The sequence below is a fragment of the Flectobacillus longus genome (genome assembly GCF_030056705.1).
Classification (GTDB): domain Bacteria; phylum Bacteroidota; class Bacteroidia; order Cytophagales; family Spirosomataceae; genus Flectobacillus; species Flectobacillus longus.
The window spans coordinates 115,343-158,381 of record NZ_JASHIC010000021.1; the positions used below are offsets into that span (position 1 = coordinate 115,343).

Below are 43,039 nucleotides of genomic sequence, written 5' to 3' on the forward strand. Positions count from 1 at the left end.
TTATTTTTTCGCTCAATATACTTATCATAATCACCAAATCTACAACCAATAAGATTGCAGCAATGGCCAATATAACAAGTATAAGCCGCTGAATATGGGCGGGGATATTATTCATAAATTTTGAGAGAAAGGGCAATAAATTTTATCAAATCTATTTAGAAACACCTAAACGGAAGTTCCTAATAGTCTTTTAACACGAATGATTAGCTCGTTGAAACGAAACGGTTTTTCAACAAAATCATTAGCGCCAAGCTCCAATGAAGAAACGATTTTGTCTTCTACATTTGTACTAGATAATACAATAATTGGAGTTTGAGCGTCACGAGTTTTACGGATATGGAAAATCAGTTCATACCCTCCCGAAAACGGCATTTGTAAATCAGTAATTACAATATCAGGTTGAACCTCGTCATATAAATCAATAGCCTCTAAGCCATTTTGACAACCTGTCACATCAAAGCCTTCTCTACTAAATTTATCAACAAGTAATTTTAACAACAGGGATTCATCTTCGGCAATAAGAATTTTCATGATTGATCAAAATTGGGTCTAGTACAATACCCCTAGGTATCGTGAAACTAGGGTTAATATTTCTTTTAATTGTTACCGAATAATAATTTTATTCGATTTTACTTCATTGACAGTACTTCTATTGATAGCTTTTTAGCTTCTCATAGTCCTTTTGGATATGAAGTAAAATTTCCTGAAGCTCCGCAATCATTTTTTCTTGAGGAACAACAAACTCTTGGGTTTGAAGAAAGGATTGTTCGACTTTTTTACACTGTTTGCTAAACTCAACTTGCCCTACACAGCCCAGCATTGAACTCAACTTATGTAGTTTTTTGGCAAATCCTAACTTGTCACCACTAACAAAAGTATGATTCAAGTCAGACATTTCAGCAGGAATGTTGTTAAAAAAGTGCTCCACTATTTCAAGAAAATATGAAGCTTCGTTATCAAATAACTCTGCAATATATTCTCTATCGAAACTAGGGTGAAAAGGAAAGGATTCTAAGCTCATCATAATCAAACTTCACAAATAAGACAACAGTAAAAGTCATACGCTAAAATTGGAGAAGCGTTACTTTTACAGCATAAAAATCAGACTGTATCTTCAGCTATTTTACAAAGAAAATCAAAAAACCTATATTTGACTAGTGTAATTAACGAAGAATTAAAATTATCAACGCAAAAATCATTCCAAATAGGTTTTAATCAAATTTCGGTATTTTATTTGTAGCATAAAATTTAGATTTCATTTTTTTTGATAGAATTATAATTAAGCATGAGCGAATCAACAGAAAAAAGTAACTTCTCTGACCTTCAAAAGTCTGGATTGAACCAGTTTGGAAACATAGCTATTGGCTGGTTTCTAACTATTTTTATTATTCGTTTTATCGAATTATTTTATGGTAGTGTAACTCAAAATATTAACGATTCACTCATCTTTTTGTGGACAAGAGGTTTCTTATATGACCTTGTTTATTTCTCTAAGTCTATCGTCTTTTTAGGGCTGCTTCACCAAGCGTTACTTTTTCTTTCGACCAAGGTTGCTAAAATTGTTATTTGGGTAATTATCTCAAGCTTGACTTTATTGCATTTGTCTTTGATGCAATATTTTATGACTGCATTGGTACCATTGGGTGCTGACTTATACAGTTATTCTATCAACGATATTAAACAAACTGTTGGAGCTGCGGGTGTTCCTGTACTAGGCATTATTGGAATGATTGTGACGATTACTTTACAATTTTTTTTATTTCATATTTTGATTAAAAAGGCTCCTATACAACGTTTCATTATTCCGCTAGCTATTTGGGGTATCGCTTTTTCAATCTATTACTTTGACATAGAGTTACAAATACCAAGTCACCAATTCAACAACGAATTTGATAATTATTTGACTTATAACAAGTCCCTTTATTTTTCAAATTCATCCTATGATTATTTTGTTGCCACCGACAACGAGATAGATATTTATGCTGATAGTTATTTGGGTATCGGAGGTGCTTTACTTGGTGGAGATAACGAAATACTTAAGGTTAATTATTTGAACGAAAATACCTATCCTTTTTTGAGGATAGATTCCACTCAAGATGTACTAGGTAATTTTTTTAATAAATCCCCTAACAAACCCAATATTGTATTTTTGTTAGTAGAAGGTCTTGGTAGAGCTTTTACGGGTGAGGGTGCCTATTTGGGCAATTACACGCCATTTGTGGATTCTTTATCTCAAAAAAGTCTATACTGGAACAATTTTTTAAGTGAAGGTGGGCGTACATTTGCCGTTTTACCTTCTATTTTGGGTTCGCTCCCATTTGGAAAAAGTGGATTCAATGACTTAGGAAATAATATGCCTGTTAATAATTCACTAATTGGAATTTTGAAACGTGCAGGTTATCACACTGCTTTTTATTATGGAGGAGATAGTAAGTTTGATAACATGAAGTTATTCTTACAAAAACAAGGTATCGATCAAGTTAATGATGAACCTACTTTTGTGGGATCAGGGTACTTGAAGCTTCCCAAAATAGGCTCATTTACGTGGGGCTATGACGACAAAAGTTTATTTAAAAGATACTTTGATGTAAATGCCACCGAGACAACCAAACCTAGTTTTCAAGTTATCCTAACGGTATCAACGCACAGCCCATTTCTTATCAATAATCAAAGCGTTTATACTCAAAAATTATTGCAATATAGTCAGAGTCCAAAATCTAGAATGACTGCGTCACAGCAACAAAATGCCAAGGATTATACACAAATGCTTTCAACGGTGATTTATACTGACGAAGCCATTCGAGAGTTTTTTGAGCAATATAAGAAACGTAAGGATTTTGCCAATACAATCTTTATTATCACAGGCGACCACCGTATGCCAGAGATTCCGATGTCAACCAAAATTGACCGTTTCCATGTGCCATTAATCATTTATTCACCTTTATTGAAACGCCCTGTAAAATTTGAGTCTATTTCGACACACTTTGACATAACGCCAACTATTGCAGCCTTTATGAATAAAAACTATGGTGTTGCTAAACCACGGGTTACCAATTGGATTGGTACAGGTATTGATACTGTCAGACAGTTTAGGAATATACACTCGTATCCACTAATGATGACAAAGGCTCAGATGATTGATTTTATTTATGGCGACTATGTTTTGAATGGTACAGACTTGTATCAATTGGGACCAAATATGTCGATGACATTGAGTCCTGAAAAAGATGCTCAATCGGCTGTGAAGGCCAATTTTGATATTTTCAAACAGAAAAACGAAAAAATCCAAAAGGGTGCTAAATTACTGCCAGACTCAGTTCGTTTGAAATAGGCTTATTGTATAAAGGTTCTAAAACATATCCGTTTTAGAACCTTTATACAATAAGCCTATTTACTCAATCGATTTTTAACAAGCCTTTTCACCGTGTCAATACTCACAGAGATGTCTAGTTCTTGTAAAAGCCTTTTTTGTAAGGCTTTCAAATTAATTGATTCATCTTTGAGGGCTTCTTCAACTACCTCCAAATGCTGAGGATTCTCAAGTGATATGATTTGCTTTCGACCTTGTCCTTCTTTTCTGATCAAACCATTGAGTCCTTCCGACAACCATGCTTTCTTCCAATTAACAAATGTATTTTCACTGATATTCATGAACTTTGCCACATTTTTTTGGTTCATTCCAAAATCGTTTAGCAAAAGCCCCTGACAACGCATACGAACCTCTGGCTTCGGATGATACATCGAAGTTTCTTGTAAGAGCTTTTTTTCCGATTCAGAAAGTTTAAGTGCTTCTCTTTTTTGCATTTTAATCGTAAATCTAGCGTGATTTAGATACACCTCATTTTTCAAAGGATAACTTTACTGATTTTTTGCTAGATTTCCAAACCGTTACCTAATTTCCGCCTTTGATTGGACCTTTTCCTTATAGTAATCCTCTAAAATTTTACTTGTAAGGGGTTGATACACCTCCCAAAAGAAACTTTTTCGTTCAGAAACTGATTCATCATGCACCAACCAAGGTACGATATACTCAATCCACTTAAAATAGGTAGAAAACATTCCGATAGGGTTATCGCTAAAGTCTCCAGCAAAATAACTGAAGTGATAATCGTCTCCTTTATGAATAATTATAGCAGGAAATTTTGATGGAATTCCATAGCGTTGTAGCTCTTTTGCACCTTGGGTGTTGGCATATATCTGATGATATGCCATCACTTTATTCATTTGGGGGTTGTTTTTCAATACATCAAACCAGTAAGGGTATTTGATGCTTTCGGGCAAACCATAAATATTTTGACCTTCGTCTGTACTTACCATAAAAGGTACCTCGTTGGCAAGATGGGTTTCGTTTTCTAAGACTACCACTTGGTCTTTTTCAGAAACAAAAGCCACACCTGATTTTTTAAATGGCCACGCTCCCCTTTGTTTGATATAGTTACGAACCAACCATTTGGGTAGCTCAACATTTACTGTTGTATCAAGGGAATCGAAATATCGCCCTATCCAGCCTGTCCATTGAACTCCAAAATCATGTTCAAACTCCTCTCGAATATTAAGCGCTGTAGGCGAATTAATGTCATTAAATTCCATCATCACAAGCTTTTTCTGTTGCTTCATATTTTTGAGTAAAGTCAAATCTTGTTCAGACATTCCACCGTACAAAATTCCCGAACGTTCGGTTTGACTTTTTCCAGCAAACCATTCCTGACGATAAATCCCATAGGTATCTGTAAAAAATGCTACGTCAGAGTCTTTACTAAGTTGCTCCAACTGCGAACTCGAAAAGCGCTCTAAACCTTTTACTTGATACTTTTGGTCGTCTTTTGGAAAAAAACCAAAGTAGTCACTAATTTGATACAGTTTAGTGCTTGTTTTAGTAAAGCGTTTATGTTTTAGCATCCAAATTAAAGAGATATGCTCTTGCCCATCAGGTGTCAGCACTGTTTTATCGACGGTTGCTACCACCATTTTTCTTTTGGGAGTAAAACACCAAGCCAACCACATCCAAATCGGTGCTCCAACAATTATTAGTAGTACTAATTTAATCCAAGAAAATTTCTTCATTTTATCTAAAGCTTTCTGCGAATGCTAATGCCAATATCAAATTGATTCCCGTTGACTCTTTGACTTAAGTCTTCATTAAACCACGTTGCGCTGAGTCCCAGTGTTGTTTTGTCCTTGATTACTTTACTGTAGCCAAGATTTATTTTAAAGGTATTTAGCTTTTTTCCGCCTTCCAACAATACGTTACGACTTTCGTCGGGCGAAATCCCCGTGCCAATTCCTAAAGATAAGTAATCAAATGAACCACCAAAATAATATCGAGTTGTAAAGGTATAACTCTGTGAAATATCGCTATTGCTCGGCACTAAAAATGCTCGTAAGTTGAACCAATAATTACCTATATATTTACCAACCGAGCCTGTATAAATCCATGTTTCGTCCGAAAACTTCAAGTAACGGTAGCCAATCTCTCCTTCAAAGCTTTTGGGTAAGTTGGCATATAATGAAATACCGTTTCTAAAAGTAGGGAACACAGGTAAGTTGGGGGAATAGCCAAAATTGACATAAGAGTAAAAGGTTTTGCTAATGCGAGGATAGCCATCCACCTCAAACTGGATTCCGTCTTCGCCAAACCTCTTGGCATGTGTTACACGGCCAATAAACGACCCTACTTGCGAACCTCTGCTAATAGAAATACTTGTCAGATGCCAAGGTTGATCGTGTAATGAAGAATTGTAGTTTTTGTCAAAATAAAAAAAATCATACGACAAAGTCGCAAATACCTGTCTAGAATTATCTTGCATACGTGCCGCCAAAGTGCGGGCTTCTGTATTCTGAGGGTCACGTTTGATAATACCATTAACAATAGAAAGACCTTCATCAAATTTTTTCAAGTCTTTCAAGGCTTTCGCTTTTTTCAGTAATATCTCTGTATCGTTTGGATAATAACTGAGGGTTGTTTCGCAAATGGTGAGGGCTTCCTGCGGATGGTCGTTCCAATATTCTAAATCAATCATGGAACTAAGCGCTTCCTTATTCTTTGGATTGACAGACAATACTTGTCCAAGCTCGGCTCTAGCACTGTCTGTTTTATCTGTCCAAATATATATCCTCCCCAAAAACACTCTTATGTCTTGGTAATCAGGGCTTTTTTTGAGTGCCTGTTGGCAGTACGAAACGGCAAGGGGATAATTTTTTTGTTCAAATGCAGCGGTTCGAGCCAATTTGAATAGCTCGTCGGAATCAAGCGTAGGAGCTTGTGAGTAACTTTGAAAACAAAGACTCAATAAAGTAATGAATAATAAAAGAAATCTTGAGAGTAAATTCATAAAAGTAAGTTTTGAAATTGGGCAATAGTTCAAAAACTAGGTATGCTACGAAACCCAATCATAAACATTAGAAATCAGAAATATTGCAAAAAAGACACTTCGAATACTCTAGCAAATTTTATGCTATTATCATGATTTTTTAACGTTCAGGAAAATAAAATTACTGGCTTCCTAGCATATATCAAACATATTGCCAAAATCTTACCTAAACTTCTACTCTCAGTGCTTTGAGGCCATATACACCTTGCATTTCTTCTAATTCGAGGTGCTCAACCTTACCTGAAAGGATATTTTTACTCTGAAGGTATGTGATGTAGCTTACGTATTCTTCAGCATCTTTATGATTGGCGTACACCATAGCTATCTTGCCTGGCTGAGTCAAACGTTCTCCTGTATTTTTTACCAAAGCTTTATCGATACGCTTTTTCATAATCTCGTATCGCAGATTATAGGCTCCTTCAGTATCAAAACGGCGTTCGTCTTTTCTAAAGCTAATATCAATCGGATTACTGTGAATCAAAATCAATTGTGTGGTGTGTAAAGGAACTGGCAACTGTGGAATTAAATCCTCTGTCATTTTTACGACTTTAGCCATCGAAATCAATTGCCATAATCGTAAGTTTTTCAAATACAGCGGATTAAAAGGTTTGTTTGGAGCAATACTTTGTCCGATATAAATATTGTATTCGACACCATCCGTTTTATATTTTTCAAAATAGTTTGGATATGCTTCTTGTAAAATTTCTCTTTCTTCTTCCAAAAAATTATTAATCGTAGCATTGATTTTGGTCAAACTATCTTCAAAAGCATTCCGATGTGTAAAAATATGTTGATGAAAAGGCTCTGTTTTGGCAAAATAAGCGGCAATAGCTTCGCTAGATTTACCTTTTTCTCCTTGCAAATGTTTGAAAATTGGTTGTATTTCTTCTTCAAAATAGAAGTTGATATTCATTTCTTCATCGGGCAAAATACCCTCAGAAATTTTTTGGATAAAACCATCGTTTTTAAAACTCAATTCATCTAGTAAAGGCAACACAAATTCTTTTCGCAGTACCTCCAGTGTTTCATGAATCAACATAAGTTGCTCCATAAAATCTTGTTGTAAGGCTTTATTTCTTTCAATAGAAGAGTTACGAATGTCGATGGCTCCGTACAAAGGATATACTTTTTCGAATACTACATTGCCCATGGGCTGTTTGGTAGTGGCTCTATTTTTGAGATATTCCCAAGCTACTTCATTAAATTTCCACTCAACAGATGGTTGCAAAGACGTAAACTTTTGCTTTATTAATCGCTCAATTTTATCATCAAAATTCTTGATGTGATAGTCTAAAGCCTGTTCTAAAATTGGCAATACGCTATTGATTTTATTGAGTGATTCATGTGTCAGCTCAGATACACCCGAAGATGCTATTTCCAATACTCCAAGCATGCGGTCTTGCGACTGAATGGGATACATCAAATAGCTTTTGAATCCTTGCTCAATCAGATACCCTGCAATACTTGTTTCTTCGTTGAGTAAATTCGGAATAAAAACTACATGGGGATACTGTAAAAATTTGTCATAGGCTTTTTGAAATTCTTCATGATAAATACTCGAAACTGGGGGTGTGATAAACATCGTACCACGATGGTACTCATGAGCATTCACATAGGTATCGTTCAAGCGTAAATACGGAATAAGATTTACTTGAATATTGGCTGTTCCCAAGAGTACTTTAATGGTTTCGCTCAAGGCACTATAACTAGCTTCTTCTTTTTCTGAAGGCATTCTGAGAACAATGTTCTTCATTTCATGAAGGCAAGTCTCGGCAGTTACATCTTTTACTGTAATTAACCCAAATCCTTCAAATTCGAATTGACTGAGAGGTAATAATCTTTGAAGAGTTTCGAGGTCTATAATTTCATTTTTTCCATCACATACCAAGCCACTCTCTAGTTTTGGTAGAGGCTCCGTTCCGATGTAATTTACATCTAAAAAGCGTTTGTCGGGCTTGATAATGTAGTGTGTCAGCAATCCTGTTTTTTTATTGAAAAAGGAATAGGGCACTTCCTCATTCATGTCTACCTTGATACCATAGTATTTGCCCAAAATCCATTTGTAGGCGAGGTGCAATTTGGTACTATTGAGTTTTTGGATATGCTCTGGTTCTTTGACCAAAATTCTACCAGAATCTTTATCAATAAAGACATCTTCAAATGCCTCCGAATAGTAAAAAAAACGAATGTGAAATGGATAGCTAAGTGCAAAAATTTCTTTATCGTTTTCAGAAAGCAAAGGGAAAATAACGGTTTTGAGTAAACTTAAAACCTCTGGATATTTCTGTAAAAGTTGTGTATCATAAATGGGTTCTTGGAGTTCGGGATATTGTTCTAATTGATTCAATACTTCTTCATAAATCCTTTTAAGGATTCCTTCTGAAGACATAGCATACTCTTTCAATAGTCGAAAAAACGGACGAAAAGAAAGCTTTGTTGATACAAGCTCTTCGACTGTTAATAAGTCACATTCTGGTACTAGCGTGTTCATTGTTGTTGTTGCCTCTACGGCATTCCTTGCTGCGATTAATTAATTCTATCCCCACTAACTACTCTCCTGAATCACAAAATAGATATCCTTGGCGTGATATAACTCTAAGGTAATCAACATTTTACTATTACAAAACAATAAAAAATGTAATATTATCTTTTTATAACAATCATTTTCAAATTGGGCATACTGTCATTTATTGGCGAAAATAGACAGGCTTTTACTTTGACTTAATTGGTTTCGAGACGAGGGTATAAATGTATTGGTCGACAACATGTTAAAACTCAAATAAGTTGCTACAAATTAGGCCGACACCAATCTACTATTACACTTCAGTGGGTTTGATAGATTGAAAACAAATGTTAAGTCACAAAAAGTTTATTTCTTGAAAATATCTTGTAATGATTATAAAAAATATTGCTAGAAGAAAAAACCAAGCTTAAAACTAACCACTTCGTCCTCTGATGAACGCCCATAAGTCAAGGTCAACACTGCCATTTGGAACGGAGACAGCCAAATCCCACCACCATATCCATGATGCCATTTTTGAGATGTTTCGTCTGGATTCCATACTCTGCCAAGGTCATTAAACGCCAACACGCCAAGATGAGCAGGAAAAAGATATGACTTGAAAGAGAGCAATTTCAAACGTGCTTCTAGATTATGATAAAATGAGCTTCTTCCTGAAAAACGTGCACGACGAAATCCTCGGAGATTTGTTAATCCACCCAAAGTATTTGCTTGATAAAATTCATAATCTAACAAATTGATGCCCCCACCAATACGTGTAGCAAAGGACAAAACAGCAGGCAGTTTGAAGGTATGATAAAAAGCCAAATCGGTTTTGACATTTAGATAATCGTCTTTGTAGTTGTGTTCAAATGCTTTTTGAAAAGTTAGTTCCGTATTCCATTTCAATCCGCGAGTCGTCATAACTGGATTATTGCGAGTGTCGACTGTAACGCCTGTACGCACACCATAAAAATCTTGTTCTTCATAAACAGGAGAGCCTTTGGGAGCATATTCGGCAATGTATCGTTTGGCATTTTCCTTTACATTATAACCATTGAATACAAGTCCATAATATAGCTTGAGAGGTCCCCAATTATTGCTCAAAAGAATCGAGTTTTCGAGATTACTAAATTTAACTCTGTAATATTCAATACCTTTTGATTGGATATATTTAGACTCATTGCTGAAGCCAAAAAAGTTGTCTGTCAGCCCATCTTGTTGCAAGGTTATTTTTACTTCTAAATCCGTTTTACCTATCACATCAACAGCTTTTCCTACATAGTAAAGATTGAAAGCATTAGTTGAAAAAGCATAATTTCCTGACAAACTATGTTGCATACGGAAAGGCGATTTTCTAAAACCTTGCTGGGTATATTGTACTCCACCGCCAATAAATAATCCATCATCTGGGTTATAGGCTAACGAACCTAGTGGAGCCAATCTATCATACACAAACGCAAATCTGTCTAGATCATTGATATGTTTGTCGTTTTCGGTGGTATGATTAACGGTTTCATCTCCAGCCTGAATTGTTGTATTCTTCTTTTTATCATAAATAAGCGTTTTTCGTGCGCCTTTTTCAACTGCTGAACTATCGACGAAGGTATCTTTTCCTTTTCCTCCAATCAACCTTACTTTGATACCTTTATTTGATTTTCCATAGACATGAAACACATCTTCGCCATCCATTCCCCAGATGCGAATTTCCTTGGTATCTTTTGGGTCAAAAACTCTTTGATACAAAAGTGTTCCTTGTTTTCCTTTTTTAGTTTGGTCAAATAGCTTTACACTGGTATTGCCATCGGCAAGGCGCTCAATGTCGATAATTTCGTCTTTGTCCGAAGCCACAACATCTACTTCTTTCGCTAAAAATTTATAATACTCTGAAGCATAAGCCAATAAATCCTTTTTGCGTTGTTTAAGCTTAGCTGCTATTTCAGAGGTAAATGGGTCATTATTGGGTAGCTTTTTAATAGATTCATCAATCAGTGAATCCGAAATACTTTGTTGTAATAAGCTAGCTGTTTCTTGCCAATCTTGCTGCGATAATTGTGTCAAAAATGCTCTATCAACATATCTTGCATTGAAGTTGAATGTATTGACATCACGAATTTTATAATCAAAACCCTGTACTTTAGGCAATATCCATTTGCGAGATACAATCTTTGGTAAAAGTCCTTGACTTACAAAAAAAGCTTGGTCACGGTCGCGTGGAATAGCTTTAAAAATCGTGTGTTTTCCTTCGTCAAAAGCTGCCCAACGCCATTGATCATCATGACGATCCCAATCGCCAATGAGCATATCCAACAATCTAGCACGAAGCAAGGCTTTTTGGTCTACGACATTTTTGTTGTCTTGGTCAAGTTTATCAAAAAGCTTGAGGGTTGAATAGGTCTTTTTTGCTCCTGCAAAACCCTCATCTGGTCGCTCTTCAAACAAGGCTAATTGTCCTGCAAAAAGTCGTTGGTATGGTCCAAGAATTGTATCATTTGGTAATCGAACCAAACGTGGATTAGTGTGCAACACTCCTGCGGCTTCGGCCAATGAAGGAATCGTTAAGGCAGCAAATGGATGCGATGCTGAAATTTGGTCGCCTACAATATCAACAGTAAATTTGCTGCGAATTGCCTCAGGAACAGCACTTTCTGGATATTTCTCTATCGAGCGAGTTACGTATTGATTTTGGTCTTTACCTTCATAACGAAGCGATAGAGTTTGTTGTCCTCCCCCACGCTGAATTACTTTTAATCCCCCTTTTTCATGTGTCAAATCCAACACAGGTGCTTGTACAGGACTAGTCCAAATACTACGATAGTTTTTCCCCAAGAGCCACTCTTTGAATCTATTAGCCTTGAATTTAGGATTTGGAATAGCTTGTTGATTAGATTGTACAACTAATTCTTGGTAAGGTTTTTTCTTGAATTCTAATACTTTTTCATAAAGAAGCTGACCGTTGGCATCCCAGAAATAAATTTTGGAAGTACCATCAGACAACCAATCTAATTGTGCAAATCCTTTGGTAGCAGCAGCAAAATAAGAATCCGCACCTTTTTTGACAGGAGTCGTTTTGGAGCCAGCACCAGAAGTAATGTAGTAAAGCGAATCCTTTTCAATTAATTGAAGCGTATGTTCGTGTCCGTTGGCATAAACTACATTGGGATATTGTGACATGATACGTACCATTCCTGTTCGCATCTCTTTGTACACAGGATTAGGAATATCCTGAATATTACCAATCCAAGAACGATACAAAGGATAAATAGAACCTACAATCGGTAAAGGGATATTAAGTCCTAGCTCATTGAAAGGCAAAATATGAGATTTGAAAGGGTAATATCCACCATGCAAACTATACGAATACATGGGGTGGTGACCCGCTACCACTACCTTTTTATGTCGGTTACGATACAAAATATCGTCTAGGGAAGTCAAGAGCCCTGTCAGAGTTTTTACTTCACAATCAGAGTTTTCATCTGGTTTTTTCCAAGGATGTAAATACCATTGTGTATCCAACAAAACCAAAGTTTGATTATCAGAAAGGGATATTTCTTGAGGTGTTGGACAACCTCCTTTTGGGAAAAATACGGCTGGATTTTGAAGATATTCTGTTACAAATTTTTCTTGAGCAATAATTTCTGTCCACCCATTTTTTCCGCCTTGTTCCCAATCATGATTGCCAGGAATAATAAACCCCGTACCTGTATGAGATTTAATCACATCTAATTGCGCTTTCAGACGGTCTTCAGCGTTTTTTCTATCAGGGTGCTCTTCGTCGACCATGCCTTTAGGGTAAATATTATCCCCTAGAAAGACTACGGAGCTATTTTTTCCTTTTAGTTTTAATTTTTCAGAAAGTGATTTTAAAACGGCATCGTTACCATGCGTATCAGGTTCGCCTGCATCACCAATCAGAAATAAAGAAAAGTCAACTTTAGGTACAGGATTCTGCGCCAAAAGTTGAGTTGAAAAACATAGGAAGAGAAGTATGCAAAAAAAGCGAGTTTTCATCATAAAAATTGTCAAGCAGGAGTGTGCGTAAATCAGAATCCAATCGTCAGGTTTCCAGTAACAGCATAACCATTATACACTGGAACAAACGATACGTTGGAAGGTAATTTTGGAGCAATCTGTTTTTTTATCCAAGGATAAATAATATATGAAGCCTTGGCAGAAAGAATCCCAATACCTGCACCAACCAATACATCAGACAACCAGTGGCGGTTGTTTAACATTCGAAAAGTACCCGTAGCCGTGGCTACTGTATAGCCACCTATCGTGTACCAAACACTTTGATCACCATACTCGGTGGCCAAAACCGTTGCTCCAAAAAAAGCATTAGCAGTATGCCCAGAAGGAAACGAGTCATTACTTGAATCGTCTGGGCGAGTTGTATTAGTTATTTTTTTTAGCCCAAAAACAGTCCCCAACATAATACCTGTTCCCAAAACTATTATTCCACCTTTGTCGACAAAGGTATTTTTGCCTTTGACACCCACTAAACTCAAACCCATCGCAGTAGCTTGTGGCGCAAACTGTAAATAATCGTCGGCATGAGTCCTAAAACTAGATAGATATTTGGTATGCCATTCCTTTTGTTCAGCTTTGGTACTATTGTTTATAAACACCATTCCTGTACCAATCAAAATACCTGGTGCAATCATTTCTTTGGCAGTAATTAAAGGTTTTGAACTATCGGAAGTTTGCTTTTGGGCACAAGTAATTTTTGATAAAAAAAGAAAGCTGATAAACACCAGCCTAAAGGATTTTTTGAACATAGAAATGAAATTTTAGTCAATGGCAAGGTCAACTTGTTGTTAAACAGAATACTGAGCATTTAGCGTTGGGTTGTCAGCTATTCGCACAATTGCCTTTAAATATATTCAAACTTTGAGCTGTTTGAATTTAAAAAATTAACCCAAACACATGAACATTACTTATGTTTCTGTAATATGGCTGCTACCCCGAATGCCAAAATTGAGGCTACAAAACCATACATGAAAATGTTATAAGCAATACGTAATAGCTTATACTTTTTGCCAAGCACCTTCCCAAGGAAGTAAATATCGCGCGTCATGGAGGCATATAGAAACTCCGAGTCATTCATCATTTCCTTCATACCAGCCTGATAATCTTCTAATTCCATTTCATGAAAATTACCAAAAAACAACAAATTGGCACTACGATTAGCAATATCCTCTTTTGAAAATTTACCTTTAGTGACATTAGGAATAGTAGCCAAAACTGCAAAAACCGTAGCCAACAAACACACCGTTGTAATCATGATTGTAGGTACAATTAAATAGGCATTTTCTTCTAATTTCCGAATTAAGATACTGACAATCAAAGAAATAACAATCGTATTGACTGAAATCATGATATTTGCCTTGTTGTCGGCCATTGACGACAACTGAAAGTGATTGGCAGAGGTAGTTCTAAACATGGTTTCGATACCACGATCAGGGCGTTTTACTTTTGCTTCGGCCTCCTTTTCCTTTTCTTTCTCTTTATTTTCTTTTTTAGCTTGTTTCAATTCTTCTAATTTATCCTTGAGAAGACTTATATTTTTTTGTTTTCGAGGTTCCAAAACTTTCTTGCCATAAGCCGTAAAATAATGATGCTCTTCCATGAAAGTTAGCGTTTTCTTAAGCCAATCTTTCTCAGACAAAGACATTTTAGTAAAGCATATTTCGGTACGAAGATGTTCGGTTTTTTCTAAGAAATTTTCAGAAGCTAAATGCGACAAATCAGCATCGCACAAAATCATTTGCTTATGTGAATGTGGACTTTGAGGCATTCGGGTAGCTCCGATATAAGTCGAAACCTTCTCAATCTGCTTTTCTGTGCATTCAATTTTGGTAAGAAATTCCTGAGAAAGCGCAATACTATGTGTCTCATGGTCATCGAAACTCACAGAATACCCAATATCATGTAGCCAAGCCGCCATCAAGAGATTTTCGAGTGCCTTATCTTTAACACCTTCTTCTTGGGCGATTTCTTTGGTGGCTGCCACTACAGCTTCGGTATGTTGAGCATTGTGGTAACAAAACTGAGGCGGTAGTTGTGACAACACCGACTCAGCGTATTGTTGTACTAAATTAAGTTTTTCGGTATGCATAAAGGCAACTGCGACACGATTACAGTGTTTTTTTCAAGTAAAAAGTCCCAAAAGGAACTAAAGATAATAAGAATGCCAACATAGCTTTACGCAAGGTCATTCCTACTTGAATAATCATGGCTAAAATAATTGTCACAAAAGCGACAAATAGCACTCCATGAATAGTACCTCCAATTTTGACCATTTCGGGTTTATGCAAAATGTATTTGAAAGGCATTGCAATAAACAACAAAAACAAATAGCTGTAGCCTTCGATTTTTCCTATAATTAGGAACGCTCTGATAATATTAGCGGATAAGGAGTTTTTTTCTGACATAATTTAATTAAGCTTTTGTAAACGACTATCGAAATAGATGTTACAAAGTAAATTTAATGCTCTTGAGGGTACTTACATTTCTTCAACTCAATATTGAGAAATTTCGTTTCAAAAGCCTATGATTTAGCAAAATACACAATAAAAGTAGTGCCTTTGTCAACTTCACTTTGTACATCGATTTTTCCACCAAGTGCTCTAATTTGAGAACTTACTATATAAAGTCCTAATCCTTTGCTTTCTGGGTAATCATGAAAACGCTGATAAAGTCCAAAAATTTTACTTCGATGGCGCTTCAAGTCAATACCAATGCCATTATCGGCAAAATGTAGCTCTACGTAATTCGGTGTGTCTTTGGTAAACACCTGTATTTCAAGTGGTCGCTTCAATGAACGATATTTTAGGGCATTAGTTAATAAATTTAACAAAATACTCTCAAGATAAGAGGAATCGAAGCTGACTTTGCTCATGGCACTAAAATCTGTTTGCAATAAGGCATTTGCTTCCCTAATTTGATACCCGACTGAGGATTTAACCTTGTCGAATTCTGTATTCAAACACAAAGGTTTTTTCTCTAAATTCACCTGATTCTTAATTACCAAAACATTCAACAAATCATTGATAGTTTGATTGAGTAAGTGAGTAGACTCTTTAAATTTATCGAGTAATTCTAACGTCATTTCATCTCGAATTGAATCTGGCTCTACCAGCTCCAAAATACCCATTAGATTAGATAATGGTGCGCGCAAGTTATGTGAGGTAATAAAGGTAAATTGCTTTAAATCAGTATTACTATCTGTTAATTCTTTGATTAAAACTTCTCGCTCGGCTTCGGCTTTTTTACGTGCCGAAATATCTCTAAAAACCGATATTGCATGAGTGAAATCACCCTTGGCGTCGGGTACAGGCACCACTTCCAAACTTGCCCAAAATTCCTCTCCACTTTTACGATAAACAATAATTTCTACCTCTTCATGCATCCAGTTTTTGATGGCATCTTCAATTTTTGTAAGTGCCTCCAAATCTGTTTTTTCGCCAACAAGCATCAAGGTTGGATTCGCTTTGATTTCACTTGGGTCAAATCCAGAAAGTCTTAAAAAAGCAGCATTATAGTAAACCGCACGATGACATGCGTTTTCGACATTGGGCTCAGTAATTACAATGGCATCGTTACTATTGGTAATCACTGATTCACGCAAACGTAACTGTAATTCCTCTTCTTTTTGTTGAGTTACATCTCGTCCCGAAGCAAATATGAGTTTTTCGTCGGGCAAATAAGTAACCGACCAAGAAATCCAACGAACGCTTTGGTCTTTGGCAATAAAACGATTTTCCATTACCGAAACAGAAGCCTTTTCCTGAATACCACCAAGTACCTCAAGCGTTTTCTGTTTGTCATCTGTATGTACAAAATCCAATACATCATGCCCATTGATTTCATGGGTTTCATAGCCCAAAACACGTAAAAAAGCATTGTTGATTCTAACAAAAAAACCATCAAGCGTAGCAATACCCAGTAAATCATTGCTTAACAAGAAGAAGTGATTAAGCATTTCATCGGCATTTCGTTTTTCTATTTCAGCACCTAGTTGCTTACAAACTTCTCCCAGAAAAGTCAAGATACTGTCATCTACTTGATGATTGGCTTTACTAAAAAACACCATCCAACCAATATGCTTTTCGTCATAAATAATAGGGATAGAGATAGCCGAATGGACACCTATTTTGTCTGAAACATTGGTTCGTTGAAAATCTTTCATATCATGAAGATTATTCAACCAGATAGGGTTCAAACGATTATGTTTATCCTTATATACTGTTTGACTCAGATTTACTTCTTTGTGTAAAAAAGGCTCGACCATTTCTTGAAAATGCACAAATTCAGTAGTGTAACTATAGGTTTGTAGTCGGATATATTCCTTTTGATAGTCAGTCATCCAGATTTCTGCGTGCTCCCAGCCCAAGTAGTTTCGAATGGTTTCAAGACAAGCATTTAGCCCTTTGGTCAGAGACGAAGCATTACGAAATAACTCTAAGCCATGTACTAAAATACGTTTTTCCTCTTCGGCTCTTACTTTCTCAGTAACATCACGAATTAGCATTTGCATAGCCTTACGGCCTGCAAAATCGATAGGATAGGCCGTAACTTCAACAATGATTTTTTCGTAACCTGCTTTTAAATGTACCTGTAAAATACTATTTTTTAGTGTTAAAGACTCCCTCTGCATGGCTTTAGGACAGATATCTTCCATACACATTTCTAAAAACTCCTCTCGGTCATAACCATAATGCTGAATAGCGGCTGGGTTTACTTCCAAAAACTCCATAGTAGAACTATCATAAATCCACATCGGATTAGGATTATTATCAAAAATTTGACGATAGTTATATTCAGATATACGCAGTTTTTCTTGCGAAACTTTTCGCTCAGTTATATCCATCATAGTACCTAACATCCTTACAGGGGTACCATTGTCATCATAAATTACAGAACCTCGGTCATGTACATAAAAATACTCCCCCAAACCATTTTGAAAACGATATTCATACTCCCAAAATTTGTTACTTTGAGAAAGTAAATGGTTTTTGATAACAGTTTCTACCGCAATTATATCATCTGGATGGACTCTTTCACCCCAAAAACCAAAATCAGAAGTAAAAGATTTTTCCTCGTAGCCATGGGTATGTAAAAATGTATCTCCCGAACGAACGACTTCGTTATTAGCTAAATTGACATCCCAAACAACACCAATTGTGGCATTAGATACCATGGTATAGCGCTCATTACTTTGTTTTATTCTTTCAAGGTTACGCTTGCGCTCAATACTATAACGAATCGTTTTTGAGAGTAATTTGGACTCTAATTCACCTTTTATCAGATAATCTTGTGCTCCATTAATGATTGCTTCGGTGGTAGTTTGTGTATCTTCCATACCCGAAAGTACCACAATTGGAATATGAGCGGCCATTTTATTCAAATCTATAATTGACTGAATACCAATGCTATCAGGCAAAGACAAATCCAAGAATACTAAATCATAATCGTTATTAGCCAATGCTTGTTTAGCCTCGGCTACCGATATGACATTCCGAACCTCCTTTACGTCTAGCCCCGTATCGTGTAAATACTCCTCAAAAAGTATGTAATCTCCGAGGTTGTCTTCTACAACGAGTATCCTCAATTGTTGTGGTCTTATAGTAATCATGGTGGTGATATAGTTAATACAAAAGAATGAAGTAAGTACAAAGCCAAATTACCTGTACTAAACTAATTGCTTGACATTCTCTCATTTTACAAGTTTATCTCTAGAAACTTGGGCTTATTTTTGGGTAAGGTAAATCTAAAAGTACTGCCTTCGCCGACAATACTTTCAACCCACATCCTACCCCTATGGCGTTCAACAATTTTTTTACAAATAGCCAGACCAATACCCGTTCCAGAATATTCTGTTTTACTGTGTAGTCTTTGGAAAATGATAAAAATCTTTTTGAAATATGCAGAATCTATACCAATTCCGTTGTCACTGAAAGAAAATATCCAATCATTTTCTGTTTCTTCTAATTCAATCTTTATAATAGGGTCTTTTTCTCTTCGATATTTAAGTGCATTTCCAATCAAATTTTGCACCAATTGAAGTAGTTGTACTCTATTTCCATCCACGATAGGTAATTTACCGACCAATACTGTTGCTTGTTCATTTTTGATTTTTTCATCATAAATCTGCATAACTTCTGTCACAACTTCATTCAAATCTACCAGAATAAATGCTTCACGATTGGTTCCGACCCTCGAATATTCTAATAAGTCCAGAATCAGTTGCTTCATGCGTTCAGACCCATTTACTGCAAAATAAATGTATTTTTTTGCTTGATCGTCGAGTTGGGTATCATACTTTTTCTGTAAAAGCTGTAAGAAACTACTGACCATACGCAAAGGCTCTTGAAGGTCGTGCGAGGCAACATAAGCAAATCGTTCAAGTTCCTCATTTGATGCAACTAACTCACTAGCTCTTTTTTCGAGCTCTATATTCAACTCATTTAGTTTTAACTCCGTTTTTTTTAATGGCGAAACATCTTGAATCGCCCCAATCATTCGCACTGGATTATTGTTTTCATCATAAAGGGTGAAACCTCGATCATAAACAAATTTATAAGAATAGTCGGCACATAGAATACGATATTCGTCTTCCCAGTGGAGCTTTTTATCTACCAAATGTTTTCGTAAACCATGGTTCACTCTTTCGGCATCATCGGGATGTACCTTCGACAGCCACCAATAATAATCCCCTGTAATTTCTTGTAGCGAATAGCCCAATATTTGGCTTATACTATCACTCCACAAAATCTCGTTGGTTTCTATATCCAAGTCCCAAATCAAATCGTTGGTTGCTTTGGCTACCAAATTGTAGCGTTCGTTACTCTCTCGTAGGGCTAATTCGGCAAGTTTACTTTCCATAATAAGCGTTACTACTCGCTTCACATTTTCGAGCGCCACCTCTTCTTCTCGTGACGGAACTCTTTCATCATTGAAGAAATAAGCTAATATTCCAATAATCTTATTAGCCGCCCCAACGATTGGCATCGACCAGCACGCTTTGATTCGTTGTGCACGAAGCATTCCTACCAAAGGTTGCCATTGAGGCATTAAAGCAAGGTTTTTTACGAATTGTTTATGTGGGAAAAATAAACTAGTGTATTCTCCATCTTCATTTGGATTGGTACTAAAACCAAAAGTTTCGATAGAGGTAACCAAGTTTTCATCCAAGTTCGAATCTACCAACATTTTCAACTCTTTACCCTCTACTTGCCATGTTGTAATAAAAGTCCGTCCTTGCAATTCTTGTACTTCGTTGATGTAATATTCCAGTACTTGTGCCAAAGTAGTGTCTTGAAGTGTGTTGTATTCTAAGGCCGCTTTTTCGATTCGGTCTAATTGTTCTTTTAATTTTTGCTCAGTTACATCTCTAAAAAAAATAGAAAGACCGTTTTCGGATGGATAGGCGTTGATATGAAACCATCTTCTGCCTGGCGCATAATAATCATCGAATGATACCGAAACATTTTCTTCGATGGCACGAGTATATTCGGAATAATAACTCAAAGGAGCTCCATGACCAAAGGTATCCCAGAGGTTTTCGTTGATGAGGAAATTACGACTCATTCCCAAAAGCCTTTCGGCTTCTGCATTCATATAAGTGACTGTATATTGGTGATTTACAGCAAAAAATCCATCTGTAATACTTTCAAGAATATTAGTTATTTGAACGTTGTATTGTTCCAAATCACGCTCATGTTTCTTGCGCTCAGAAATATCAGTAAAGATGGTAAACAACGAAACAATTTGATTATTTTCATCCGCAATCGGTCCAGCACTCACATAATAATCTATCCAATCTTCTTCTTTATCATAAATCACAACATCTTGACTCACATGCTTACCATTTAGTACAGCATCAAAAATATTCTGAGCAAGAGGCTCTTCTAAAAGTGGGATTTTTTTATCGACAATGTCTGTAAAATCACCTGCAAACTCATAAAAAGATTTATTGACGTAGATAGGTTTTCCTTCGGGGCTCCACAAACACACCAAATCGTTCATATTGTCAAGCAAGTGCTTGTACAGACTCAAATGTTGGTCACTATGTTTTTTCTCTGTAATATCCTTGGCTGCTGCAATTACCCTATCTTGTTCTTTAATGGAGGCAACCGTCCAAGCCAACCAACGAACCTCTCCATCGTCTTTAAGGATTCTATTCTCAAAATAGCCTACCTGACGTGTTTGAGCCAATAAAGAAATCTGTTGTTGCGTTTTTTCTTTATCCGACTCATAGACGTAATCAAAAACAGACTTACCCATAAGCGACTGTTCGGTACCATAAAGCCATTCGGTAGCGACTTTGTTGAGTTTGGTAAAACAAAAGTCTGCGTCAAGCATACATAAAAAATCTGGAGAGGAATTAAAGAAAATATTAAGTTCGTCTTCAGCTTTTCGTCTCGATAAATCTACTCCAATTTGTCGTGAAACATTATCAAAAAAATCAGTGGCATTCGAGATGTGTTCTTCGGTAGAATAAAAGCAAAAAACAGCTATGACTTGTCCACGAAACATAATGGGTAACGCCACACCCGAACGACAGTCTAGTTTTTCGATAATACGCTTTTCGGTCGAAGGAATAAAGCCATGAGATAGATCCCATTCCTGAATACGTTGGGTAGCCCATGCCATACCTGGCAAAAACTCTCCTCGTTTGAGGTCTTCAAAAGCCAAACCTGTAAAATCTAAAGCAACAGATTCATCAGCAAACCAATTGGTGTGAAGGTTGAGTTTGGAATGATTGAGATTAAGCATCCAAGCTTCGGCATAAACACAGTCCAAATAGTACGCCAAAATTCTCAGTGATTCATAGATAGCCACTTGAAGGTTCTCGATTTCATTGAGTTTTCTTGATATAGTCCAGAGGTGTTCCTGCTCTAATTCTTTTTTGACTGAATCAGTTATATCACGGCTCACTCCAACCACGCCAATTACCTCTCCACTTGTATCATGAAGGGGAACTTTGTTAGACAATAACCATTTTATTTGCCCTGATTTTGTTAGAAAATATTCTTTAATATTAGATACAGCATTGCCCGAAGACATTACATATTCTTCTTGTTCTCTCAACAAATTGGCGCTGCTTTCTTCCAACAAATTTAACCCTGATTGATGAAGCAAACTTTCTTCTTTAGAAACCCCAAATAGGTCTAAGCCACTTTTATTGACTAACAAATGTCGGTGTTCAGTATCTTTGTAATAGATATACGCTGGAATGTTGTCAATTACAATCTTCAAAAAATTACGTTCTTGTAACAAGCTCAGCTCTATCTGTTTTCGTTCGGTAATATCTTGTGAAGTGCCTTTTATAGCTTTACTTTGTCCAGATTCATTAGTGATTAACTCGCCTCGTTCGTGTATATACCGTATCTCGCCTGTAGGTAGTACAATACGATGCTCGATATTCAACCGCTCTTTTCCTATAAAAACCTGATGATAAGCCTCAAGAAAGGTATCTTTATCATCAGGATGAATATATTGAAGGAAAGTCTCAAAAGTGGCATTGGAAGTTTTTTTATCTAAACCAAACAGAGAAAATATTTCATCAGACCAATCCAAACTATTCTTCTGGAGGTCTAATTCCCAACTCCCTATACGAGCTATTTTTTGGGCATCAGTAAGATTTTTTTCACTTTTCAGAAGTTGCTCTTCTACTTCTTTGAGCTGAGAAATATCCGATAATGTTCCAACTACCCTGATAGGTTCTTTTTGAGTGTTTCGCTCCATCACAACGCCTCTATCAAGTACCCATATATAATGATTTTTCTTATGTCTGAAACGATATATTTCTTCAAAATACTGGATTTCATCAACAATCAATTGTTGCACAGAAGTCAAAACTCTGTCAATATCTTCGGGATGTACCCGAGAAGACCATTCATCAAATGATTCACCGATTTCATTTTCTTCATAGCCAATAAGTTCTTTCCAAATTTTTGAATAATGGACTTTTTGCTCACATACTCTCCAATCCCAAACACCTTGTAGACTACCCTCTAATGCACGTTTCCATTTTTGTTCGTTGGCTACAATAGCTTGTGAAGTTTCAAAACTACTGGTAATATCTTTCACAATGCCATATACGCCCTGCAATTGTCCATTGAGTACAATAGGCATTGATGTAAGATGTACCCTTTTGGGGATTCCTGTACCTGTATAAATACCAATTTCTATACTTTGAGAAGTACCCTCTAAAGTCTTTTGTAGAATTTCTTGAAGGTTTTCTGAAAATGCCAATTCCGAAAAGCTACTTACTTGACATTTTAGCAGTGCCTCTATTGGGTATTCCAAAATATCGGCCAAAGCCACGTTGGCAGAAGTGAATTTTCCCTCAAAATCTAAAGAAAACACTCCGTCGGGGTTTTGGTCAAAAAGAGATTGATATCTTTGTTGATTTTCAAGAAGTATCTGTTCTGTTTGCTTTCTGGAGGTAATGTTATTCATTAGAACAGTTATACCAACAACATCATGATGAGCATTATAGGAAGGATTAATACTAATTTCAAATATTTGCTCAGAGTTTGATATCTCTATTTTTCGCTCAATTGTTGTGCTTTTTCCTCGAATCGCATCTTGAAAGAATATATCACAATCAACCAGATTGGCGACACTACATATTTCATAAGGTAGTGGTATGCCGACTTGCGGTTCAGCGCCAGATTTCTGTAGCCAAAAATTCCTGAAAGCTCCATTATATTTTAGTAAACGAAAGGATAAATCCAACGAAAAGACGCCATAAGGGATATTTTCCACTAATGATTCTAACTCTGCCTCGCTTTTTATAAGAGATTGTTCAAGGCGTTTTTCATAGGTAATATTAGTTGAAAAAATAGCAATACCGTTTGACGCAGGGAAAACTCTATTCTGAAACCAGGTATTCCAAGGTGTAAAATAGTTAACCATTACCTTCATCTGGCGGTTAGTCATTACATCCTGACAAGTGGCTTGAAATGGTCCACTTGAAAATTCGGGAAATGTTTGCCAGACATTTTTACCAATCAATTGTCCTACGGTTGTTTGAATCGAGCTAGCCAATTGTTCATTGGCGTAGGTAATAACCCAGTCTTGATTAATAACGACAAAACCATCGGAAATTCCTGCCAAAAGATCATAGGCAAAATTTGCAGACTCCTCGGTATTAATGATTTGCAAATCTTGAGTGCCAATTTTCATTGCACGGATAATTCCCATCAGCACTTCTTCTTTGGCATTTGCTTGATTTGAATTTGCAAGATTCCAATGGGCTGAAACTTCTAACCAGAGGTTTTCTCCACGCTCATTGGCTTGTAGTACTACTTCAAATCCTTTTTTGGTACTAATTGCTTTGGAGAGGTATCTTTTTAAAACTTCTTTTCCAGAATCTAGGAAAATATCTTCTAGCCTATTGCCCAGCTGATAATCAGGCCAGTAGTTGATAATATTATCAGAGAAAACAAATTGTTGAGTACTTGGGAAATATTCCCAAATACATAACTCTGAAAGCGAATCAATAAAGAAGTCATGTGAGTCTGACAGCTCCTCATCATGTATGAGTGTAGGACATTGATGTCCTTTTGCTTTTAGGACTTTCAGTATTTCATGAAATTGCTCAGTGAAATAAGGAAGCTGTTCGATAGAAGCATTGGGCAATTGTTCAACCAGAAATTCAAGTTGAGAGAGCGTTTTTATCATCCGAATTGGGCAGCTATAAAATTCAAGAGTAAGTAATTAAGTCATCTTATTTTTCACAAAATATGGATGTAACTTCACAGTAATTGCCATAGATGATGAACACTGTGATGCCATTCTGACAAACACTTTTACCAGAATAGCTCGAAAGACTTAGGTAGAGGTACGTATCTACGATATCCTAAAATTAGTGTTTAAATAGCTTTTAAATTTACTCAATAAAATTTAAGCTACGCAGTAATTTAAAGATAAATAAACGAAAGCTTCATTTAGGCGCTGAATTGAGCATAGATATTTGGAGTACAAAGCAAATGCTCATTCATGAAGGAGGATTTTATTCTAAGAGTATGTATCTTATAAATTGAGTGTTGGGCGGACACTCTTACACGATACTGTTGAGGCCAACAGGTGGCTCATTCTTTAGAATGATTCCTCATTGTTATTGAATTCTACAGACATAAGCTCATTTTCTAAACTTTCCTTTTCAAGAAATATTTCATCAGATGGACTACTTGAAATCTGAGGCTCTTCGCCATCCATTAGACTATTTAGGTTTGAAATAATATGAGACTTAAACTGCCTTAATTCTAACTGACTTAGAATTTTCATAAGGATTTGGGGAATTAAATTAGCGATAATTTGCAGTTTAAATATACCATGATTGGCTGACTCAGAGCCAAAAACTAATCATAGGTTTATCATGCAAAATATTGTTTGGGTTCATAAAGGCAATAATTTTGAGCAATAATACAAGGAAAGAATGTTATTTGCAAGCCCCCCCAATTTGTATAATCATTGGTTCTATGTCTTAAAAAGTTCAATCTTTTATTGCTACAACAAAATATTGAATTTCAGTAACTTACAGCAATTAAATTTGATTAAATTAGTATTATTTAGATAGGTGATTCTTATCATTGGTGCTAATCGTTTTAGAATAAAGCGCTTTGGCTACTAAGTTATCTTTCTAAACATTGTCTGAATGCGAGAATTTCAGAAGTTTTGCTTTGTGTTTTTTCCTAATCTTACTATTCACTCATGCTTATCAATACCGCCACTATCGAGGATGATTTTTTTGCTCAACTAATTCAGCATATAGATCACCCTATATGTATTATCAATACGCAGTTTCAAATTCTAAAATATAATCCAGCATTTGTTCAGACTTTCCCTCATTCAGACATTCAGCCTATTACTCTTTTTACTAATAAGCAACTTCGTGAGTCGATGACTCAAGCGAGCCATGGACAAACTATACAATATATTACAGAGCTTGAAAATCAGATATTTGAACTTAAATTAAGCCCCTTAAAAAATGATAATACTGATTATATATTAATCCAGTTTTTCCCAAAATCAATCCAAACTTTTGATTCTGAGCAAGCGCTACAATATAAATATATCGTAGACAATGTGCATGATATATTATTTCAAACCGACGCAGAGGGTAATTGGGTATTCTTGAATCAAGCATGGATTAATATTTTTGAGTATTCTTTAGAAGAAAGTCTTGGACGTCCCTTTTATGAGTTTTTGCACCCCGAGGATGTCCAAAAGAATGCTTTACTTTTTGCTCCACTAATAGCACAGCAAAAAAGTTACTGTAAACATATCATTAGATACATTTCTAAGTCAGGCAAAATCAAATGGATCGAGGTGTTTGCAACACTTGTTATAGGCAAAAATGGTGAAGTTTTGGGTACTTCTGGTACTTTACGAGATATTACAAACGAAAAAGAAAATGCCAGAATCAATACCATTTTGTCACATAATGTACAGGATATTGTTTGTATTCATAATCTGGAAGGCAAATACCTCTATGTTTCACCTTCTATAAGTCAACTTACAGGATATTCTCCCGAAGAACTCCTGGGGCAGTGCCATTTCGATTATTTTCATCCAGACGATAAAAGAAAGTTTATTGCAATACAAAATAATGCTTCAAATCATAACCTAAGTTATATATCGTATCGGTTCAAAAAGAAAAATGGAGAGTACCTTTGGCTCGAAACAAGTCTCAAAGTATTCTTTGACGATTATGATATTTGTGACCGCATGATTACCTCTTCAAGAAGCATTCAAGATCGTAAACTTGCAGAAGAGAGCATGTTAAAGTCTCTTCAACGAGAAAAAGAGCTTAATCAGCTCAAACTACGGTTTGTCAATATGACCTCTCATGAATTTAGAACACCACTGGCAACTATACGCTCAAGTGCCGAAATCATTGAAGCATATACAAGACTTTCTGATTTTACACAAAAAGAAAAGATTACCAAACAACTTGACAATATTCAATCTGAAATTAGTCGTATTTCAAACCTCATCAACGAAACGTTGTTAATTGGTAAAATGGAATCACAGCAGCTCACAGTGCACCGTGAAGAAGTAGACATTGTGGAGCTAACCAAATTCATCATTAATCGACAAAATCAACAACAAAAAGACCAGCGACAAGTACAATTAGAAATCATAGGACAAACTCATAAAATTTGGATAGACCCTCAGCATTTGATTCATATACTGGACAACCTTATTTCAAATGCCTTCAAATATTCTTCAAACAGACCCAATCCAATCATCATAATGAGTTTTGAAAAGTATCAATTTAATTTTCAAATCAAGGACTTTGGGATAGGGATTCCTTCGAGCGAGCAAGGAAAAATTTATTCATCATTTTTCAGAGCCAACAATGTTGGCAAAATTGAAGGAACAGGCTTGGGTTTGGTTATCGTAAAAAATTTAGTTCAGCTAAATAACGGAAGTATTCATTTTAAAAGCACCGAAAATCAGGGTACTACTTTTTATCTTAACTTTGCGACCGAATAGCATTTATCCTCAGTGGCTGCATATTTATTGTTAAGGCAAAATTAGAAGTAGATAGACTACTCAATTTATAGAAATCAAGTTCAACAGGTTACCGATTTTTGTCGGTCAGATAGATTTAAAAATTATCGGAGCTCCTTTTATTTAGGGGTAACACTTGTCGTTCAATGCTAATTTTGCCTCATTATTTAAGAGCAATTATCTAAATTTTTAAAGGATATATTGCTTTTTGCTTCAAACTTTTGCAAAAAAAATGCAACTTCTTAACAAAAACCCCTAGAAATAGGGATTGTATCCCATTGTAAATTAGCACAATTTTGCAATGTAGGCTATCAGAAAAACCGCCAAGTATTTCTGTAGTCAACACTTCCATAAAGAAAGCCCTTCTTAAAAATTTATTGCAATACTGATTTTTGTCATTTTTTTATTGTGTCAAAGTCCTGTATCTGCCGTTATACGCCTCTTATTTTTGAGTACAATTTATTTATAGGAATGTAATAATAGTATAACGTATGCAAATCGGAATCATAGAGGATGATTTAATCTTAAGAGAAAATATTGAAACATTTTTTTCCTTATATCCTGATATAGAGGTAAGTATTTCGGCATGCAGTATTGAGAGCTTTCTAAATCAAAGCAATACGCTTTTGGCAGAGCCATACATTGTTTTTATTGATGTAGGTCTGCCAGGTATTTCGGGAATAGATGGAATCAGTAAAATCAGAGAGCAATTTAAAAATACTCACATTGTCATGATTAGTGGCTCTTGTAGTGAAGAATCTATTTGGGAGGCAGTCAAAGCAGGCGCCAATGGCTATTTGTTAAAACCCTTATCATTGAAAAAACTGATAGAACAAATAGATATTATCAAAAATAATGGAGCACTTATATCTCCTGAAATAGCATCGATGCTTTTTTCAAAAATTTCTCAACAGCCACAAGAGAAAAAAATAAATGCAGAAGAGTTATTAACCAAGCGAGAACTTGATGTGATGGATTATCTTTTGAAGGGATTGTCCTATAAAGAAATTGCAGAAAAACTTTACATAAGTTATACCACTGTTAACGACCATGTAAAGAAAATTTATCATAAACTAGGAATTAATTCAAAAGGTGAATTACTAGCCCTATTTATCCACTAACACAATGACAACTACTTTAGAACCGCCAATCTTATTAATTATAGACGACGATTTTATCAATCGTTTTGTATTAGGAAAAACTCTTGAGTCGCTCAATCAAACTTATCGTGAATGCGAAAATGGTGAAGACGCCATTAACTGGCTAAAGTCAACTTCCTATAACCATATTGTAGTATTATTAGACCTCAATATGCCTATTATGGATGGGTATGAATTTTTGGAGTATTTGAAAGAAAATCCATGCGAATTCAAGCATACCAATATAAAAGTAATTGTTTTATCGGCATCTACTTATTCGCAATTTCTAGAAAAAGCACCTAGTGCCGAAATAGTTCAATTTTTATCAAAACCAGTTGATAAAGAGCAAATTAAAAATGCCATCGAGGAATCTATAGAATTATTTCAGCAATGATACTTAACGAAGACAAACTAAATTCTCAGCTCAATTTTGTACTCAACAAGATACCTTTTGCTGTCTTGATGGAAAGCCATGAACGTAGATTACAGTTTGTCAATCAGAATTTTTGCCAGCTTTTTCATATACCACTTTCTCCAGAACAATTAATTGGGTTTGATTGCAAACTTGCTGCGACACAAAGTGCGCCTATGTTTAGTAATCCAACCCAGTTTTTAGAAAGGATTGACGAGATTTTAACTGCTGAAGAGTTTGTTTCACATGAGCTAGTAGAGTTAGCAGATGGTCGTTCTTTTCTTCGAGATTACCTACCCATCATCAATGAAGGTGTACATGACGGACATGTTTGGATATACTATGACTATACCGAAGCACGGACGATGGAGTACCACATCTTACATTTGAAGAAATTTTATGAGCAAATATTGAATCATATACCTGCTGATATTGCAGTTTTTAACAAAAAGCATCAATACATTTTTATTAATCAAACTGCAATCGGAGATGAAAGTCTTCGCGAATGGCTCATCAATAAAGATGATTATGATTTTGTAAAATACAGAGGTAAAGATTCTACCTTTGCCGAAGAAAGAAGGGAGGCATTTAACCAAGCTATTTCTACTAAAAAGGTATATGAATTTTTGGAAGAAGGCATCAATCGAGAGGGGGCTCAAAGGTTTAACTTACGTCGTTTCCAGCCTATTTTTCAGGAAAATGGAGAGTTAGAGTTTGTCGTTGGTTATGGTATAGATGTAACTTCTTTGAAAAAAACGGAAGAATATGCACGACAAAAAGACATAATTTTTGCTAAAGTTGCTGATTTATTGGATGTTGTAGTAATTGTAATTGACCACAATTTTCAAGTTGTATTTGTAAATGCTGCTTATGAATCTTTTTTTGGCATTCCTACTTCACAAATCATAGGCAAAGAAATCGAGGCTATTGCAATCGACGACACGTCGATTATTAGGAAAGATATAGCCATGTATCAGCAAACAAATTATGCTCATCACACAGCCAAAGTTTATCAAGTGAAGGATAAATATGGTATGACCAAATACTTTTCGTATTCTTTTACTCCTTATGTACAAGGCAAAGCCGGGAATGTAAACTATGCCGTATTCTTGAGTGATGTATCAGATCAATATTATGCAGTTGCCGAATTACAAAAAATCATCGATAAAGAACGACGCCTTAATGAATTAAAGTCAGGTTTTGTGAATATTGTTTCACATGAGATGCGCACCCCCATGTCTGTCATACAATCTAGTGCCGAAATCTTGGAAATGCTTAATGATGCCGAAAAAATCAGTAAACCTCAACTTCAACTACATCTTTCTCGAATCATTAATGAAGTAAAAGGAATGGAATCATTAATGAAAGAGCTATTGTTGGTGAGCAAAATTGAGGGGGGTAAAATGGTATTTAAGCCCTCACCTCAAAACATGAGTGAGTTTATTGAGCAAGTTATTTCTGCTAATTTTTTACCTTATGAAGACGGTCGGCAAATTGTATTATTATTTAAAGGTAACGAACACCCAGTGTATTTTGATAGACTCATGATGACACATATTCTCAAAAATCTTATCGAAAATGCCTTTAAATATTCAAGTAATAAAAAATCACCAATTGTTCGACTTCGCTATCACAAAACAGGTGTAAGCATACTAATAAAAGATTTTGGCATAGGGATTCCAGAAAAAGATATTCCTAATTTATTCAAAGCGTTTGCCCGTGCATCCAACGTTGAAGGTATCAAAGGTACTGGTTTGGGGCTGTTGGTAGTCAAATATTTTGTTGATTTCCATAAAGCTAGCATTCATTTTAGAAGTAAACAAAATCAGGGAACATCGGTACTCTTAGAACTCAAAAATCATGATACCTAAAATTGTATTAATTGAAGATGATTTATTGTTGGCCGAAAACACTAAAACAATTTTAGAGCTCAATAGATTCGAGTGTGAAGTCGCTCACAAAGGACAGCTAGGTGTTGAACTAGTCCAATCAGTCAAGCCCGACCTAGTGGTTTGCGATATTATGTTAGATGAAGTAGATGGCTTTGAAGTACTTAAACGTATTCGTGCTATCCCTGAGTTTATCTACCTTCCTTTTATTTTTTTGACAGCCAGAGCCGATTTTTTAGACAAACGGAAAGGAATGAACCTAGGCGCCGACGATTTTTTGACGAAGCCTTTCATGTCCAAAGATCTAGTAGAAACCATTAGGGCTAGATTAGATTTGAGCAACCAGAAGAAAGAATCAGTTGGTCTGGAAATCCGAAAAAATGCTGTTGATGTATTTTATCATATTTCGAGTCATGAGTACCTAACACCCTTAAATGGAATCGTTAATTTGAGTAAAATAGCGGCTGATATGCTTAAGAATAATCAGATAAATGATGCCTTGGCTCTTATGGAAGGTATTAGTATTTCTGGTAATAGAATTCTTAGGACAACTCGTAAGTTGTTATGGTACAATCAATTATCAAACCACGACAACCCTTGGAGAAATGCTACTAGTGGTACTGTAAACATTTTAGCATTACAACAACAAATATCTGATACACTCAAAAAGGGCACCCCATCTCAATTCGAATTTAGCTTTAAATCGAATATAAATATCTTATATGGCTACGATGAAGTCTTATTAGAATTTGTATTAACTGAGCTTTTTCAGAACGTCATTCAGTATGCCAATCCTGCCAATAAAGTTTACTCAGATACCCGATTAGAAAACAACCATTTAGTAATGATTATTCGGAATCATTACCATGGAAAATATACTGTTTGTACCGACGACGTAAAACCATTTTTCCAGGCTCATAATTCCAAAGACATGAACGGCACAGGCTTAGGTCTTTACATCATAAAAGAATGGGTACAGACTGTCCATGGCGAAATGAAAGTATCAGGTCAAAACAATCTTTTTGAGGTTATTTTGAAAATACCAGTAAGCATTTTTTAATTAAATTTAATCCCCAAACAAGATTTTAGGAAGCCGTATGCCATGAATATATTCTGCGTTTATACGAATTATATATCATTTCAATAATGAAGGACGATATTTTTCTTATATTAGTGAAGAATATTCTATTTGCAATTTTCACTTTGGTTGTTACGATAGAATAAGAGCAAGTTAAAATTATGAAATCATTACTTAATACTAACGCATCAATTGTTTTTGAAAACCATCATTCATCCTCCTTTTTAAACGAACTATCAGAATATCTTCAAATTGACCAAAAAAGTCGTTACGTTCATCAATTTGAAAATTCGCATGGAAAAGGGCAAATACTTTTTATAGAAATAGAAGAAGGGTTTGAAGTTGAGCTTTTACAATTACATTTGAACGAAGACTTACATCTCCAGCCAATACCCTCCGAAGAGAATACTCGGTGGAATGTAAGTATTTGTAATGACTACATATATGCTAAAGAGTTGTCAGAGCTTACTCCCAACAATTCTCCCTATTGTGTGGTACTCAGTTCGTCTTCAGCTAGCAATACAAGAGTATTTCCGGCAAATTGCCCGATTTTTAGTTTTTCGTTGACTTTTTCAAAAAATTGGATTGAGGCAAACATCATTCAGGATTTAAAGGAAGACCCTGCTGAGCGGCTCAATGAAATTATCCAAACCAATGAGCCGGTTTTTATGATTGATAATATCGATATAGACCTTCATCGAATTGTGGATACACTACTCAATGAGGATATTTATCAACAAAATACAAAGTTACTTTTTTATAGAACAGCTTTAGATTTGACTTTAATGTTCTTTAAAAAGCTAATTAATAAAAGCATTTTTATTCCAACCAATCAGCATTTTAAAAAAAGAGATATACAAAAAATTCACGAAATCAATGAGGTTATTTTAGCGGATTTGTCCAAGCCTTGCCCTTCTATAGAAGAGCTCTCTAAATCGGTAGGCATGAGCACAGCCAAATTTAAAACTTTATATAAGGCTATTTTTAACAATAGCGTTTATAACTATCACCTCAATGAACGGTTAGTACAGGCCAGAAAGTTCTTACAATCAGGCAAATACACTATCAATGAAGTAGCCTATATGGTTGGGTTTAATTATCCTTCTAGTTTTTCGAGAATCTTCAAAAAAACGTTTGGACAATCCCCTCTTCAATTTATGGGATTACACTACGAAGAAGGTCAAGAAGAGTAAAATAGCACCTAAGCACATACGTCATTTATTGCAACTAGAATCAATACCTTTAACGAGAGTTACAATTATCTTTGAACATTTTTCTCGATGATTGGCTATTTTCAATTGGCTAATAACCAATTGAAAGTCCTATACAAAGAGCAAATTTCTATGGAAACGTTTATCAATACCGAATCTCAACTTTCAGAAAATACAATAAAAAAAACTAACCCATTGATAGAACAGGAGACCCCTGCTTTTTATCAAGCATTGGACTTTGCCAATGAAGTAATTCTTATTTATAACAAGGATCAGGAAAATATCTATCAAAATAATCAGGCTCAAATTTTTATTGAAAACTATCATTGTATTGAGTCTGTGAGATTTTTATCCCAATTATTAAGTCGATTTGAGTTTCAACAAGAATCTGACACGCCATCCCATATTTCAAGCGAATATAGCTCTAGCTCTTATGGTCTGAAAGCTCGTGTTGTTCAAACATCAGAACAAACCTTTGTCTATATTTCGATGAGTCCCTTTTGGGCACAGCAACAAGACCTCATTAATACTATTATATCACCAGATTTTAATCCGATTCTCAATCAATCAAATGATATTTTGTGCTTAACGAGTGCTTCAGGCAGTATTCTCAAAATTAATCGTGCTGCAAGTACCTCGTGGGGGTACTCTGTTGATGAGCTTCAGCAAAAAAATCTTTTGTCTTTTTTGACCGAATCTTCAGCTCTTTCAATCAAAGAGTCATTTGAATCTTTAGCCAAAGGTCAGCACATTCAAAACGTTATTTTAGATATTCGTAAAAAGGATGGTACAATATTTCCAATGATTTGGAATGCCGTTTGGAATCACCAGCAGCAAACAGTCATTGCTATTGCTAAAGATATTTCTGAAAGTTTAGTCAAAGAAAAAGCGCTTAAAATTTCAGAGCAAAACTATTCTTACCTTTTCAATAACAATCCATTACCAATGTGGATTAATGATTTTTATACCAAAGAGTTTATCGAAGTTAACGACGCAACTTTAAGACAGTATGGTTATAGCAGAGAAGAACTTTTGAAAATGACGGTGTATGACATAGTAGCATTTGAGCAATTAGACCATTATAAAAATATTAGTTGGGATTTTACTTCAGACCCTCCAAATTATCGAGGTATTTCCTTGCACAAAACTAAATCAGGCGAACCCATAACTGTTGACATTACAGCGCATCAGATAGAATATCAAAATCGTACTGTATCGCTTGTACTCGTACATGATATAACGCTAAGAAAACTTGCTGAAAAGGAACTTATTCAAACAAATAACCGCCTAAAGGCAGCACAAGAAATAGCACACCTTGCTTACTGGGAACATGATTTAAGAACAGGAAAAATATTTTGGTCAGAAGAGGTTTTCAAAATTTTTGAAATCACAGAAAACAGAGAAAAGTTTGATTATGAAGGCTTTATCGGAATGGTTCATCCCGACGATAGAATGTCAATCAAACTGCTAGAGGTATCCGTTTTATATGGAAGCAAACCCATCGAAAAGGAATTTAGAATAGTATTAGCTTCGGGCAAAACAAAATACTTATTTAGCAAAACACAAATTATTTTTGATACACTCGGCAATGCTCTGCGTATCGATAGCACGTTTTTGGATATAACGCTACAAAAGCAAGCAAAACAAGCGCTTAAAAAAAGTAATGAGCGCTTTGAACTAGCCAAAAAAGCGACAAGAGATATTATCTGGGATTGGGATATCATCACAGGCGATTCTTATTGGTCAGACAATTATGAATTCATTTTTGGGAAATACCCTTATGGATCCATGAAAGACTTTCAGGATTGGAGCAGAAACATTTATGCCGAAGACAAAGAAAGAGTTTTGGATGAAATCCAATTAGCACTAGCCAATCCTGAACAAACTACCTGGGAAAGTGAATATCGCTATGTTCGTGCCAATGGTGAAATAGCTCATGTAAGTGACAAGGGCTATATGGTTTTTGATAACCATGGCAAACCCATCAGAATGGTGGGTGCGATGCGTGATATTACCAAAGAAAAAGAAGAAGAACAACAGCTAAATCTTTGGAAATCGGTCATTACAAACAGCAATGATGCCATCCTGATTACAGAAGCAGAACCAATCGAACAACCAGGTCCTAGAATTATTTATGCCAATGAAGCTTTCACTAAAATGACAGGCTACGAGCTTCATGAAATTATAGGAAAATCGCCAAGAATACTTCAAGGTCCTTCTAGCAACCGTTCAGAATTGAATAAGCTCAAAGCAGCTTTAAAAAAATGGGAGCCTTGCGAAATCGAAATTATCAATTACAAGAAAAATAAAGAACCTTTTTGGGTAAGTATATCTATTGTTCCATTAGCCGACGAAGCGGGCTGGTTTACTCACTGGATTTCTATTCAAAAAGATATAACTGAGCGTAAAAAAAACGAAGAAGAAAGAGAGTTATTGATTCGGGAGTTGACCCAAATCAATCAGGATTTACGTCAATTTTCTTACATCACTTCACATAATATTCGCTCACCACTATCTAATTTATTGGGTCTACTCAAGATGTTAAATACCTCTACGATTACCGACCCAATGACATTGACTGTATTAGAAGGATTCAAAACCTCAACTAATCAGCTCAACGATACTATTAATGATCTATTAAAGATTTTAGTAATCAAAGAGAATGTAAATGTACAGCAAGAACTCATTGATTTTGAAACAATTTGGAACAAAATAACACAAATGACTCAGCAACTTATTCAAGATGCTGGAACAACAATCAATATCAATTTTGAGAAAGCACCATCTGTAAATTTTAATATTTCGTATCTAGAAAGCATTCTTCTAAACCTGTTGTCAAATGCTTTGAAATACCGTTCGAATAAAAGACCTTTAGAAATATGGGTAAAAACAAGAAATACGTCGAAGGGGATTGAGTTAATTTTTACAGACAATGGCTTAGGTATTGACCTCAAACGTCATAAAAACAAGGTTTTTGGCCTTTATCAAAGATTTCATAATCATCCTGATAGCAAAGGTATTGGCTTGTATATGGTGCAAGCACAAGTAAAATCTCTTGGTGGGAACATTTCAGTAAAGAGTGAGGTAGATAAAGGGACTCAGTTTTCAATTTTATTTAAGAAGTAAATATGTTTAAGAAGATTTTGTGTGTGGACGACGACCCTGTTACCTTGATGATACTCAAGATGACAATGAATAAATGTAATTTTACATCAATCGTTGAAACAGTCGCAGATGGGACAGAAGCTGTGCTATACTATGAGGAATTACTACAAAATCCTTCGATAGAAGCGCCAGAGCTTATTTTTCTCGATTTGAATATGCCCCAGATGAGTGGATGGGCTTTCTTGGATATTTTTATAGAAAGGTTTCAGAAACACTTTCCAGAAACAAAGGTTATCATTTTATCCTCAAGTATTGACCCCGAAGATATTCGCAAATCACTTGTAATGCGATGTGTAAAAGAATTTATCAGCAAGCCAATCAATACAACAACTCTTCAGAGGCTAAAGTCCGAAATGACGCTTGATTAAGCTCAAGAAGTAAAAGCTATTCATAAAGATGAGTTCTCCCGAATTTTGGGATAATTTAAAATAGAGACCTCTTATTTGTGTTTATGGAGATTCACAGGAAAAAAAGCAATCAAATCCTAGACATTAATTTACTATTAATCAAAAAAGGCGTTCGAAAAATTCATTTCGAACGCCTTTTTTGATACTATATTCCAAAATAAAATGACATATCTTTAGACTAAAAGCATTAGGTCTCTATAGATGAAATGTAGATTTAAAGAAATCGCTCAATCACAAATCACTAAATTCGGGATTACCCATGCTTATAGAGGAAATTCACCTGTAAAGAATCCTACAAATTTCCAAAGCTCCTGAATATCTTCTTCCATGACAGGATAAGGAGCATATCTTTCATTTGTCGACTTAAGAATCAACACATTTTTTTCGTTGAGATAATTAAAAACTTTTTTCAAAACAACACCTTCGTCTTTTGTAACAACAATACAAATTGTGCCATTTTTGATAGTTCGCCAATTATCAACATACTCAGCAAAAACCAATGAACCCTCTCTCAAAGGCAACATCGAGTCTCCTTGGATAGGAAATACACGATACTTGCGGTCTTTTGGTAAAAAAGGCACATTAAAAATTGGTAAACGACTAATATAATCAATGTCCCCATAGCCATTTGAATAGCCCGCTACAGCTTTGATAGGAACAAACTCGATATTCTCTTCATTATCATTATTGACAGTAGTTGCCAATATTCTCAACTTATCTTCCTGACGTTTAGCTGGTTGGTTTGTTGCCAAGTCCTTTGTAAGCATATCATCAACGCTTACATTGAAGTAACTAGCCAATTTAATTAAATCAGCATAGCGTGGTTCAGCTCGACCACTTTCATAAGAACCGAGTGTAGATTTTTTTAAATCAACTTCCTCAGCAAGTTTTTCCTGCGAAATTTTCCCGTCCAATTGTTTGCGTAGGTATTGCAGGTTTTGGCTAAAAAAAGTATCCATTGTGTGTATATATCTAATTCCTAAAGTGAATGCAAATAATTTGTACAAAAACAATATGCAAAAATACTATATTTAGTCATTTTTTTGCATATTATTTAATAATAATAGTCTATTCGGTGTAAAATTGTAGGCATTTTATTACGTGAGGACTTATTGTAGAAAGGTAGATAGGTAAATTTATAGATAAGCCTGCTTATTTCAAAACAAATGTGTAGGTTAAATTATAGATTTATTAGTCATAACAAAAAAAGGTGAGCAATAGATGCCCACCTTCAATTATAATGTCTTAATTACTTAAATATCAGAGTAATCCGTCGGTCTTAAAAAACGTGTATCATTTTTTGAAACATTATGTTGATACTTAGGCATTGCAGATAAAGATTTCCATTCGGGGTCAGCACTAAATGACTTCCAGTGTGCATCTCTATCAGCTTTATTTTCGAAAGTTGTCATATAAATCAAGTTAGGCATAGCTGCTCCTGAAACTACTTCCGAATAAAATACTGCGTTGAAATTCAATCTTTTAAATAATTTCACTTCACCACCAGCATTAAACATATCTACTTTGTTGACGTATATTTTTTCGCTAGGTCCTTCGTAACTTCTAAATTCATAAACTCTTTCAGACTTTGGCGATGAAAGCGCAGGCATCTGAAAATGTGGTTGATCGACAAATGCTCTCATCAAAATAGATTCCATACGTGTGTACACGGGCTTATCCCAAGGCGTATCGATATAATCTTTTCCCTCTTCCAAATATGTTTTATCGGCAGAAAGTTTTCCTTCTAATTTTGCCCATTCATCTTGTGATTTAAAAGGAATAAATACATATACCATTTTTTCGGCTGGTTCGCCAGCTTCTGGCGAAATAATTGGTTTGAATACACCAACTTTCTCAATACCAGCACGATGTAATGCAGTCATGTAGGCATTTTGTAAATAATTATCGAGACGAGTTTCTTGTTCCGCCGTTTTTAAACGATAAATAATCAACTGATAAAAGTCTCTTTTGGGTGCTGCAGCCCAAGAATTAATTGAAGTAAGAATTGTGACCAATAGCGCTAAAACAGCTACTAATTTGGTACGAAATACATGTTTCATTTTCTCTTAAAATAATTAGTGAATAATCTTTGAATATATAGATAAAACAAGAAATGATTGTTTTTTACTTATATATCCAACAAAAATAGAAAATAAAAAATGCCATTCTACCATGCTTTATCGTTTAAGGACAAATAGCTCTAAAAAAGTAAATGGTCTTCTGAAGAATTTATTCTTCAGAAGACCATTTTTATTAATTACACCTAAATTTTTACCTGCATTAAGCGCTAGGCTTTATTCCATAGGCTAAAAGTTAAAAAGTATTTCTTAGGAAATAAGTGAAGCTTTTTTTCCTAATGTCTAAAGCGTATTAATGCAATTTTATTTTGCATTAATACTTATGCTAAAGCTCCTTCTCCCAACACTTCGTATAACATACTATTTAAGGAAAGAACAAATTTTGTTCCATCTAATAAGTCTCTTAACTGAACAATTTCACAGAGTGTTAGCTGCCATGAAAGTTGAACCTGAGGAGCCTCTACTAGCTCATAATCAAAGTCATCTGACAAATTAAATATCATTTGATGAATATCAATTGAAGAAACTTTGCGGCGAAATGCCAAAAAATCATGAATCTTGAAAGTTGCAATCATTCCATTAAAATGCACATGAATTTTATTTGTCAAATCGCATTGCCAAGTACTTCCTTTTGAATTTTGATATAATTCGTGAAATGCAGGATATTCCATAACCTAACCTCTATTTTGAATACACTACAAAGTTAATAGGAGAATATATATCAAACAATAGTTATTTAAAATAAGTCTAAATAAATTTTCATGGTCTATTTACAAAAAAGGCCACTTCACGAAGTAGCCTTTTTTGTAAATGTAAGTTCCTAATTTACAGCGTCAAACTATAATTTTACTTTTTCCATTTTTGGAGCAAAAAAGTGCATTGCCAACCATGCTAAAATATAAGCTATTGAGCAAATAATGAAAATAACATTGTAACCAATATTTATATCTCCTGCTTTTTTGTAAGTATCCAATAAATAACCTACTAAAATAGGAAATAAGATACCGCCAACAGAGCCTGCCATACTACCAATTCCTACTACCGAACTAATCGCCTTGCGAGGAAACATATCTGAAGCTGTTGTAAAAATATTAGCACTCCAAGCTTGGTGTGCGGCCATCGCTAATGCAATTAGACCCACAGCCTGCCAGATGTTTGTACAGTATTGAGCAAAAAATACAGGTAATACCGCCAATGCAAAACTCAACATAGATGCCTTTCTGGCTTTGAATACAGTCCAACCTTTTTTGATTAGATATCCCGAAAGATATCCCCCTCCAATACTACCGATTGTGGTAGCTGTATAAACCACAATTAATTCGATACTTGGCTTTTTTAAATCCAATTGAAAACGCTCGGCAAAGTAAGATGGTAGCCAGTAAAGAAAGAACCACCAAATAGGGTCAGTAAACATTTTACCAAAAACAAAAGCCCATGTTTGACGAATCCCAAAAAGTTTTATCCATTTTACAGATTCTGTGGTTTCTACTTCTTGTTCGTCGGCATCACTATTGATATATTCCAGTTCTTCTGTGCTTAATTTAGGGTGATTTGTAGGAGTTTCGTAGTATAATTTCCAGAAAATCAGCCAAATAAAACCAACTCCACCCGTAATAATAAACGCTTCACGCCAGCCATAAACTCCCAAAATCCAAGGTACCATAATAGGTGCTACTACCGCTCCAATATTTGCGCCTGAGTTGAATATTCCAGTAGCAAAGGCACGCTCTTTCTTAGGAAACCATTCTGCAACTGTTTTGATAGCCGCAGGAAAATTTCCTGATTCGCCCAAACCTAAAAGCATACGCATACTAGCTAGTCCAAAAGTAGATCCAACGGCAGCATGTAAAACCGCCGCTATACTCCACCAAATAACCGAAATAGTGTAGCCTAACTTGGTTCCAATTTTATCGATAATTCTACCAAAAAATAAAAAACCAGTAGCATAAGCCGCCGTAAAAGCCATAATTACCTGACCGTAATCGGACTCGCTCCAGTTAAATTCTTTTTCGAGGGTGGGTTTTAATAATCCAATTACCTGACGATCAAGGTAATTGATAGTGGTAGCAAAAAAAAGTAAGAGGACTATTCTCCAACGATATTGAGGAATTTTTGAATTCATAAAAAACAGTTTAGGGTTCATAACTCAACTATAATGCTGTGTTATCGAACATTTTGATGACTAGAGTTAATGAGTAAAGACGTCACTTATAATTATTTACCCTAACTTTCTTCGATATGTATAATTTTTTTCACACTTTTTTGTATTAAATCCGATTTTTTTATCACATTTGTATCTATAGTCTCATCTTGAGACAATTGCTCAGATGGCATTTTCTTATTATCCAATTATTTAAAAACAGTAAGTAAATAGACAAGTGTAAAGGCAAAGAGAAACAAAATGCTTCTTGTTTTGTGCCTTTATCTCTTTTGTACATAGCACTTAACTTTGTCCATTTATTTACACTTATACCAATTAACTAATGAAAAAAATCATTTTTCTGAGTGGCTTACTGACCGTAAGTTTACTAGGAGTTCCTTCGCATATTGATGCGCAAACAGACCCATTGGTAGCAGGTAAAAATATTGCCGTTGTAAGTACCGATTTGGGAAAAGTAAGAGGTTATATTCATAATGGAACTTTTACGTACAAGGGCATTCCTTACGCTCAATCTGAGCGTTTTATGCCTCCTACCCGCCCAAAAGCTTGGAGCGATGTGCGTAGCTCTACAGCTTATGGACCCGTTTGTCCTACCGACCCTACAACAACAGTATTTGACCCTCTCGAATTTGCCTTTAATCATAATTGGGGCTATACCAACGAGAACTGTCAAACGCTAAATGTATGGTCGCAAGGGATCAATGATGGCAAAAAGCGCCCTGTTATGGTTTGGTTACACGGAGGTGGCTTTAGTGCTGGTTCTGCCATTGAGTTGCCATCTTATGAAGGCGAAAATCTCAGTAAAAAAGGGGACGTAGTAGTGGTATCTATCAATCATCGTTTGAATGTGCTTGGCTTTTTGGATTTGTCGAGCTTTGGAGACAAATACAAAAAATCCGCTAATGTCGGAATGATGGATGCGGTTATGGCTTTGGAATGGGTCAAAAGTAATATCGCCAACTTTGGTGGTGACCCAAACAACGTTACCATTTTCGGTCAATCGGGAGGTGGAGCCAAAGTTACCACGTTGATGTATGCTCCGTCTGCCAAAGGTTTGTTTCATAAAGCTATTAATCAGAGTGGTAGTTATCGTCAGAGCTTTTTGGAACAAGAAGATAGTAAAAAAATAGGCGAAGCTTTATTAGAAGTATTGGGATTGAAACCAAATCAAGTAGACTCATTACAAAAAATTTCTTACGAGAAATTGAATGAAGCAAGCAAAAAAGCTATTGCCAAAGTGCAAGAGCAAATGAAAAAAGACGGAAAAGCTTTTGTAGGAGGTGGCTTAGGCTGGGGGCCTGTGCATGATGGTGACTTTTTGCCATATCAACAAGTTGATCCTGCGGGCTTAGCCATTTCAAAAGATATTCCGTTTATGTTGGGTTGTACCAAAAATGAATTTATGGCGTCGTTGTTGAATCCTGCAATTCGTGATTTCAGTAAAGAACAAGCTGTAGATTTCCTTAAAAAACGTTATGCTGACAAAACAGATACATATTTAAAAGCTGTTGAAAAAGCATATCCAAATACCACAAAACCATCCGATTACATAGATATAGATTTGGCTGCTTTCAGACCAGGAATGGTAAAGCATGCCAATTTAAAAGCAGACTTTGGTGGGGCACCTGTATATGCTTACCTATTTACTTGGCAATCCCCAGTAAATGACGGTATGTACAAAGCGGTTCACTGTATCGAATTGGGTTTTGTTTTTAATAACATCGACCGTTGCCAAGAAATGACAGGAGGTGGAAAAGAGGCAAAAATCTTAGAAGAAAAAATGAGCCAATCATGGATTAATTTTGCCCGTACTGGCAATCCTGCCCACAAAGGGCTACCATCTTGGCCAGCTTACACTTCACAAAATGGAGCAACAATGTTTTTTGACAACAAGGTCGAAATTAGAAATCACCATGATAAGGAGCTATTAGAAATAAGCTCAAGCAAATAAGTTAAAATAGAATTTTCTTTATAGGAAGTCATCTTGACTTTTGCTAGACTTGCTTAAGAAATAAAAAAGGTTGCTGATATTTGTTTTGCGAACCATACCAAAGCAACCTTTTTATGTACTACGTACTCAGCAAAGATATAATA

At 35.5% G+C, this 43,039-nt stretch carries 27 protein-coding genes (1 of these 27 only partly in view); 10 read left to right on the forward strand and 17 right to left on the reverse strand.

The genetic code is table 11. The features are described from left to right. The 3 genes from QM491_RS16270 to QM491_RS16280 form a co-directional block, all read right to left on the reverse strand. A protein-coding gene (locus QM491_RS16270) for a HEAT repeat domain-containing protein (RefSeq protein WP_283328587.1) crosses the window boundary here: on the reverse strand, positions 1-115 show its 5' end (the start). Its footprint begins 977 nt before the window's first position; 115 of the gene's 1,092 nt are visible here — the first part of the coding sequence; its start codon is at positions 113-115; the stop codon falls past the left edge of the window. 50 nt (positions 116-165) lie between these two features. Continuing rightward, complete coding sequence (locus QM491_RS16275; RefSeq protein WP_283328589.1) at positions 166-531, reverse strand: response regulator transcription factor; 366 nt, start codon at positions 529-531, stop codon at positions 166-168. Positions 532-649: 118 nt separating this feature from the next. After that, entirely contained in the window at positions 650-1,024 is a 375-nt protein-coding gene (locus QM491_RS16280; protein ID WP_283328590.1) for a hypothetical protein, read from the reverse strand. A 261-nt stretch (positions 1,025-1,285) separates the two neighbouring features. Here QM491_RS16280 and QM491_RS16285 point away from each other — a divergent pair, with 261 nt between their 5' ends. Next, positions 1,286-3,331, forward strand: a complete 2,046-nt coding sequence (locus QM491_RS16285; protein ID WP_283328591.1) for an LTA synthase family protein — start codon at positions 1,286-1,288, stop codon at positions 3,329-3,331. Positions 3,332-3,387: 56 nt separating this feature from the next. On the opposite strand, the gene QM491_RS16290 is transcribed toward QM491_RS16285, so the two are convergent. The 10 genes from QM491_RS16290 to QM491_RS16335 all read right to left on the reverse strand — a co-directional run bounded on the left by QM491_RS16290 (position 3,388) and on the right by QM491_RS16335 (position 24,567). Beyond that, positions 3,388-3,804 (reverse strand): helix-turn-helix domain-containing protein, encoded by a 417-nt coding sequence (locus tag QM491_RS16290; RefSeq protein WP_283328592.1) that lies wholly within the window; start codon positions 3,802-3,804, stop codon positions 3,388-3,390. An 84-nt stretch (positions 3,805-3,888) separates the two neighbouring features. Continuing rightward, the gene (locus QM491_RS16295) at positions 3,889-5,064 is read right to left on the reverse strand and encodes a hypothetical protein (RefSeq protein ID WP_283328593.1); all 1,176 of its coding nucleotides are present in this window, start codon (positions 5,062-5,064) and stop codon (positions 3,889-3,891) included. Positions 5,065-5,069: 5 nt separating this feature from the next. Continuing rightward, positions 5,070-6,332, reverse strand: a complete 1,263-nt coding sequence (locus tag QM491_RS16300) for a YaiO family outer membrane beta-barrel protein (RefSeq protein WP_283328595.1) — start codon at positions 6,330-6,332, stop codon at positions 5,070-5,072. Between the two features lie 205 nt (positions 6,333-6,537). Continuing rightward, positions 6,538-8,862: a hypothetical protein gene (locus QM491_RS16305; RefSeq protein ID WP_283328596.1), complete on the reverse strand. Its 2,325-nt coding sequence runs from the start codon at positions 8,860-8,862 to the stop codon at positions 6,538-6,540. Positions 8,863-9,282: 420 nt separating this feature from the next. Beyond that, on the reverse strand, positions 9,283-12,828 hold the full coding sequence (locus QM491_RS16310) for a BamA/TamA family outer membrane protein (RefSeq protein ID WP_283328598.1): 3,546 nt from the start codon (positions 12,826-12,828) through the stop codon (positions 9,283-9,285). A gap of 86 nt (positions 12,829-12,914) precedes the next feature. Further along, a complete protein-coding gene (locus tag QM491_RS16315) occupies positions 12,915-13,649 on the reverse strand; it encodes a phosphatase PAP2 family protein (protein WP_283328599.1) in 735 nt (244 codons plus the stop codon). Positions 13,650-13,804: 155 nt separating this feature from the next. Beyond that, positions 13,805-14,989, reverse strand: a complete 1,185-nt coding sequence (locus QM491_RS16320) for a Pycsar system effector family protein (protein WP_283328601.1) — start codon at positions 14,987-14,989, stop codon at positions 13,805-13,807. Positions 14,990-15,008: 19 nt separating this feature from the next. Then, on the reverse strand, positions 15,009-15,305 hold the full coding sequence (locus QM491_RS16325) for a DUF3817 domain-containing protein (protein WP_283328603.1): 297 nt from the start codon (positions 15,303-15,305) through the stop codon (positions 15,009-15,011). A 116-nt stretch (positions 15,306-15,421) separates the two neighbouring features. Continuing rightward, entirely contained in the window at positions 15,422-18,508 is a 3,087-nt protein-coding gene (locus tag QM491_RS16330) for a PAS domain S-box protein (RefSeq protein WP_283328604.1), read from the reverse strand. An 86-nt stretch (positions 18,509-18,594) separates the two neighbouring features. Next, positions 18,595-24,567 carry a PAS domain S-box protein gene (locus QM491_RS16335; protein ID WP_283328605.1) on the reverse strand — a complete coding sequence of 1,991 codons (5,973 nt, stop codon included), beginning with the start codon at positions 24,565-24,567 and terminating at the stop codon, positions 18,595-18,597. 1,032 nt (positions 24,568-25,599) lie between these two features. Between QM491_RS16335 and QM491_RS16340 the strand changes: the two genes are divergently transcribed. The 8 genes from QM491_RS16340 to QM491_RS16375 all read left to right on the forward strand — a co-directional run bounded on the left by QM491_RS16340 (position 25,600) and on the right by QM491_RS16375 (position 36,667). Then, positions 25,600-27,387, forward strand: coding sequence for a sensor histidine kinase (locus QM491_RS16340; RefSeq protein ID WP_283328607.1), 1,788 nt, complete (start codon positions 25,600-25,602; stop codon positions 27,385-27,387). 509 nt (positions 27,388-27,896) lie between these two features. After that, positions 27,897-28,526, forward strand: coding sequence for a response regulator (locus QM491_RS16345; protein WP_283328609.1), 630 nt, complete (start codon positions 27,897-27,899; stop codon positions 28,524-28,526). A 4-nt stretch (positions 28,527-28,530) separates the two neighbouring features. Continuing rightward, positions 28,531-28,938, forward strand: coding sequence for a response regulator (locus QM491_RS16350; protein WP_283328610.1), 408 nt, complete (start codon positions 28,531-28,533; stop codon positions 28,936-28,938). Then, on the forward strand, positions 28,935-30,827 hold the full coding sequence (locus QM491_RS16355) for a sensor histidine kinase (protein WP_283328612.1): 1,893 nt from the start codon (positions 28,935-28,937) through the stop codon (positions 30,825-30,827). The genes QM491_RS16350 and QM491_RS16355 overlap by 4 nt, the downstream gene beginning before the upstream one ends. Then, positions 30,817-31,905, forward strand: coding sequence for an ATP-binding response regulator (locus QM491_RS16360; RefSeq protein ID WP_283328614.1), 1,089 nt, complete (start codon positions 30,817-30,819; stop codon positions 31,903-31,905). The genes QM491_RS16355 and QM491_RS16360 overlap by 11 nt, the downstream gene beginning before the upstream one ends. Positions 31,906-32,084: 179 nt before the next feature. Next, positions 32,085-33,116 (forward strand): helix-turn-helix transcriptional regulator, encoded by a 1,032-nt coding sequence (locus tag QM491_RS16365; protein WP_283328615.1) that lies wholly within the window; start codon positions 32,085-32,087, stop codon positions 33,114-33,116. A 150-nt stretch (positions 33,117-33,266) separates the two neighbouring features. Further along, positions 33,267-36,260, forward strand: coding sequence for a PAS domain S-box protein (locus tag QM491_RS16370; protein WP_283328616.1), 2,994 nt, complete (start codon positions 33,267-33,269; stop codon positions 36,258-36,260). Between the two features lie 2 nt (positions 36,261-36,262). Next, positions 36,263-36,667 (forward strand): response regulator, encoded by a 405-nt coding sequence (locus tag QM491_RS16375; protein ID WP_283328617.1) that lies wholly within the window; start codon positions 36,263-36,265, stop codon positions 36,665-36,667. A gap of 302 nt (positions 36,668-36,969) precedes the next feature. Here the strand turns inward: QM491_RS16375 and QM491_RS16380 are convergent, their stop codons facing one another. The 4 genes from QM491_RS16380 to QM491_RS16395 all read right to left on the reverse strand — a co-directional run bounded on the left by QM491_RS16380 (position 36,970) and on the right by QM491_RS16395 (position 40,906). Then, positions 36,970-37,665: an XRE family transcriptional regulator gene (locus QM491_RS16380; RefSeq protein ID WP_283328619.1), complete on the reverse strand. Its 696-nt coding sequence runs from the start codon at positions 37,663-37,665 to the stop codon at positions 36,970-36,972. A gap of 294 nt (positions 37,666-37,959) precedes the next feature. After that, positions 37,960-38,766: an NIPSNAP family protein gene (locus QM491_RS16385; protein WP_283328620.1), complete on the reverse strand. Its 807-nt coding sequence runs from the start codon at positions 38,764-38,766 to the stop codon at positions 37,960-37,962. 338 nt (positions 38,767-39,104) lie between these two features. Then, a complete protein-coding gene (locus tag QM491_RS16390) occupies positions 39,105-39,455 on the reverse strand; it encodes a hypothetical protein (protein WP_283328622.1) in 351 nt (116 codons plus the stop codon). 167 nt (positions 39,456-39,622) lie between these two features. Next, complete coding sequence (locus QM491_RS16395) at positions 39,623-40,906, reverse strand: MFS transporter (RefSeq protein ID WP_283328624.1); 1,284 nt, start codon at positions 40,904-40,906, stop codon at positions 39,623-39,625. Positions 40,907-41,267: 361 nt separating this feature from the next. On the opposite strand from QM491_RS16395, the gene QM491_RS16400 reads away from it, so the two are divergent. After that, positions 41,268-42,896 carry a carboxylesterase/lipase family protein gene (locus tag QM491_RS16400; protein ID WP_283328626.1) on the forward strand — a complete coding sequence of 543 codons (1,629 nt, stop codon included), beginning with the start codon at positions 41,268-41,270 and terminating at the stop codon, positions 42,894-42,896. The last annotated feature ends 143 nt before the right edge of the window (positions 42,897-43,039 follow it).

What these genes read in the sequence shown, in the direction of transcription:
- QM491_RS16300 (WP_283328595.1), bottom strand. Translation starts at nt 6,332, where the DNA reads ATGAATTTACTCTCAAGATTTCTTTTATTATTCATTACTTTATTGAGT.
- QM491_RS16285 (WP_283328591.1), top strand. Translation starts at nt 1,286, where the DNA reads ATGAGCGAATCAACAGAAAAAAGTAACTTCTCTGACCTTCAAAAGTCT.
- QM491_RS16335 (WP_283328605.1), bottom strand. Translation starts at nt 24,567, where the DNA reads ATGATAAAAACGCTCTCTCAACTTGAATTTCTGGTTGAACAATTGCCC.
- QM491_RS16385 (WP_283328620.1), bottom strand. Translation starts at nt 38,766, where the DNA reads ATGAAACATGTATTTCGTACCAAATTAGTAGCTGTTTTAGCGCTATTG.
- QM491_RS16295 (WP_283328593.1), bottom strand. Translation starts at nt 5,064, where the DNA reads ATGAAGAAATTTTCTTGGATTAAATTAGTACTACTAATAATTGTTGGA.
- QM491_RS16400 (WP_283328626.1), top strand. Translation starts at nt 41,268, where the DNA reads ATGAAAAAAATCATTTTTCTGAGTGGCTTACTGACCGTAAGTTTACTA.
- QM491_RS16275 (WP_283328589.1), bottom strand. Translation starts at nt 531, where the DNA reads ATGAAAATTCTTATTGCCGAAGATGAATCCCTGTTGTTAAAATTACTT.
- QM491_RS16340 (WP_283328607.1), top strand. Translation starts at nt 25,600, where the DNA reads ATGCTTATCAATACCGCCACTATCGAGGATGATTTTTTTGCTCAACTA.
- QM491_RS16305 (WP_283328596.1), bottom strand. Translation starts at nt 8,862, where the DNA reads ATGAACACGCTAGTACCAGAATGTGACTTATTAACAGTCGAAGAGCTT.
- QM491_RS16350 (WP_283328610.1), top strand. Translation starts at nt 28,531, where the DNA reads ATGACAACTACTTTAGAACCGCCAATCTTATTAATTATAGACGACGAT.
- QM491_RS16280 (WP_283328590.1), bottom strand. Translation starts at nt 1,024, where the DNA reads ATGATGAGCTTAGAATCCTTTCCTTTTCACCCTAGTTTCGATAGAGAA.
- QM491_RS16390 (WP_283328622.1), bottom strand. Translation starts at nt 39,455, where the DNA reads ATGGAATATCCTGCATTTCACGAATTATATCAAAATTCAAAAGGAAGT.
- QM491_RS16345 (WP_283328609.1), top strand. Translation starts at nt 27,897, where the DNA reads ATGCAAATCGGAATCATAGAGGATGATTTAATCTTAAGAGAAAATATT.
- QM491_RS16330 (WP_283328604.1), bottom strand. Translation starts at nt 18,508, where the DNA reads ATGATTACTATAAGACCACAACAATTGAGGATACTCGTTGTAGAAGAC.
- QM491_RS16365 (WP_283328615.1), top strand. Translation starts at nt 32,085, where the DNA reads ATGAAATCATTACTTAATACTAACGCATCAATTGTTTTTGAAAACCAT.
- QM491_RS16315 (WP_283328599.1), bottom strand. Translation starts at nt 13,649, where the DNA reads ATGTTCAAAAAATCCTTTAGGCTGGTGTTTATCAGCTTTCTTTTTTTA.
- QM491_RS16290 (WP_283328592.1), bottom strand. Translation starts at nt 3,804, where the DNA reads ATGCAAAAAAGAGAAGCACTTAAACTTTCTGAATCGGAAAAAAAGCTC.
- QM491_RS16375 (WP_283328617.1), top strand. Translation starts at nt 36,263, where the DNA reads ATGTTTAAGAAGATTTTGTGTGTGGACGACGACCCTGTTACCTTGATG.
- QM491_RS16360 (WP_283328614.1), top strand. Translation starts at nt 30,817, where the DNA reads ATGATACCTAAAATTGTATTAATTGAAGATGATTTATTGTTGGCCGAA.
- QM491_RS16355 (WP_283328612.1), top strand. Translation starts at nt 28,935, where the DNA reads ATGATACTTAACGAAGACAAACTAAATTCTCAGCTCAATTTTGTACTC.
- QM491_RS16325 (WP_283328603.1), bottom strand. Translation starts at nt 15,305, where the DNA reads ATGTCAGAAAAAAACTCCTTATCCGCTAATATTATCAGAGCGTTCCTA.
- QM491_RS16320 (WP_283328601.1), bottom strand. Translation starts at nt 14,989, where the DNA reads ATGCATACCGAAAAACTTAATTTAGTACAACAATACGCTGAGTCGGTG.
- QM491_RS16395 (WP_283328624.1), bottom strand. Translation starts at nt 40,906, where the DNA reads ATGAATTCAAAAATTCCTCAATATCGTTGGAGAATAGTCCTCTTACTT.
- QM491_RS16370 (WP_283328616.1), top strand. Translation starts at nt 33,267, where the DNA reads ATGGAAACGTTTATCAATACCGAATCTCAACTTTCAGAAAATACAATA.
- QM491_RS16380 (WP_283328619.1), bottom strand. Translation starts at nt 37,665, where the DNA reads ATGGATACTTTTTTTAGCCAAAACCTGCAATACCTACGCAAACAATTG.